The sequence below is a fragment of the Streptomyces sp. NPDC051018 genome (genome assembly GCF_044456085.1).
In the GTDB taxonomy this organism is placed as follows: Bacteria; Actinomycetota; Actinomycetes; order Streptomycetales; family Streptomycetaceae; genus Streptomyces.
Genome location: NZ_JBITFN010000007.1, coordinates 169,655 through 225,772 on the forward strand (window position 1 = coordinate 169,655; position 56,118 = coordinate 225,772).

The 56,118-nt window shown below is 71.4% G+C and carries 50 protein-coding genes and 2 pseudogenes (1 of these 52 running past the window's edge); 32 read left to right on the plus strand and 20 right to left on the minus strand.

The genetic code is table 11. From position 1 onward, the window contains the following. Positions 1–369: 369 nt before the first annotated feature. The gene (locus tag ACIBCM_RS14705) at positions 370–1,572 is read right to left on the minus strand and encodes a flavin-containing monooxygenase (RefSeq protein ID WP_399243006.1); all 1,203 of its coding nucleotides are present in this window, start codon (positions 1,570–1,572) and stop codon (positions 370–372) included. Positions 1,573–1,892: 320 nt separating this feature from the next. Between ACIBCM_RS14705 and ACIBCM_RS14710 the strand changes: the two genes are divergently transcribed. The 4 genes from ACIBCM_RS14710 (at position 1,893) to ACIBCM_RS14725 (ending at position 7,969) form a co-directional block, all read left to right on the plus strand. Further along, a complete protein-coding gene (locus tag ACIBCM_RS14710; RefSeq protein ID WP_399243008.1) occupies positions 1,893–2,342 on the plus strand; it encodes a DoxX family protein in 450 nt (149 codons plus the stop codon). Between the two features lie 143 nt (positions 2,343–2,485). Further along, complete coding sequence (locus ACIBCM_RS14715) at positions 2,486–2,968, plus strand: Zn-ribbon domain-containing OB-fold protein (RefSeq protein WP_399243010.1); 483 nt, start codon at positions 2,486–2,488, stop codon at positions 2,966–2,968. Positions 2,969–3,266: 298 nt separating this feature from the next. Next, complete coding sequence (locus ACIBCM_RS14720; RefSeq protein WP_399243012.1) at positions 3,267–6,095, plus strand: hypothetical protein; 2,829 nt, start codon at positions 3,267–3,269, stop codon at positions 6,093–6,095. Further along, positions 6,095–7,969, plus strand: coding sequence for a hypothetical protein (locus ACIBCM_RS14725; RefSeq protein ID WP_399243014.1), 1,875 nt, complete (start codon positions 6,095–6,097; stop codon positions 7,967–7,969). Before ACIBCM_RS14720 ends, ACIBCM_RS14725 begins: the two co-directional genes overlap by 1 nt. 288 nt (positions 7,970–8,257) lie before the next feature. Here ACIBCM_RS14725 and ACIBCM_RS14730 read toward each other — a convergent pair whose 3' ends face one another. Together ACIBCM_RS14730 and ACIBCM_RS14735 are read right to left on the minus strand one after the other, a co-directional pair. Continuing rightward, positions 8,258–8,929: a pyridoxal 5'-phosphate synthase gene (locus tag ACIBCM_RS14730; protein ID WP_399243016.1), complete on the minus strand. Its 672-nt coding sequence runs from the start codon at positions 8,927–8,929 to the stop codon at positions 8,258–8,260. Positions 8,930–9,096: 167 nt separating this feature from the next. Continuing rightward, positions 9,097–10,275 carry a thiolase C-terminal domain-containing protein gene (locus ACIBCM_RS14735; RefSeq protein ID WP_399243018.1) on the minus strand — a complete coding sequence of 393 codons (1,179 nt, stop codon included), beginning with the start codon at positions 10,273–10,275 and terminating at the stop codon, positions 9,097–9,099. Positions 10,276–10,322: 47 nt separating this feature from the next. On the opposite strand from ACIBCM_RS14735, the gene ACIBCM_RS14740 reads away from it, so the two are divergent. The 3 genes from ACIBCM_RS14740 (at position 10,323) to ACIBCM_RS14750 (ending at position 13,044) form a co-directional block, all read left to right on the plus strand. Beyond that, positions 10,323–10,751 (plus strand): DUF1801 domain-containing protein, encoded by a 429-nt coding sequence (locus ACIBCM_RS14740; RefSeq protein ID WP_399243020.1) that lies wholly within the window; start codon positions 10,323–10,325, stop codon positions 10,749–10,751. Between the two features lie 497 nt (positions 10,752–11,248). After that, positions 11,249–12,559, plus strand: coding sequence for an acyl-CoA dehydrogenase family protein (locus ACIBCM_RS14745; protein WP_399243021.1), 1,311 nt, complete (start codon positions 11,249–11,251; stop codon positions 12,557–12,559). Beyond that, positions 12,559–13,044, plus strand: a complete 486-nt coding sequence (locus ACIBCM_RS14750; RefSeq protein ID WP_399243023.1) for a nitroreductase family deazaflavin-dependent oxidoreductase — start codon at positions 12,559–12,561, stop codon at positions 13,042–13,044. The genes ACIBCM_RS14745 and ACIBCM_RS14750 overlap by 1 nt, the downstream gene beginning before the upstream one ends. Positions 13,045–13,108: 64 nt before the next feature. Here ACIBCM_RS14750 and ACIBCM_RS14755 read toward each other — a convergent pair whose 3' ends face one another. Then, entirely contained in the window at positions 13,109–13,708 is a 600-nt protein-coding gene (locus ACIBCM_RS14755; RefSeq protein WP_399243025.1) for a CGNR zinc finger domain-containing protein, read from the minus strand. Between the two features lie 54 nt (positions 13,709–13,762). Between ACIBCM_RS14755 and ACIBCM_RS14760 the strand changes: the two genes are divergently transcribed. The 4 genes and pseudogenes from ACIBCM_RS14760 to ACIBCM_RS14775 all read left to right on the plus strand — a co-directional run bounded on the left by ACIBCM_RS14760 (position 13,763) and on the right by ACIBCM_RS14775 (position 17,419). Further along, positions 13,763–14,665 carry an alpha/beta fold hydrolase gene (locus ACIBCM_RS14760; protein WP_399243027.1) on the plus strand — a complete coding sequence of 301 codons (903 nt, stop codon included), beginning with the start codon at positions 13,763–13,765 and terminating at the stop codon, positions 14,663–14,665. Positions 14,666–15,200: 535 nt separating this feature from the next. Beyond that, positions 15,201–15,518, plus strand: a pseudogene (locus ACIBCM_RS14765) (site-specific integrase); the annotation flags it as partial. 117 nt (positions 15,519–15,635) lie between these two features. After that, positions 15,636–16,124, plus strand: coding sequence for a MarR family winged helix-turn-helix transcriptional regulator (locus ACIBCM_RS14770; protein ID WP_399243323.1), 489 nt, complete (start codon positions 15,636–15,638; stop codon positions 16,122–16,124). Continuing rightward, the gene (locus tag ACIBCM_RS14775) at positions 16,121–17,419 is read left to right on the plus strand and encodes an MFS transporter (RefSeq protein ID WP_399243029.1); all 1,299 of its coding nucleotides are present in this window, start codon (positions 16,121–16,123) and stop codon (positions 17,417–17,419) included. The genes ACIBCM_RS14770 and ACIBCM_RS14775 overlap by 4 nt, the downstream gene beginning before the upstream one ends. A gap of 18 nt (positions 17,420–17,437) precedes the next feature. On the opposite strand, the pseudogene ACIBCM_RS14780 reads toward ACIBCM_RS14775, so the two are convergent. Further along, positions 17,438–17,603 (minus strand): annotated as a pseudogene (locus ACIBCM_RS14780) (DUF4158 domain-containing protein); the annotation flags it as partial. Between the two features lie 83 nt (positions 17,604–17,686). Between ACIBCM_RS14780 and ACIBCM_RS14785 the strand changes: the two are divergent. The 3 genes from ACIBCM_RS14785 to ACIBCM_RS14795 all read left to right on the plus strand — a co-directional run bounded on the left by ACIBCM_RS14785 (position 17,687) and on the right by ACIBCM_RS14795 (position 19,142). Continuing rightward, positions 17,687–17,977: a hypothetical protein gene (locus ACIBCM_RS14785; RefSeq protein ID WP_399243031.1), complete on the plus strand. Its 291-nt coding sequence runs from the start codon at positions 17,687–17,689 to the stop codon at positions 17,975–17,977. Between the two features lie 44 nt (positions 17,978–18,021). After that, complete coding sequence (locus ACIBCM_RS14790) at positions 18,022–18,600, plus strand: hypothetical protein (RefSeq protein ID WP_399243033.1); 579 nt, start codon at positions 18,022–18,024, stop codon at positions 18,598–18,600. A gap of 341 nt (positions 18,601–18,941) precedes the next feature. Then, positions 18,942–19,142: a hypothetical protein gene (locus tag ACIBCM_RS14795; protein WP_399243035.1), complete on the plus strand. Its 201-nt coding sequence runs from the start codon at positions 18,942–18,944 to the stop codon at positions 19,140–19,142. Between the two features lie 243 nt (positions 19,143–19,385). On the opposite strand, the gene ACIBCM_RS14800 is transcribed toward ACIBCM_RS14795, so the two are convergent. Together ACIBCM_RS14800 and ACIBCM_RS14805 are read right to left on the minus strand one after the other, a co-directional pair. Beyond that, complete coding sequence (locus tag ACIBCM_RS14800) at positions 19,386–20,306, minus strand: NAD(P)H-binding protein (protein WP_399243037.1); 921 nt, start codon at positions 20,304–20,306, stop codon at positions 19,386–19,388. Beyond that, positions 20,269–20,460, minus strand: a complete 192-nt coding sequence (locus ACIBCM_RS14805) for a hypothetical protein (protein ID WP_399243039.1) — start codon at positions 20,458–20,460, stop codon at positions 20,269–20,271. The genes ACIBCM_RS14800 and ACIBCM_RS14805 overlap by 38 nt, the downstream gene beginning before the upstream one ends. 93 nt (positions 20,461–20,553) lie before the next feature. Here ACIBCM_RS14805 and ACIBCM_RS14810 point away from each other — a divergent pair, with 93 nt between their 5' ends. After that, positions 20,554–21,531, plus strand: a complete 978-nt coding sequence (locus ACIBCM_RS14810) for an AraC family transcriptional regulator (protein ID WP_399243041.1) — start codon at positions 20,554–20,556, stop codon at positions 21,529–21,531. 39 nt (positions 21,532–21,570) lie between these two features. Here the strand turns inward: ACIBCM_RS14810 and ACIBCM_RS14815 are convergent, their stop codons facing one another. Beyond that, on the minus strand, positions 21,571–22,428 hold the full coding sequence (locus ACIBCM_RS14815; RefSeq protein WP_399243043.1) for an aminoglycoside phosphotransferase family protein: 858 nt from the start codon (positions 22,426–22,428) through the stop codon (positions 21,571–21,573). A gap of 373 nt (positions 22,429–22,801) precedes the next feature. Between ACIBCM_RS14815 and ACIBCM_RS14820 the strand changes: the two genes are divergently transcribed. Both ACIBCM_RS14820 and ACIBCM_RS14825 read left to right on the plus strand, forming a co-directional pair. Then, positions 22,802–25,477 carry a SpaA isopeptide-forming pilin-related protein gene (locus tag ACIBCM_RS14820; RefSeq protein WP_399243045.1) on the plus strand — a complete coding sequence of 892 codons (2,676 nt, stop codon included), beginning with the start codon at positions 22,802–22,804 and terminating at the stop codon, positions 25,475–25,477. Between the two features lie 511 nt (positions 25,478–25,988). Then, positions 25,989–26,600, plus strand: coding sequence for a L,D-transpeptidase family protein (locus tag ACIBCM_RS14825; RefSeq protein ID WP_399243325.1), 612 nt, complete (start codon positions 25,989–25,991; stop codon positions 26,598–26,600). A 292-nt stretch (positions 26,601–26,892) separates the two neighbouring features. On the opposite strand, the gene ACIBCM_RS14830 is transcribed toward ACIBCM_RS14825, so the two are convergent. Then, entirely contained in the window at positions 26,893–27,540 is a 648-nt protein-coding gene (locus ACIBCM_RS14830; protein ID WP_399243047.1) for a TetR family transcriptional regulator, read from the minus strand. A gap of 205 nt (positions 27,541–27,745) precedes the next feature. Between ACIBCM_RS14830 and ACIBCM_RS14835 the strand changes: the two genes are divergently transcribed. The 4 genes from ACIBCM_RS14835 to ACIBCM_RS14850 all read left to right on the plus strand — a co-directional run bounded on the left by ACIBCM_RS14835 (position 27,746) and on the right by ACIBCM_RS14850 (position 34,117). Beyond that, a complete protein-coding gene (locus ACIBCM_RS14835; protein WP_399243050.1) occupies positions 27,746–28,912 on the plus strand; it encodes a VOC family protein in 1,167 nt (388 codons plus the stop codon). Between the two features lie 232 nt (positions 28,913–29,144). Beyond that, the gene (locus ACIBCM_RS14840; protein WP_399243052.1) at positions 29,145–31,565 is read left to right on the plus strand and encodes a PQQ-binding-like beta-propeller repeat protein; all 2,421 of its coding nucleotides are present in this window, start codon (positions 29,145–29,147) and stop codon (positions 31,563–31,565) included. Positions 31,566–32,161: 596 nt separating this feature from the next. Beyond that, complete coding sequence (locus tag ACIBCM_RS14845) at positions 32,162–32,626, plus strand: hypothetical protein (RefSeq protein WP_399243054.1); 465 nt, start codon at positions 32,162–32,164, stop codon at positions 32,624–32,626. 339 nt (positions 32,627–32,965) lie between these two features. After that, positions 32,966–34,117, plus strand: a complete 1,152-nt coding sequence (locus ACIBCM_RS14850; protein WP_399243056.1) for a serine hydrolase domain-containing protein — start codon at positions 32,966–32,968, stop codon at positions 34,115–34,117. Positions 34,118–34,307: 190 nt separating this feature from the next. On the opposite strand, the gene ACIBCM_RS14855 is transcribed toward ACIBCM_RS14850, so the two are convergent. Continuing rightward, a complete protein-coding gene (locus ACIBCM_RS14855) occupies positions 34,308–35,867 on the minus strand; it encodes a FadD3 family acyl-CoA ligase (protein ID WP_399243058.1) in 1,560 nt (519 codons plus the stop codon). Between the two features lie 78 nt (positions 35,868–35,945). Here ACIBCM_RS14855 and ACIBCM_RS14860 point away from each other — a divergent pair, with 78 nt between their 5' ends. The 4 genes from ACIBCM_RS14860 to ACIBCM_RS14875 all read left to right on the plus strand — a co-directional run bounded on the left by ACIBCM_RS14860 (position 35,946) and on the right by ACIBCM_RS14875 (position 38,956). Then, positions 35,946–37,109: a lipid-transfer protein gene (locus ACIBCM_RS14860; RefSeq protein WP_399243060.1), complete on the plus strand. Its 1,164-nt coding sequence runs from the start codon at positions 35,946–35,948 to the stop codon at positions 37,107–37,109. A 3-nt stretch (positions 37,110–37,112) separates the two neighbouring features. Continuing rightward, positions 37,113–37,550, plus strand: coding sequence for a Zn-ribbon domain-containing OB-fold protein (locus ACIBCM_RS14865; protein WP_399243062.1), 438 nt, complete (start codon positions 37,113–37,115; stop codon positions 37,548–37,550). Beyond that, on the plus strand, positions 37,547–38,329 hold the full coding sequence (locus ACIBCM_RS14870; protein ID WP_399243063.1) for an enoyl-CoA hydratase/isomerase family protein: 783 nt from the start codon (positions 37,547–37,549) through the stop codon (positions 38,327–38,329). Before ACIBCM_RS14865 ends, ACIBCM_RS14870 begins: the two co-directional genes overlap by 4 nt. A gap of 243 nt (positions 38,330–38,572) precedes the next feature. After that, positions 38,573–38,956 carry a hypothetical protein gene (locus ACIBCM_RS14875; protein WP_399243065.1) on the plus strand — a complete coding sequence of 128 codons (384 nt, stop codon included), beginning with the start codon at positions 38,573–38,575 and terminating at the stop codon, positions 38,954–38,956. Positions 38,957–39,216: 260 nt separating this feature from the next. Here ACIBCM_RS14875 and ACIBCM_RS14880 read toward each other — a convergent pair whose 3' ends face one another. From ACIBCM_RS14880 to ACIBCM_RS14895, 4 genes are all read right to left on the minus strand, one after another. Then, a complete protein-coding gene (locus tag ACIBCM_RS14880) occupies positions 39,217–39,462 on the minus strand; it encodes a hypothetical protein (protein ID WP_399243067.1) in 246 nt (81 codons plus the stop codon). A 424-nt stretch (positions 39,463–39,886) separates the two neighbouring features. Further along, positions 39,887–41,071 (minus strand): helix-turn-helix domain-containing protein, encoded by a 1,185-nt coding sequence (locus ACIBCM_RS14885; protein WP_399243069.1) that lies wholly within the window; start codon positions 41,069–41,071, stop codon positions 39,887–39,889. Between the two features lie 167 nt (positions 41,072–41,238). Then, positions 41,239–41,652 (minus strand): hypothetical protein, encoded by a 414-nt coding sequence (locus ACIBCM_RS14890; RefSeq protein WP_399243071.1) that lies wholly within the window; start codon positions 41,650–41,652, stop codon positions 41,239–41,241. A gap of 451 nt (positions 41,653–42,103) precedes the next feature. Further along, a complete protein-coding gene (locus ACIBCM_RS14895) occupies positions 42,104–45,073 on the minus strand; it encodes an AfsR/SARP family transcriptional regulator (RefSeq protein ID WP_399243073.1) in 2,970 nt (989 codons plus the stop codon). Between the two features lie 774 nt (positions 45,074–45,847). On the opposite strand from ACIBCM_RS14895, the gene ACIBCM_RS14900 reads away from it, so the two are divergent. Further along, a complete protein-coding gene (locus tag ACIBCM_RS14900; protein ID WP_399243075.1) occupies positions 45,848–47,065 on the plus strand; it encodes an amidohydrolase family protein in 1,218 nt (405 codons plus the stop codon). Between the two features lie 238 nt (positions 47,066–47,303). Here ACIBCM_RS14900 and ACIBCM_RS14905 read toward each other — a convergent pair whose 3' ends face one another. Next, a complete protein-coding gene (locus tag ACIBCM_RS14905) occupies positions 47,304–48,248 on the minus strand; it encodes a helix-turn-helix transcriptional regulator (protein WP_399243077.1) in 945 nt (314 codons plus the stop codon). A gap of 83 nt (positions 48,249–48,331) precedes the next feature. Here ACIBCM_RS14905 and ACIBCM_RS14910 point away from each other — a divergent pair, with 83 nt between their 5' ends. Next, positions 48,332–49,030 (plus strand): alpha/beta fold hydrolase, encoded by a 699-nt coding sequence (locus ACIBCM_RS14910; RefSeq protein ID WP_399243079.1) that lies wholly within the window; start codon positions 48,332–48,334, stop codon positions 49,028–49,030. After that, complete coding sequence (locus ACIBCM_RS14915) at positions 49,027–49,629, plus strand: epoxide hydrolase N-terminal domain-containing protein (RefSeq protein ID WP_399243081.1); 603 nt, start codon at positions 49,027–49,029, stop codon at positions 49,627–49,629. Before ACIBCM_RS14910 ends, ACIBCM_RS14915 begins: the two co-directional genes overlap by 4 nt. On the opposite strand, the gene ACIBCM_RS14920 is transcribed toward ACIBCM_RS14915, so the two are convergent. Continuing rightward, positions 49,604–50,494, minus strand: coding sequence for an NAD(P)-dependent oxidoreductase (locus ACIBCM_RS14920; protein WP_399243083.1), 891 nt, complete (start codon positions 50,492–50,494; stop codon positions 49,604–49,606). The genes ACIBCM_RS14915 and ACIBCM_RS14920 overlap by 26 nt on opposite strands. Positions 50,495–50,696: 202 nt before the next feature. Here ACIBCM_RS14920 and ACIBCM_RS14925 point away from each other — a divergent pair, with 202 nt between their 5' ends. Then, entirely contained in the window at positions 50,697–51,026 is a 330-nt protein-coding gene (locus ACIBCM_RS14925) for a winged helix-turn-helix transcriptional regulator (protein ID WP_399243085.1), read from the plus strand. A 312-nt stretch (positions 51,027–51,338) separates the two neighbouring features. Here ACIBCM_RS14925 and ACIBCM_RS14930 read toward each other — a convergent pair whose 3' ends face one another. Further along, a complete protein-coding gene (locus ACIBCM_RS14930) occupies positions 51,339–51,515 on the minus strand; it encodes a hypothetical protein (RefSeq protein ID WP_399243087.1) in 177 nt (58 codons plus the stop codon). A 121-nt stretch (positions 51,516–51,636) separates the two neighbouring features. Next, positions 51,637–51,837: a hypothetical protein gene (locus ACIBCM_RS14935; RefSeq protein WP_399243089.1), complete on the minus strand. Its 201-nt coding sequence runs from the start codon at positions 51,835–51,837 to the stop codon at positions 51,637–51,639. Positions 51,838–52,357: 520 nt separating this feature from the next. Between ACIBCM_RS14935 and ACIBCM_RS14940 the strand changes: the two genes are divergently transcribed. From ACIBCM_RS14940 to ACIBCM_RS14950, 3 genes are all read left to right on the plus strand, one after another. Next, entirely contained in the window at positions 52,358–53,251 is an 894-nt protein-coding gene (locus tag ACIBCM_RS14940; RefSeq protein WP_399243091.1) for a DUF5753 domain-containing protein, read from the plus strand. Between the two features lie 31 nt (positions 53,252–53,282). Further along, on the plus strand, positions 53,283–53,528 hold the full coding sequence (locus tag ACIBCM_RS14945; protein ID WP_399243327.1) for a DUF397 domain-containing protein: 246 nt from the start codon (positions 53,283–53,285) through the stop codon (positions 53,526–53,528). Positions 53,529–53,808: 280 nt separating this feature from the next. Beyond that, entirely contained in the window at positions 53,809–55,101 is a 1,293-nt protein-coding gene (locus ACIBCM_RS14950; protein ID WP_399243092.1) for a PQQ-binding-like beta-propeller repeat protein, read from the plus strand. A gap of 260 nt (positions 55,102–55,361) precedes the next feature. Here the strand turns inward: ACIBCM_RS14950 and ACIBCM_RS14955 are convergent, their stop codons facing one another. Both ACIBCM_RS14955 and ACIBCM_RS14960 read right to left on the minus strand, forming a co-directional pair. Continuing rightward, on the minus strand, positions 55,362–55,802 hold the full coding sequence (locus ACIBCM_RS14955; protein ID WP_399243094.1) for a hypothetical protein: 441 nt from the start codon (positions 55,800–55,802) through the stop codon (positions 55,362–55,364). An 84-nt stretch (positions 55,803–55,886) separates the two neighbouring features. After that, on the minus strand, positions 55,887–56,118 hold the 3' portion of the coding sequence (locus tag ACIBCM_RS14960) for a cupredoxin domain-containing protein (protein ID WP_399243096.1). It continues 185 nt past the right edge of the window; only the last 232 of its 417 coding nucleotides appear in the window; the start codon falls outside the window, past its right edge; its stop codon occupies positions 55,887–55,889.

Consider the following 56,118-nt stretch of genomic DNA (forward strand, 5'->3'; position numbering starts at 1 on the left):
CGTCCGCGCAGACGCTGAGTTGAGCGAGCGATGAGCTGCGCCGACCGGGCCGTACAGGGGAGGGCCCGGTCGGCGTAATCGCGTACGGCCCCCTCACTGGCGGCCCTGCCCGGCCACGGCTCTCCCTCGGTCCGCCTCCTTCGCCGGGAGGTCGGCCGGACACCTGGTCGGCGGCCCTCAAGGGCGCGCCTCTTGGCGTGCTGGTGTGTCGGCGCACCTCAGCCCGTCCGCGCCCCCTCGGCGTACAGGCGCCCCTCAACGCATCCGTGCCCCGGCGCACGTCAGCGGGGCGCGACCCTCGGCGCCCCGGCGCCCGTCAACGCATCCGCGCCCCCGGCCGACCCGCGCCTCCCCGGCCGCCACCCCGCCTCAGCGCGCCGCCAGCGCCTTCGCGATCCTGCGCGCGTCGATCGCCATCTCACGGAGCATTCCGCTGATGGGATCGGTGAACCCCGTGAAGTACAGCCCCGGCGCCCCCGCCGGAGTGCGGCGGCCGTGTGCGAGGGGCTTCCCGTTCGCGTCGAGTACGCCGAGGTGCCCGATCATCCCTTCCAGCGCCCGCCGGTACCCCGTCGCCGCGATCACCACGTCCGGGGCGAGGCTGGTCCCGTCGGCGAGGACGGCCTTGTCCGGCTCGAAGGAGGCGAGCGCCGCGACGGGTTCGACCTTCCCCGTACGTACGGCGTGGATCAGTCCCACGTCCTGCACCGGGATCGCGCCCTCCTTGACCCGCGAGTACAGACCGGTGTCCGGGCGCGGCAGGCCATGGGCGGTCAGATCCGGTACGGAGATCCGGGTGAGCGGCCGGGCCAGCCGGTCGACCACCGCGGCGGGCAGCCTGCGGATCAGGACGCCGCTGCGCTGGGTGGGCCAGCCGGCCAGGGAGCGGCGCACGATGTGCGGGGTCGTGCGCACCGCGAGCCGTACCCGCGCGGCGCCGCCCTCCGCCAGATCGACGGCTATCTCCGCGCCGGTGTTGCCCGCGCCGACGACCAGGACGTCCTTGCCCGCGTAGGGGGACGGCTCGCGGTACTCGCGCGCGTGCAGCAGTTCGCCGCCCCAGCCGTCGCGGCCCGGCCAGTCGGGCAGCCGCGGGGTGTGGTTGTGGCCGGTGGCGACGACGACCGCGCGCCCGGTGAGCCGCCGGCCGCCCGTGGCGTGCAGCAGCCAGTCGGAGCCCGCCGGTTCGATACGGGAGACCTCGACGCCCGTGACGATCTCCAGCTCGTGGAACTCGGCGTACTTCTCCAGATAGCGGACCACATGGTCGCGGGAGACCCAGCGCCCGAACGACCGGGGCATGGGGAGACCGGGCAGTCCCGACAGCCGCCGGGTGGTGTGGAGGCGCAGCCGGTCGTAGTGGCCCCGCCAGGAGGCGCCGACGGCATCGGACTTCTCCAGTACGACGGCCCGTACGCCCCGCTCCTTCAGCGCCGCGGCCACGGCGAGACCTCCCGGGCCGCCTCCGACGACATAGACGGGTCGGTCGTCGGTGCGGTCGAAGCCCCCGCCTCTGTCCGCCGGGGACTTCCTTCCGGACTTCCCCGCGGACTTCGATTTTTCGCCGGCCATGAGGCGTGAGCGTACTGCCGCGCTCTGTTGATGGGTCTCAGTCAAGGCGGAAATCGATTGCGAATTGATCACGTACGGTACGACTGGTTCCGGCTTGTTCCGACTTGGTTCCCGGCTGCTTCCCGGCGGTCTTCCTTTCTGATCACCTTTGCTCGCGTCTGTTCCCGGCCGATCCCGCCTCTTCTCGCCTTTTCTTGACTGCGTGTGCCTGTTCTCGTCCGGCCCGGCCGATCGGATGCGCATGCCTCTTGCGCTCCGGCGCCTCCATCGGCTGAACTGACGTACCGTCAGAAACTTGGGAAGAGGGAGGTCCGGTCCGGATGCAGACCGTCTGGCTCACCGGTGCCGAATGGGGCGCCGTCCTCCGTATCGGTCTCGGCCTGTGGTGGCTGGAGAGCTGGCGGCACAAGGACAGGAAGGGCTGGTTCGAGCGAGGGACCGGTATCGCGTGGGCGGCCGAGGTGGCGGGCAAGCACCGCTGGCCCTTCGTGAAGGACGGCTTCCGGAAGATCGTCGAGCCGCGTCCCAAGGTGATGGCGTATATCGTCGTCTACGCCGAACTCGCCCTCGGACTCGGCCTGATCAGCGGTTTTCTCACCCCGATAGCCCTCGTCGGCGGGCTGCTGCTCAATCTGCTCTATCTGGTGCTGATGATCCACGACTGGGCCGAGCAGGGGCAGAACGCGATGATGGCCCTGATCTCGTTCGTGGCGCTCTTCGCGATGTCCTGGCAGACGTGGTCGCTCGACAACGCGATCGGACTGTTCTGATGACCGCGAACCGTGGTACGCCGACGCCTTCCGCCGAGGAGCCATCCTCTGTGGCGCCTTCCGCCGCGAAGTCCTCCGGTGCGGTGCCTCCGGCCGCGACGCCCTCCGCCGCGATACGGCCGGCCACGGCGCCCTCCGCCGGCGTGCCTTCGGCCGCGACCCCCGATGTCGACGACTTCACCCGTACCTACTGGGACGCGGCGGCCGGGGGGCGGCTGCTGATCCGCCGCTGTCGCGCCTGCGGGAAGGCCCACCACTACCCGCGCGAGTTCTGCCCGTTCTGCTGGAGCGAGGACGTCGGCTGGGAGCGGGCGAGCGGACGGGCGACCCTCTACACCTGGTCCGTGGTGCACCGGAACGATCTGCCGCCGTTCGGTGCGCGGGTCCCCTATGCCGCCGCCGTGGTCGATCTCGCCGAAGGGCCGCGCATGATGACCGAGGTGGTCGAGTGCGAGGAGCGGGAGCTGACCGTCGGGATGGAACTGGAGGTCGCCTTCCGCGTGGAGGACGGGTCGTCCCGTACCGGGAGCGGGGTGCGTGTCGAGGGCGGGTCTCGTGCGGAGGCCGGGGGTGGGGAGGTGCCCGCGGGGATGGCCGTTCCGGTCTTCCGTCCGGTGCGGCGATAGCCCCCGACCGGCGCACCGGACGGGCGGCGATAGCGTCCGATCAGCGTCCGGCCGGGGCGGTGACAATGCCCGATCGGTATCCGCCCCGGGGCGGCGATAGCGTCCGCGAACGGGGCTGATCCGGACCCCGGCCTCTCAGATCTGGCGGACGCACGCCAGACGCTCACTCCGCCAGGTGGTTTCAACCGGCGATGTCTTTGCGGACATATACGCGAACCTCCATTCGGGAGCAGCCTGTTGCGTACGGCACCGGATGCGCGCCGGAAGCGTCCGGGGCGGCCCGAAGGGAGCGTGCGCAATGAAGGTCAACTTCGCCAAGTTCGACGGTTCTCTGCCCTACGCGTCGGAGCTGTACGGCGTGTATCAGCCGCTGCTGGGCTGGAAGTCGGCTCGGCTGTCCAGACGGTTCGGGACGGCGGGCGGCGATCTGAACCGGTCGCTGGCCGCGGCGCTGACCGAGAAAATGCGCCCGTCGTACTCGGTGCCGCCCGCGCCGGCGCTCCCCGGCGAGGGAGCGGAGGCCGGAGCCGGACCGGGAGGGGCCGGGGGAGCCGTTGCCGAAGGGGAAGCGGGTGGGGTCAGTGTGTCCGCGCGGTGGGTGGATCCCGCCGATGCTCCGGGCGCCGATCCCCGGGCGGCGGCCGACCCCGTGATCACCATCGAGCCCGGCTCACCGGTCCCGGCGGTGACCTCCGCCCTGCCCGGAGTGCTCGACGGCGTGGTCGCCCGGGAGCTGGTCGCCCGTCTCCAGAAGGAGGACCTCACGGAACCGGCCGTATGGGACCGGCTCGTCGGGCCGGAAGGTCTGGCCGAGCTGCTGCGGACGGCGGCGACGAAGATCTCGCAGGGAGGGGTCGTCGTCCACGCCGGGGGAGCGGGCCCGTCCGGGGCCCCCGACCTGTCCGGCAAGGCGGCGCTCGCCGCCCGGGAATCGCAGATCGCGGGCACCCTCAGGCAGTTGCAGCAGACCGGGCGCTACGACGTACTGCACGCGATGTTCGCCGCCGGTGCCCATCAGGTGGACGTACCGGCCGTCGCCGCCCTCGCCGCCCTCCTGGGCGTCGGCCCGGCGGGGTCCCCGGGAGCCAGGGAGAACGGGGGAGCGGCGGTCGCGCTCCCGGAAGCGTCCCTCTCGCCCCTCGGCGTCGTCCATCTCTTCCGCCAGTACTTCTTCGAGTTCGACTCCTTCCTCGGGCCGCCGGTCCAGCACATCTGGCTCAGCCCCGGCGCCAGCGTCGAGCTGATCGAGATCAGCACCCGCCGTACACTCACCGAGCGCACGACCGAGTCGTCGCTGGAGACCACCGACCGCAGCGAGCAGGAGAGCAGGACCGAGGACGAGCTGTCCTCGTCCGTCCGGGAGGAGAACCAGAGCAGTACGAAGTTCGGCGTCAGTCTGGACGTCACCACCGACGGCAAGCTCGGGGTGTTCAACACCCAGGCCACCGCGCGCACGAGCTATGACGCCGAGGACTCCCGCAAGACCGCCAAGGAGCAGACCCACAAGCAGCTGCGCCAGCAGACCATCAAGCTCTCCTCGGAGATCAAGCGCAGCTTCAGGTCGACGTTCAAGACGGTCGTGGAGACCACGGACACCTCCAGCAAGCGCTACCTCCTGCAGAACACCACCGCGCAGCTCGTCAACTACGAACTGCGCCGCAAGATGCGCCAGGTCGGCGTCCAGGTGCAGGACATCGGCACCCAGATGTGCTGGCAGACCTATGTGGACCGGCCCGGCGACCAGCTCGGGGTCGCCCGGCTCGTCCATATCGCCCAGCCCCCGGACACCCAGGTCCAGCCCGCCCAGCTCGTCCCCGCGCCCGAGCAGTACCAGGAGACCGTGGAGGGCACCCACAAGGGCCCCGACGACGACTACTTCGACGACCAGCTGAACGATCTCCAGCTCTACCCGAAGTACGGATACGAGTACAAGGGCCACACCAATGTGCAGTGGACCAGCAGCAATGTCGCGGCCCTGGACATCCGGCCGGCCCCCGGGGGCAACAACGTCCTCAAGCTGCGTATGCGCGGCCACAGCGGCGACGACGGGGAGATGTTCCCCTACCGCTTCACCGTGAACTACGGCCCCACCGCCGCCTATATCGCCCAGATCGAGAAGGAGAACGCGGAACGGCTGAAGGAGGTGGACCAGGAGAAGGAGCGCGTCGCGAAGGAGGCGTTCTACAAGGCGGCGCAGGAGCGGGTGAAGCTGGCCTCCGCCATCGGCCCCCGCCGGTTCGAGGATCTGCGCGAGGAGGAGCGTGTCGTCGTCTACCGCGATCTGGTCCGCCAGCTCTTCCGGGGCACCGGACTCGACAGTCTGGGCGCCCAGACGCAGCACGTCATGGCCGAGCTGGTGCAGAGCCTGTTCGACGTCGACAAGATGCTCTACTTCGTCGCGCCCGAGTGGTGGGTGCCCAACAGACTGGCGGTCAGGGAGAACCTGGGCTTCAGTTCGGACACCGAGCGGGAGGAGTTCGAGAGAAGCACGGTCGTCGGCTGGGGCGGCACCAACACCGCCGACGACTACTACATCACCGCCGACTCCGCCCCCGCCCGCCTCGGCAGTTCGCTCGGCTGGCTGCTCCAGCTCGACGGCGACAATCTCCGCAACGCGTTCTTGAACGCGCCCTGGGTCAAGGCGGTGGTGCCGATCCGGCAGGGCCGGGAGTTCGACGCGCTGGAGTGGCTCACGAATGTCGGGGTCGAGGGCACCGACGGGCTGGACGATCTGTACGCGGAGGCGATCCCCGGGGAGCGCGGACGCATGCTGATCGCCCTCCAGCGGTATCAGTGGAAGGACCCCGCCCTCGCCGCCCGCTATCGCGAACTGACCGTCGACCGGCTCACCGTGCACGACGCCATCCGCTATCTCGCGGTGGTGATCTCCGGCGAGTGGGAGAAGTCCCGGGTGAAGGTGAGTGAGCGGCTGCCGGACGGCACGCCGGTCAACTATCTGCCCGCCGACAAGGTCTACGAGCGCGGATTCGACCCGCTGGACAAGGGGTTCGAGGCGTCCGGCGCGGTGCCGTTCCAGGTCTTCGACCAGTGGATCGAGATCATGCCCACGGACCAGATCGTCGCCACGGAGGTCCGGTACGACCCCAAGACGGGGACCCAGCTCTGATGGCGGACCGGCTGACGCTCACGATCCAGGACGTCCGGGGAATCCCCCCGGCCGGCCAGGCGCAGGTCACGATGGAGTGGACGGACCCCATCACCCCGACCCCCGCCTCCCGTACGGTCACGGTTCCGGCGGACCGCCCCGCGTTGCTGTCCCTCTTCTTCACCGGCTGGTTCCGGATCTCGCTGGTGATCCGCCACCCCGACTACGTGGACGAGGCACTGACCCTCACCTCCTCCGCGCTCCCCTCACGGCCGCCCGCCGAACCGGACACCACCGTCCACTGGGACAACCGGGGAGCCGTCGTGACCCGCAGCGGCGACGACATCTCCGTCACGGTCGAGCTGGGCCGGATCCGTCAGGCCCCGCTCGCGGCCAGGGCGGCGGCGGGCACGGGCGAGGATCCGTCCGGAGTGTTCTTCGCGGAGGGAAACGGCCAGCCCCGCCGGTACGCCTCCCTGAACCTCCCGGGCGCCCCGCTCACCCCGATGTGGCTGGAGAAGGCCGGGATCCGTACGCTCCAGGACTCGCCCGGCTCGGACGACGAGTCCCCCACCGCCCTCGGCGAGACCGACAAGGACGGCTGGGACCGCTTCCGCACCACCGAGAGGACCGTCGCCCTCGCCGACACGGGCGGCTTCCTCTGGCTGGAGTACGGCAGCGTCTCCGGCAGACGGCCCGGCGAGCCCCGCTTCCTGGTCGCGGTATGGGCGCCGAAGGCCCCGCCCGACGGCTCCGCCTCCTCGGGAGCTTCCGCCTCCGGTGCCTCCGCGCCGGCGGCGGGTTCCGGTGCGGGATCCCGGGCGGCCCTCGATGTGATCTGCTACTTCACACCGAGCACCCTCACCGGGAAGTACCCGCACACCACCTACCCCTTCCGCAGCGGCTATCCCTACGCGCTCGGCACGGAGGGCCGGGCCGCCGAACAGCCGTATGTCGTCGTCGGCTACCGCCATCTGATGCGCGATCTCGCACTCATCCAGTCCCAGCACGTGTCGGGACGCCCGGCCGTTGTGGTGCTGCCGGTCTTCCCCGCGCTGAAACCCGACAAGAAGGGCAGCAAGGAGAACGGGCAGCACGCCTGGCAGCCGTTCGGCTCCCAGGCGGGCATGCACCGGCTGCTCCTCGAAGTGATCCACTTCCTCCACCGGTTCGGCTACCGCCCGCCGGGCGGCTCGGGCCCCGGCGGTGACTTCTCCCGCTGGCAGGGCAGCAGCGCCCAGGTCGGGGCCCTGCCGGTGATGCCGGTGCCCCGGGCGGGCATCACGGTCCCGGAGCCGCCGCCCGGTCTGGGCAATGTCACCGTGTGCGGCTTCAGCAGCTGTATGCCGGGCATGTTCGGGCTCCTCCGCCAGGGCCCGATCCCGCTGCCCCGGCACTATCCGCCGCAACTGTTCGGCGCGGACCCGGCGGAGTTCTCCGACGCCTGGCGGGAGTGGTGGGACCTCGACCTGTCCCTCAACGAGCGGCTCACCGGGATCAGCACCCCGGAGTACGAGAAACGGCTGCTCGCCTGGTTCGGCGACCGCACCCGGGGCCGTGACCGGCGCGTTCGGCTGTACCACTCCGAGTACACGACGGGCGGCGAGCCCGCGGCCCGGCTCTTCGCGCGGCTCGCCGGGCGGGAGCACACGGTCCTGACGGCCCATGCCCCCGGCCTGGCCGAGGAGTGGCGCGACCCCGAGGGCCGCTGGTCCGCCGCGTTCTACAGCCGCGCGTTCCTGCGCGCCGACGCCCGCCCGAGCGGTGTGCTCCCCCTGTTCCCGCTGCTTCAGGACGGCCGGCTGAGCGAGGAGCTGATCCACCCCTTCACCGCGGCCATCGGCTTCGGCCACGCCTCAAAACTCCGCGAGACCCGCCCCCGGAGCAGCGACTGAGGGAACGTGCCCCTCCCCGCCATTGAGGAGCGCGGCTGCGGGATTCTCAGCCTCTCCGGCGTTTGAGGAGCGGGGTCCGGGGTGGAGCCCCGCGAGTGCTCGCGCATGCGGGGGTGGTGGTTGCGGGGAGGGGCTTGGTTTTCGGCCTGTGTGGGGTTGTTGTGGCGGGGTGCGGGATTTTCAGCCTCTCCGGCGTTTGAGGAGCGGGGTCCGGGGTGGAGCCCCGCAAGCGCCCGCGCATGCGGAGGACGCGGACCTCCGCTGCCCCGAGCCCGGGGCCGGGCGCGCTCAGGGCCAGAGCAGCTCCCGCCGCCACCCGCCGCCGGAACCACGTCCGTACCGGAGGCGCACATGGCGCCGCTCGGGATGCCCCTGGAAGAACTCCACCTCACGCGGCTCCAGGACGTACCGCGTCCACGTCGGAACGGCCGCGTCCGGCTCCGCCTGCGCCCGCTGCCAGGCGGTACGGGAGGCGGCGGCGAGTTCGTCGAGCGAGCCGAGGACCTCGCTCTGGTGACCGGTGAGCGCCGCGGCCAGCGCACCCGTGGACCGGGCGTGCAGATCGGCCCGGCTCACGTCGGACCCGGCCGCGCCGACCGGACCCCGGACACGGATCTGGCGCCCCTGGGCGGCCCAGTAGAAGCCGAGGGCGGCCTCGGGACACGCGGCCAGTTGACGCCCCTTCGCACTGGTGGTGTGGGAGGCGAAGTGCCAGCCGCGTTCGTCGGCGTCGTGCAGCATCAGGGTGCGTACGTCGGGACGGGAGTGTTCGTCGACGGTGGCCAGGGCCATGGTGTGCGGCTCCGGCTGCCCCGCCGCCACGGCCTGGGCGAACCACTGATGGAACAGCGGCAGCGGCTCGTCCGGCGCGTCGGCCGGATCGAAGACGGGCAGGTCGGTGTCCCAGACACGCTGGCTGTGCAGGAGGCTGCGGAACGCGGCCCCCGGGTCGTTGTCCATCACCCCAGTCAACCGCACCCCGACGGCCGCCCGAGGCTCCCGGCCCCCGACCCACCGCGCTCCCGCATACGGGCTCCGTCCCGGACCCCGCTCCTCGAACAGCCGGAGAGGCGGAACGTCCGCGCCCCCGCATTCGGGCTCCCTGTCCTTCCACCACCACCCGTGACTCAGTCGCGGCCGAGGACGACCGTTCCCGAGGAGCAGAACCAGCCGCCCGTGCCGGAGGCCACGGCCAGTCGGGGAGGTTCGCCGTCGCGCCGGAGGGTCTGATGGCCGCCGGCCTCACCGCGGAGCTGCCGTACCGCCTCGACCAGGAGGAACAGACCCCGCATCCCGGGGTGGCAGGCGGAGAGGCCGCCGCCGTCGGTGTTGACGGGCAGTTCGCCGCCCGGCCCGATCCGCCCCTTCTCGACGAACGCGCCGCCCTCGCCCTTGTCGCAGAACCCCAGGTCCTCCAGGGTCACCAGGGTCATATAGGTGAAGGCGTCGTAGATCTCGGCGATGTCCATCTCACCGGGGCCGAGCCCGGCGCGTTCGAAGGCGAGACGTCCGGAGACCGCGGCCGGGGAGATAGTGAAGTCGTCCCACTCGGACATGGTCGTATGGGAGACGTACTCGCCGGTGCCGAGGATCCACACCGGGGCCTTCGCCGTGTCCGGGACGTACTCCTCCGCGACGAGCAGTACGGCGCAGCCCCCGTCACTGCGGATGCAGCAGTGCAGCTTGGTGAACGGATCGGCGATCATCGGCCCGTCCAGGACGTCGTCCACGGTGATCGGGTCGCGGAACATGGCGTCCGGGTTGGCAGCGGCGTGCGCCCGCGCCTGGACGGCGACCGAGGCGAACTGCTCCAGCGTGGTCCCGTACTCGTGCATATGGCGGCGCGCGGCCATGGCGTACTTGGCGATGAGGGTGTGCCCGTACGGCACCTCGAACTGCAGCGGCCCCCGGCTGCCGAAGGAGAGATTGGAGGTGCGGCGCCGGGCCTTGATGTCGGCACGGGCGGTGGAGCCGTAGACAAGGAGGACGGCATTGGCGTGACCCGCGGCGATGGCATCGGCGGCATGCGCGGCCATGACCTCCCAGGTCGCTCCGCCGACGGCCGTCGAGTCCACCCATCGCGGTTTCAGCCCCAGATACTCGGCGACCTCGATGGGCGCGAGCGTGCCGAGTCCGGCCGAGCCGAAGCCGTCGACGACCGAACGGTCGAGACCCGAGTCGGCCAGCGCGCGGCGCGCGGCCTGGGCGTGCAGGGTGTAGGGGGTGGGACCGTCGACACGTCCGCCGTCCGACAGGGATATGCCGACGATGGCGACCTTGCGGGCAGCCCGCGGGGGAGTAGACATAAATCTGACGGTACATCAGATACCGGGAGTGGAGTAGGGAGCGGAACATGGTCCAGAGCACCGCGCCGGACGTGGACGGCTACCTCGCGGAAGTGACGGACGAGGGCAGGCGAACCGCGCTGGCGCGTATCCGGGAGCTGTGCCGTACGGAGCTGGCGGGCTACGAGGAGCTGATGGCGTACGGGATGCCGGTGTACCGGCGGCCCGGAGCGGAACAGGGAGAGATCGCCTTCGCCAACCAGAAGCAGTACATCTCCCTCTATCTGCTGCGTGTGGACGTGCGGGAAGCCTTCGAAAGCCGGCTGGCGGGCCATGACATGGGCAAGGGGTGTCTGCGCTTCCGGCGTATCGAGAAGATCGACTACGACCTGGTGCGCGATCTGCTCCGCGCGACGGCGGTGGCGACGGCGACGGCGGCCGACCCGAGCGGCGATCCGGGCGCCGATCCGGGCGCCGACCCGGGACGGATCAGCTGATCGCGGCCGGAACTGCCGGCCTCGGCCGGAACTTCTGATGTGGGCCGGGTGAGGCCACCGCACCGCCGGCTGGTTCTGCTGCTCCCGGGCCGGGTGGGGTGCTGCCGGCCTCGGCCGTTTCCGCCGACCGGGCCGGGTGGCCGCGGTCGACCCCGGCTGGATCTGCTCAACAGGCCGTTTCTGCTGACCCGGGCCGATTGGGCCGCTCCCGCCCCGGCCGGTTCTCCCGCCCCGGCCGGTTCTCCCGCCCCGGCCGGTTCTCCCGCCCCGGCCGGTTCTGTCGACGTCGGCTGATCTGCTGACCCCGGCCGGGAGGGCCACCGCCGCCCCAGCCGGGCGACCGCCCCCGCCCTCCGCCTCCACTCCCGCCCCGGCCCGCCTCCGCCCCGGCCCCTTGCGGCGCCTCCGCCTCCGCTTCTGGCGCCGACCTGTGCAGAAGGCTGTCCATCTGGAGTCGGCCCCCCTAGCATGACGCCTCGTCAGAAATGGAGGGCCCCATGGACACCGCCTTCACCGCGGAACAGGACGAGATCCGCCGCACCCTGCGCGAGCTGCTGGCCAAGAGCTCCGGCCCGAGCGAGGTCCGGGCCGCCGTGCTCACCGGCGACGGCCACGACCCCCGGCTGTGGGCGCGGCTGTCCGAGCAGCTCGGGCTGCCCGGGCTCGCGCTTCCCGAGGAGTACGGGGGCGTCGGCTGCGGGCTCCCCGAACTCGCCCTCGCCTGTGAGGAGACCGGCCGGGCCCTGCTGCCCTCCCCACTGCTCGCCACCTCGGGCCTCGGCGCCCCCCTGATCACCGCGCTCGGTACCCCCGCCCAGCGTGCCGACCTGCTGCCGCGTATTGCCGACGGGTCCCTGACCTGCGCACTCGCCGTCCCCGGCGGGGGCCTTGCCACCGCGCTCGCCCTGATCGGCGACAACACCACGGGAGAGTGGGCGGGCGGAGGCAGGGCCGGAGGCATCCAGGCCCGCCCGGCGGACGACGGCTCGGACGGCTGGCTGCTGTACGGGGAGGCGACCCAGGTCCTCGACGGCCACAGCGCGGGGCTCCTGCTCGTCGCCGCGCACACCGGCGGCTTCCCGCGCAGCCGGACGCTGCTGTTCCTGGTACGGGAAGGAACGGCCGGGCTCTCCCGTACGCGCCAGACCACGCTGGACGAGACCCGCCCCCAGGCACGTATCGAACTCCGCGACTGCGCCGCCGAACTGCTCGGCGAGGACATCGGCGAGGCGACCGGCGAGGACGCGGGCAAGGTCGCAGACAAGGACACGGGCGAGAACGCCCACGGGCACGGCGGCGAGGGCGGTATCGGGGCCGCGGGCCATGGCGGCGGCGCGCATGGGGTGCCCGGCGCGCTCGCCGCGACCGGTGCCCGGGTGGCGGCGCTGCTCGCGGCGGAGGCGGTCGGGGCGGCGGCGAGTGCGCTCGACCGGACGGTGGAGTACGTCAAGGAGCGGGAACAGTTCGGCCGGGCGATCGGCTCCTTCCAGGCGGTCAAGCACCGGCTCGCCGATCTGTATGTACGGGTCCAGGCGGCCCGCTCGGCGGCGTACTACGCGGCACGGCACCCGGACGACGCGGGGCTCGCCCTCGCCCAGAGCCTGGAGGCGCTGCGCGTGGTCACGGCGGAGGCGGTGCAGCTGCACGGCGGCATCGGCTTCACCTGGGAGCACGAGGCGCATCTCTACTTCAAGCGCGCGGCGGCCGACGAGCTGCTGTTCGGCCCGGTGCACCGGCTGCGGGGGCACGCGGCGGAGGCGGCGGGCCTGTTCGTCGTGCCCGAGGCGCCCGAGGCGGAGGCGGTGTGATGGCGGCCGGGGCGCCGATGGGCGTACGGCTGCTGCGCAAGGTCTCCTCCACCCGGGGCTTCGCCAGGGTCGCCCCGCACTTCATTCCGGCGATGGACCGCGCGGTGCACCGGCTGACCCGGGGCAAGGTCCTGCTGAGCGCCCGGATGCTGCCGGGTCTCGTCCTGACGGCGCGCGGCGCGAAGTCCGGCCTCCCCCGGGTCACCCCGCTGGCCTGTATGCCCGAGGAGGACACGGGCTCCTGGATCCTCATCGGCTCCAACTTCGGCCGTGAGAGCCACCCGGCCTGGACGGCCAACCTCCTCGCCCACCCGGACGCCGGCATCAACTGGAAGGGCGAGGACATCCCCGTCCGGGCGCAACTGCTGGAGGGTGACGAGCGGGAGCTGGTCTGGGCGCGGGCCCTGAAGTTCTGGCCGCCGTACGCCACGTACCAGGCACGGGTGCCCCGCCGGATCCGGCTGTTCCGACTGACCCGCGCCTGACGCCCGCCGACACGGCCCGTCCGCGCCCACGGCCCGCACTTCCCGTCCTCTGATACGTGGTGCCTCACGCCCCCTCCGCCTCCCCGTGTGCCCCCTCCGCCTCTCTCCCCGCCCCTTTCTGCCGGGCGTAGTGACGGGCGACCCGGGTGCGGTTGCCGCAGCGGGACGCCGAGCACCAGCGTCTGCGCGGATTGGCGGGGAGGAACAGCATCACGCAGTCCGGGGCCTCGCACTCGCGGACCCGGCCCGCGTCCGGCCCGGACAGCAGCTCGGCGGCGGCCTCGGCGAGCCATCCCGCCACCCGCCGGCCCGCGGTGGCGCCGACCCGGTGCGACACGGCGGTGACGGCGGTGCCGTCCCAGCCGAGCCGGCGTACGGCGGGCGCGTCCAGCTGGGCCCTGTTCAAGACCTCCAGAGCGTCCGTGGGGGGCCGCTCGCCCCGCCGTACGGCCCCGAGGGCGGCCGCAGTAGCCGCCCGCACTTCGCGTACGAGTTCCAGATCGGCGCGGGTGGGCCGCGCGCTCTCCCCGGGGATCCGGCCGGACTCCAGGGCCAGCCAACGCGCCAGGCCGGCGGGGGTGGTGAGCAGATCGGTCGCGTACGGATGTGTGTTGACCAGGTCCAGGGCCAGATGCTCACCGGTCAGCGGAGTGTTATCACTCATACTCCTAATGGTACCGTAATAACTTGACCCATTAGGATTGTCCGGGTAAATCTCATGGCCAGACAATCCATGGAGGCATTGGTCATGCTGCTCTCGCCCGCCCGCACCGTCCACCGGAGCCTCGATGTCGACGGCGTGCGCGTCTTCTACCGTGAGTCCGTACCCGACCGCGACGACGCCCCGGTCCTGCTGCTGCTGCACGGTTTTCCGTCGGCGTCCCACCAGTTCCGGCGGCTCATCGACGTCCTCGGCTCGCACTACCGGCTGATCGCGCCCGACTACCCCGGCTTCGGCCACACCGAGACGCCCGAGGACTTCCCCTACTCCTTCGACCGGCTCGCCGATGTCGTCGAGGGCTTTGTCGAAGGGCTCGGCCTGACCCGGTTCGTGATGTACGTCTTCGACTTCGGCGCGCCCGTCGGCTTCCGGCTGGCGACCCGGCATCCGGAGTGGATCGAGGGCCTGGTCGTGCAGAACGGCAACGCGTACGAGGAGGGCCTGTCGCAAGGCGCACGCGACTTCATCGCGCTGCGCCCGCAGACACCGGGCGCCGAGGACACGGTCCGGGAACTGCTCACCCTCGCCGGTACGCGCTCCCAGTACGAGACCGGCACGAGCGAGCCCGAGCACATCGCCCCCGACGGCTGGGTACTCGACCAGTTCTTCCTGGACCGGCCCGGCCGCCAGGAGGCACAGCTCACCCTCGCCTTCGACTACCACTCCAATGTCGAGCGGTACGGAGAGTGGCAGGCGTGGCTGCGCGAGCACACCCCGCCCGTGCTGATCGTCTGGGGAAGCCGGGACCCCTTCTTCCCGGAGCCCGGTGCGCACGCGTATCTGCGCGATGTGCCCGACGCCGAACTGCACACCTTCCCCACCGGTCACTTCGCGCTGGAGGAGAACCTGACCGAGATCGCCCCGCTGATCGCCGATTTCCTCACCCGGGTCTGGAAGTGATCACGCGGACGGCGAAGTGAACCCCGGGGGCCGTGACCTGAATCCCCGGACCGTGACCTGAATCCCCGGACCGGGACGTGATCCCGCGCGCTGTGACCTGCTTCTGCGCCCGGTGACCTGAACCTGCGGACAGCGGCGTGAGCCCGCGGACCATGGCGCGAGCCCCCGGCGGCCGGGCGCGGTGGCCGCCGCCGGAACCGTCCGCGGCTCTCCGCCCCGCCGGACCGCCCGCAGTTCCCCGCCTCCCACCGGGCCGGGTTCCGGTTCTCCTCCGTACCCGCAACTCCCCGCCGGGCCGGGCGGCCCCGGGGGTTGAGGAACTTCGGAACGAAAACCGGCGCCAGGTCTCCGTCGGCCCTCGTGGGCGGCCGGCAGAGCGTCGGTGACCGGCCCCGTCTGAAGTCTTCCCGCAGATAAACGCCCCGCTATCTGTGGGAAAGCTGATCGCGACCTGCGGGAACGGCCATTCAGGCCGTACATGAAGCAGCCCTGTTGTCTGCGGCAAGGCGGAAGTGGTGCCCGCCGTCGTACAACCGTCACCCACCGCAGGCCAGGCCCCGGCAAGGTCGTCAGCCCGCGCTCCCTCTGCCCGGACACTGGGCTCGCCCGCCTCTCCTGCGGGCAGGCCCGGATGTTGCTGGACGAGCACACGGCCCCCGGCGGTGAACCGGGCACGGGCCGGGATCTGCACGAGTGGCGTCACTCCGGCCTGACCCACCTCGGCGAGGGAGGGGCGAGACTGCTGATGCTGATGGCGAAGTCCCGGTACAAGAAGGCAGAGCACGTACGGGAGTACTTCCACCCTTCCCCGGAGACGATCGCCGAAGTCATCAGCCTGCTCGCGCCGGGCGATCGCCCGGCGCTGACCGCGGGCAGGGCGTCTTCCCGGTATCGGGGCCATTGGTGCAGCCGTCGGCGCCAGGCGGTTGATCATGAACCTCAATTGCAACAGTGCTGTTATGTTAGCGCTGTGACATTTTCGGATCCCACAGCGCTCCCCGACCCATGGCACTCCCTGCACGAGCTTCTGGCCGCCATGGATGCCGAGATCGAGCAGGTATACGTCGAGCGCGGCATTGAGGGGGTGCGGCCCCGGTTCGCCTATCCGCTGATCCGGCTCGCCCACACCGGACCACTGACCATCCGCGAGCTTGCGAAGTCGCTGGACCGCTCGCACTCCGCGACCAGCCAGACCGTCGCCGCCATGCGCAAGGAGGATCTGGTCACCTCCGAGCCGGGACCTGACGCCCGCACCCGGCGGATCGACCTGACGGAGCGCGGCCGGTCGCTGGTGCCGTTCCTGGAGGCGGAGTGGCGCGCCACTCACGAGACGGTCGCCGAGCTGGACAGCGAGATCCCCTACGCGATGACCACCGCCGTCGAAGAGGTTCGGCGGGCGCTGGAACGCCGGTCGATGCGGCAGCGGATCCTCCACCACCTTGTCGAGCCACCGCGTTGAGGGGGCGTGTCCGTGTCCGGCTCCTTGACACCCGCCCGCTGCGTCACAGTCAGCCGTTTCGCGACCTGTGGATCGGCACCTCGGTCTCTCAAGTCGGTGGGCAGATAGCCAACGTGGCGGTGCTGGCCCAGGTCTGGGACCTGACCGGCAGCCCGGTAGGCACCGGTGCCATCGGGCTCGCCACCGGCCTGCCGATGGTGCTGTTCGGGCTGCTCGGCGGCACGTTGGCCGATTCCGTTGACCGCCGTGCGGTGGTGCGGTCCACCACCGCAGGCCAACTGCTGGCCGCCGCCGCGCTGTGTGCCCAGGCACTGGCGGACAACCGAAACGTGCTGCTGCTGCTCGCCCTGGTCGCCGTGGGGACGAGCTGCAGCGCTCTCGGAGCTCCTGCCCGGCGTACCTTCCCGGTCCGGTTGTTGCCGGGCGACCAGGTCGCGGCCGGTCTTGCGCTGACCAACCTCTCCTTCCAGGCAGCGATGCTGGCCGGGCCCGCGCTGGCAGGGCTCATCATCGCCCGCTGGGGCTTCCCTGCCGCATACGCAGCCCAGGGCGCGGCCATGGTCGTCTCGATGCTCGCGGTGATCCGCCTGCCTGCCATGCGGCCCGAAGGTACCGACGCGGCGGGCGGCAGTCGCCGGCCGGAGCGTGGGGGTTGGCGGATCGTCCTGCGTCGCCCGACGCTGTGGGGCTCGATGGCCACCGACCTGTCCGCAACGCTGCTCGCCATGCCCATTGCGCTCTTCCCGCTGGTCAACGAGATCCGCTTCGGGGGTAACCCGCAGACCCTCGGCCTGTTCCTCTCGGCCTTCGCAGTCGGGGGGATCACGGCCGGTCTGCTCTCCGGTACGGTGACGCGCTGGCGCCGTGGCGGCCTGGTGCAGCTGTCCGCAGCCGGTGTCTGGGGCCTGGCCCTGGCCTGTTTCGGTCTGGCGGGGCCGTTGTGGCTGGCGCTCGGATGCCTGGCCGTGGCGGGCGCTGCCGACACCGTGTCTGTCGTCACCCGCAGTGCCCTGGTTCAACTGGAGACCCCGGACGCGTACCGGGGGCGGGTCTCCTCGGTGGAACACGTCATCGGCGTCGCGGGCCCCGAACTCGGCAACTTCCGTGGTGGCCTGTTGGCGTCGGCCACCTCCGCCTCCTTCTCCCTGGTCTTCGGCGGACTGTCCGCCATCCTGGCGATCGCCGCCGTGGCCGCGACCAACGCGCCCCTTCGCGCCTACCGCACACCACCCGCTCCCGCGAAGCCGACCGTCCCTGGGGCCGCCGACGCGGCGGCCGCTGGTCAGGTTTCCTGATTCGCCTCCAGCCTTCTTCTGCACCGCGAACCCGAGCCGGTTTGTGGGCCCGCCGCTTCGGCTCGATCAACGCCCGGTCCGCGTCGTCCGGGAAGAAGAACCGCTCCAACTCCGTACGGGGCGGCGCCCCGTCGTACGCCGCGTACTTCGCGGCTTGCTCATCCGCCGGAAACCCGACCGGCATCCCGGACCTCCAGCCGGTCAGTGATCAACACGACTGCCGAAGGCTCCGCCCCGCCGAACCCCAGGTCAAAGCGCCAACCCGGCGTGCTCCGCTGGCTCTTCCCCGGCCGCCGGACCGGCCAGCCGCTCGGCTCGAACCACCTGACCGTGCTCCTGAACCAGGTCGGAATCCCGATCGCCGCCGCCCGCGGCGCCGCCACCCGCCAGCAACTCCTCGAACTGCCCGCACCCGTCGTCGCGGACGCTCTCGGCTACCACGACAAGACCACCAGCCGCCTCCGCAACGAGACCGGCGGAACCTGGAGCCGATACGCCGCCGGAGACCACGGAAGGTCACCAGCAGGCTGGGCACCTGGGGAAACCAGCGACAGTTGAGAGACTCCTACGCGAGAGTGCGAGCCCCTGGGCATGATGTCGCCATGGACGCATCGGTTTGGATCGCAGCGTTGTCGGGCCTGGTCGGAACTGGCATTGGAGCAGGTGCCTCTGTCTGGGCGACGGTCGCCACTCAGCGCCATCAAGCGAGAGCTGCCCGGGAACAACGGCAAGGCGAACTAACCTCAGCCGCTGCCGAGACGCTCCTGACTGAGTTGTTCGCCATTCAGCAGAAGTCGCACGATGCTCCTGACGATATGGGACCCGGCGGCAGCGGCACCGAATGGCATCGAGCGCTGCGTCGACATACAGAACGTGCCGAGGCAGCTCTTCTGCGGATGCCCTCAGCGGAACTACGCCAGCGCGTCAAAGAGACCCTGGACATGGCTGCCAACTGGGTTGAGTACAGCAGCGGTCCGACCAAGATCATGTGGTTTACCGATTGGATCGAGCACCTTGCGCGTGAATCGCAGGAACTGGTGGGGGCCTATCTGCGACAAGAAGCGCTCCCGCCAAGGAGTGACGGAGTGGAGCAAGGACGCTTGATGAAACACGAGAAGTCGTCCCGTATGGAGCGGCTTCATGCAGCATACGTTCAAGCGCAAGCCGAGCCACAGGAGTGACCACAGCCTCGAAGGCTTCACCACACGTAGCCGTCGGGGGTCTGTCGACGCGCCCGCCGGGAATCACGCCCGGTCATCTACGGGATGCGTTCCTCCGAGAACTGGCGACAGTTGAATAGGCGAGCCCACCAGTATCAACCCCCTGCCTCCTCCGTGGCCGCCCGGCCCGTCCGCGTGTCTCCGGTCTCCGGTTTCGGGTGACCTGCTCCCCGTGCCGGTCTTCGGGCGACCCGGGACCGTTTCCGCCCTTCTGTCGCCCATCCGGGTGGTGCGGGCCGGATCCCGCCGTGCGGGCGGCGTCAACACGGCACGCTCGCAGACGAGTGCGAAGGAGACACGAAATGCTGATACCGCCCCTCTGCCCCCACTGCCCGCAACGTCCGCCGCTGTGGAAGGACATGACCACCTTCGGCGGTCCCGCGGCGGACATCCGCTGGCGCTGGTTCTGCGCCGGGTGCCGCCGGGGATGGGAGCCGACCGCCGAGCACAGGAAGAGGCTCGCGCACGCGGTCGCCAAGGGGGAGCGGTACGCGTTGAGATGACGGCCGCACCGAACGCGCCCCGGCGGTCCGTGTGTCGCTGCTCCCCGCTCAGGCCGTCTCCGTCGTACGACGAGCCGTCAACCATCCAGGGGGTACCGGGCCGTGACCACCGGGGACGGCAGAAGCGGCGACGGCCACCCCGCCACCGCCACCCCCGCCGCCGTCAGCCGAGCTCCCGTCAGCCCGGCCACCCCCGTTGCCGGCGCCCACCTCCGGGCCCCCACCGACGGGCTCCGGAGGTGATCACCCGGACCCGTTCCCGCCACGACGGTCCACCACGGAGAAGTCGGTGCGGCGGACGTACTCGGAGAAGTCGCGGGGCTCGCGGCCGAGCGCGCGCCGGACGCCGTCGGTCACGCCCTCACCCCGTCCCTCACGGATATGGCGGAAGAGGGTGAGCGCTCCGTCCGCGAAGGCGGGCGGGTAGCCGCGCGAGGCCAGGTCCTCGCGGTACTCGTCCTCGGTCACCGCGGTGAAGCGCAGCGGCCGGCCCGCCGCCCAGGAGACCTCGGCCACCGCCTCGCCCACGCTCAGGGCGCGCGGGCCGGACAGGACGTATGTCTCTCCCGCGTGCCCGTCCTCCGTCAGCGCGACGGCCGCGACCTCAGCGAGGTCCGCCAGATCGATGAAGGGCTCTCGGCCCTGGCCGGTGGGCAGCCGCAGTTCGCCACCGGTCAGTACGGACGAGAACAGCGCCACCTCGCTGAAGACCTGCGCGAACCAGGTCGGCCGCAGGATCGTCCACTCCAGCCCCGATTCCCGTACGGCCCGTTCGGAGGCGAGCCCGCTGTCGTCGTCCAGCTCCGCCCAGACCCGGGCGGACAGCAGGACCAGCCGCCGTACGCCCTGCTCGGCCGCCGTCTTCACGAAGGCACGCAGCCGGGCCGCTGCGCCGGGGCCATCGGACTCCACGATGTACACGGCCTGCGCACCCGAGAGCGCGGGCTCCCAGGTGGTCCTGTCGCCCCAGTCGAACCGGACGGGAGCGGACCGCGAGGCGACCCGTGGGGTCAGGCCGCGGGCTCGCAGTTCCTCGGCGACCCGGCGCCCGGTCTTGCCCGTGCCGCCGAGGACGAGCACGGAGGTGAGGGCCCCGGGCGAGGAGCCCCGGGCCGTGGCGGCTCCCTCACCGGGCGTGGACCCCGGGCCGGTCGATGAGGTCACGGAGGCCGAGGAAGCCGAGGAAGCAGCGGGGGCCGGAGAAGCCGGAGAAGCCGAGGAAGCGGCGGGGGCCGGGGAGGCCGAGGAAGCGGTGGGCGTCGAGGAAGTGGTGGCGGTCGCGGGTGCTGCCGGTGTCGTTGTCATGCCCAGCAGTCAACCGGCAACGCACGGTACGGACGATGGCTGATCCTCTCGTTTTGATGTTCGGACGTCTCGTTTCCAGGAGTCCGGGCGACTTAGACTTCCCGCCATGGATGACGCGCTGTCGAGCCTGCTGCACGAAGTCCGTCCCCGTGGTGCCCTGTTCGACCAGTCCGTGGTCACCCCGCCCTGGTCCCTGCGGTTCCTGGAGAAGACCCCGCTCGCCCTGCTGTCCATGCTCAGCGGTGACGCCTGGGTGACCTCCGGGGAAGGCCCCGGGCCGTCCGGCCGGGGTGAGGCGGTGCCCCTGTGCCGGGGTGATGTGGTCATCGTCGTCGGCCCCGAGCCGTACACCGTCGCCGACGACCCCGGTACGGCCCCGATCGCGCAGGTCGACGAGTCCGGCCGGTGCACCACCCCGCAGGGAGCGCTCATCCTCGGTGAACTGCCGATGTGCCGGTACGAGCCGGGCGGCGGGGTGGAGGGGGAGGGGGAGGAGACGGTCCTGCTCAAGGGCACGTACCAGGTCGGCGGCAGCGTCTCGCAGCGGGTGCTCGGCGCGCTGCCCCGCATCGCGCGTATCCCCGCGCCGCCGGACGGCCGCCCGGTCCTCGACATGATCACCAGGGAACTCGGCAGGGACACCCCCGGACGGCAGGTCGTTCTCGACCGGCTGCTCGACTTGCTGCTCGTCTCCAGCCTGCGCGAGTGGTTCGAACGGCCGGAGGCCGAGGCTCCCGCCTGGTACCGCGCACACGAGGACCCCGTGGTCGGCCGGGCCCTCGGACTCATCCACGGCGACCCGGCCCGCCGGTGGACCGTCGCCGGACTCGCCGCCGAGGCCGGGGCGTCGCGGGCACGGTTCGCCCAGCGGTTCAGCGATCTGGTGGGACAGCCGCCGATGACGTACCTCACCGAGTGGCGCATCTGCTGGGCCGCGGATCTGCTCGCGAAGACCGACGCGACGGTGGAGGCGATCTCCCGCCGGGTCGGCTACTCCAACGCGTACGCGCTGAGCGTGGCGTTCAAACGGACCATGGGGCTGCGCCCGAGCGAGCACCGGGCGCTGACCCGGTCCACCGGATAGCCCGCGCCGAACGCGGGGCGCCCCGGCGGGGACGGTGGGTCAGGAGAGATCCAGGGGAGTGAGCTCCCAGGCCCTGGAGTGCTGGGCGCGGAGGAGGGGGAGCGGGCTGTCGTCCCCCTCGTGGAGCCGGTCGTACAGCCGGGTGAGGGTGTCGCAGCGGGCCAGCCACAGGGCACGTACACCCAGGGCCGGTTCACGGCCCGCGCCTTCCGCGATACGGACCGCCGCGGCGGCGCCGACCGAGATGGCCAGGCCCGCGATGTCCTCAGCAGGGTCGCCGGCGGCCGCGTCCGTCCAGTCCAGTACGCCCGTCATCCGGCCGGACTCGTCCACCAGCAGATGTTCGCCCTTGAGATCGTTGTGGATCAGGGCGGGCGGGGCCTGGTCCCTCGGGAGACCGTGCAGACGCCGGCTCAGGAGGGCGGAGTCGAACTCCCCGTCCGCCGCCAGCCGCCCTGCCGCCTCCGAGGCGCGCTCCCGCAGTTCACGGAGATCCCGCGAGGGCTCGACCGGCAGGCTCGCGTCCACGGGGAACGCGCGAAGGCCCCTCAGAAAGCCCGACAGTTCGCCTTCCCCGGCGGGGGACACCGGCCGCCGCTCGGCCGAGAGCCCCGGCAGCAGGGTGTCGAGCGTGTACGTGAGCCCGTCCGCCCACTCGCCCGTGGCCGCGCTCTCGGGCACGGCCACGGGCAGATACGGCCGGACGGCGTCCCGCAGCGCGATCTCCCTGCGCTGCCGTTCGGACCCCTCGGCGTCCAGCGCCAGCCGCAGGACGCGGTCGGCACCGACCAGCCAGGTGGAGTGCTCGCCGCCTTCGGCGACCGATCGGATATCCGTTTCCCCGGGAGGCAGCAGGCGTCGAACGGTTTCGGCGTCGGGGACCACGTGCTGCGGCATACGAGGCATTGCTCCTGGTGGGGCCGGCTGAGGGGCCGGCTGAGGGGACGGCGGAGGTGGGACGGCGGCGGAGAGAGTCCGATGCGCGAGCATGACGTCTCACCCTGGAACCGCGCCACCGAATTCCCACAGCCGCGCCACCGAATTCCCGCGGCCGGGCCGCCGGAGCCCTTCGGGCCGGCCCCTTTCCCGGCCCGTACCCCACCCGCTGCGCCACGTCCGGCGCAATCCTCGGCGGCGGCTGGGTGATTATCCGATCTTTGTTCCGCTTGCCCGGGAGTGTCGCCTACACACGGTAATGCCCCCTGTTCAGCCTGTCAGGGAATTTCCGGAACAGGAGACTCACGAGCACTACACGAGAGAAGTCGATGTGATGAGAGCAGTCCTCGCGCGATTGCGGCAACGCTCCTGGACCACGGGCATGGCCTGTGTCGTCCTCGCGGCCTCCGCTCCCGCGCTCGCCCTCGGGCCGGGCACGACCCCGTCCGCCGGCGCCGCACCGGTCGTCGAGGCGCGTGCCGTCGTCCCGTCCCCGGCCGACTCCGCCGCCTGGGTACGGGCCGCCGTGGCGGAGCGGACCGGGGCCCGGCCCGACGGCCGGGCCCGGCAGGACGGGGCGGGGAAGGACCGTGACCGGGCGGGCCGGACGGAGGCCAAGACCAGGATCGCGCCGCTGCCCGGCGGCCTCGGGCCCTGTATCCCCGCCCCGCCGGCCATCTGTCCCGACCCGTTCCCGCCGATCAACAACGGCCCCATCACGGGCCGTGACAACAACATCAACATCTTCGCGGGCGGGAACTTCCTCGTCCGCGAGCGTGCCGCCGAGGCCGAGGGCCGCCTCGTCGTCCTCGGCGACTTCGACCAGAACAAGGTCGCGGGCGGCAGCTCCGTCTACAACGTGGGCATCGTCGGTGTCGGCTCCCGCGTACCGCCGCCGAACGGCGGGGACTTCCTCGTCACCGGCGGCAATGTCACCGTCGCTGCCGGGGAGACCCTGCTCGCCGACAACGGCGTCGTCCGCCATGCGGGCACGGCCACCGGCAATATCACCGGGTCCGTCGTCGCCGACCCGAATGCGGCCGCCCCCTACACCGCGCTGCGCGATGAGCTGATCTCCGCCAGCCAGTGCTACGCGCGCAACGAGACCGGCCCGCGCCCCGCCACCGGCACCGCGGTCAACAACGGCGGCGAGACCGTCTTCACGGGCGACAACACCTCCGCCCTCCAGGTCTTCAACGTCGACTTCGACCTGGTGGGGGCGGGCGGCGGCCAGCAGGGCATCCGCTTCACCGGTATCCCGGCCAACGCCACGATCCTCGTCAATCTGACCGGCAACAGCCGCATCATCAACACCTTCAGCGGCAGCCCCTTCGACACGGACCCGTTCAACCAGCTCCGTGAGCGGCTGCTGTGGAACTTCCCCGACGCCGCGACCGTGAGCCTCAAGGGCACCGGCCAGTTCCAGGGCAGCATCCTGGTCGGCCATCAGCCGTCGGCCACGACGGTCACCCTCCCCGGCATCAACGGCCGCTTCTTCACCGCGGGCTCCGTCCTGCACACCAGTGTGGTGGGCGGGGGCGGCGGCCAGGAGTTCCACGCGTACCCCTTCGACGGCGATCTGCCGGACTGCTCCGTCCCGGTGCCCACAGCGCCGCTGACCGTGCTCAAGCAGGCGGCCGGCACGATGACCCCGCTCGCGGGCGCCACCTTCGAGCTGTGGGAGGAGACCAACGGTGTGCCCGGTCTCCAGACCACCGGCGCCGACCCGGACACCATGGTCGGCAGCCCGTGTGTCACCGGCGCGGCCGGCACCTGTGTCAAGACCGTCGTCCCCGGCTCGTACTACTGGCGTGAGACGGCCGCGCCCCCCGGCTACGACCTCCCCCTCAACCCGGTCTTCCCGGTGACCCTGACCCCCGCCGATGTGCCCGGCGGTGTCACCACCACCGTCCTCGACGAGCTGACCCCGGTCACGGGCGAGGTGTCGGTGACCAAGGTGGACAGTGAGACGGCCGCTCCGCTGGCGGGTGCGACGTTCGAGTTGTGGGAGGAGACGAACGGTATTCCGGGTCTTCAGACGACGGGTGCGAACCCGGACACCCAGCTGGGTGGTACGTGTACGACGGACGCCGTGGGGGAGTGTGCCCGGACGGTCGAGACCGGTACGTACTACTGGCGTGAGACGGCCGCTCCTCCCGGCTACGACCTGCCCGCGAACCCGGTCTTCGGCCCGCTGGTCCTGACCGACGAGAACGCGTCCGCCGGAGTGAACGTCGACGCCCCCAACACACGGACCGTCGTTCCCGTCACCGGTGAGGTGTCGGTGACCAAGGTGGACAGTGAGACCGCTGCTCCGCTGGCGGGTGCGACGTTCGAGTTGTGGGAGGAGACGAACGGCATTCCCGGTCTTCAGACGACGGGTGCGAACCCGGACACCCAGCTGGGTGGCCCTTGCACGACGGACGCTGCCGGAGAGTGTGCCCGGACGGTGGAGACGGGCACGTACTACTGGCGTGAGACGGCGGCTCCCCCCGGCTACGACCTGCCCGCCGATCCGGTCTTCGGCCCGCTGGTCCTGACGGTCGAGAACGCCTCCCAGGGGGTCACCGTGACCGCCAGGGACCAGGCGACCCCGGTCGAGGGACGGATCGAGGTCCTCAAGACGGACGCCAAGAACGGCAAGGCCCTCCCCGGGGCGGTGTTCGAGCTGTGGCGCGAGACCAACGGGGTCCCCGGGCTCCAGACCACGTCCGGCGGGGGCGTCCCGTCCGACACCCTCGTGGGCCCCGGCTGCTCCACGGACACCGACGGCGCCTGCATCTTCGCGGATCTGCCCGCCGGGACGTACTACGTGCGGGAGACCGCGGTGCCCGAGGGCTATGTCCTGCCGGACAACCCGGTGAGCGGCCCGTTCACCATCACCGCGCAGAACGCCGAGGAGCCGGTCACCGTCGAGATCGCCAACAAGCGCGGCGAGCCCGGGAAGGGCAAGGGCAAGGGCCCGGGCGCGGGGAAGAAGCGGGAGGTGGTCGAGTCCCGCAAGGGCTGAACACCGCACCGCCACCGTACTGACACCGCGCTGAACTCCACACCGGAGACCGCATTCCCGGGGACGGGGGCGCGCCGCCCGAACGGCGCGCCCCCGTCCTCACCTCATTGGCCCGCCGCCCGGAGCGTGGGCGCCGGTGCGCTGGTAGAGCTGTTTCCGGGGGATCCGTACGAGGACGGAGTGCGCGATGCGAGGCAGCCGCGGACGTATACGCAACGCCCTGACCGGGCGCGGACGGACATGGCCCCGGATACGGATACGGGTACCGATACGGATAGGAACCCGGACCCGGACCCGGGCAGAGACGATGGCCGGGCCGGTGACGGCGCCTGGGGCATGTATACGGGTCCGGGTGCCCGCGGTCGCGGCGTTGGCGGCCCTCGCCGTCACCCTGGCCACTCCGGGCCTCGCGGAAGCCAGAACGACGGGAGCGCCCGGAGCAGGCGCGGCCACTGGAGCAAGCGCATCCGCCGGAGCCGGGGGAGTCACCGGAGCCGGCGGTACGACCAGGGTGAACGGGCCGGCGGCCCCCTGCGAGGCCGGGACGGGCCCGTATCAGCGTCCTCTGGAAGAACATCTGGGCCTGCCCGTCGACGGGGTGCAGTCGACCGCCGACTGCGAGGCCATCCGAGGCTTCCAGACCGAGAACTCCCTCGAACCGGCCGACGGTTACGCGGGCCTCGCCACCTACCGCACGTTGGTCGCCGTCCAGGCCCGCGACCAACCGAACGCGGCGGGCGGCTGCCCGGTCCGCGATTACCTTGTCACCTGTGTGGACCTCGGCCGGCAGTTGCTGTGGGCGCAGCTCGGCGAGGACGTGCTGTTCGACCCGGTACCGGTCCGTACGGGACGGGACTCGGAGGAGACCAGGACCGGCTGGCACGAGATCTACTGGCGCAGCCGCGACCATGTCTCGACGATCTACGACGACGCCCCCATGCCGTACGCCCAGTTCTTCGACGAGGGCCAGGCGCTGCACGGCCGGCTGGACGATCTCTACGACGGCGGCGGTTCGGCGGGATGCGTCAATCTGCGGCTCGGGGACGCCCAGAGGCTCTGGGATCTGCTGGATGTGGGCGACCAGGTCTATGTCTGGGGCACCAAACCGGGTACCGGCACCTGAGGAAAGGTGAGGAAAGGCAGAGGAAAGGCCGAGGAAGGAATTCCGAGGCCCGAGAGAGGGAGCGCCTCGGAACAAGGCGGCGGCCGGGAAAGGGAACGGCCGGAAACGGCCGGAGGGGAGGGTCCTGGACGGGAAAGGGTCCAGGACGGAAACGGGGGACGGCCCGGAACGGGGAAGCTGCCGAGAACGGAAGCGGGGGACGGCCGGGAGCGGAATCGGGGAGAGGGACGACGGATACGGGGCGGGGCCGGGGCCCGATGTGCGGCGCGGGCGAGCGCGCCCCACTCGGGCCCTACTTCAGCGGCTTCCTGCCCGTGATGCCGAGGTGGACCAACAGCGCGAGGTTCGGCCGGAGTTCGGCCTGCTTCACGCCCCAGGTGGTGAATCCCTTCTGGTGCGAGGCCACCGCCGCCAGCATGGCGACCAGTGAACCGGCCATGGCCGCCGGGCTGACGTCCTTGTCGACCCGGCCCTTGGCCTGGAGCTCCTTCACCGCGTCCGTGAGGGAGTTGGTGACGGAGTTCAGGATCTTCATACGGATCTTGTAGAACCTCTTGTCGCCCTCCGCGGCCCCGAGGTCGACGACCCGCAGGATCGCGTCGTTGCGACGCCAGAAGTCGAGGAAGCCCTCGACCAGTTCCTCCGAGGTCTGCCAGGCGGACTTGCCGACCCAGGCCCGGCCGGAGACCAGTTCGGTCAACCCCGCGCCCTCCTTGGCCATTTCCTCGGCGATCTCGAGGACGGCGCCCTCGACGTCGGGGAAATACTGGTAGAAGGTCGCGGGTGACGTGCCCGCTTTCCGGGCCACGTCGATGACTTTGACGTCCCGGTACGGCGAGGAGCTGAGCATCTCGCTGAGGCAGTCGAGCAGCTTCTGCCGCGTCGCCTGGCCGCGTCGTCCGGCCACGCGGCCGTCGACAGTGCGTACTTGTCCTGTCATGCCGTCAGCTTACCGAGGGGTGATCCGCGCGCGATTCGGCCGACTGCAAATGGGGTGCGTACGGATCGGGGCCGTACCGCCGGTCCGGGCCTTGCGCGACCTCCGATCGGTCAGAAGTTCGAATTCATCTGCTGCGATGTCTGCGATGTCTGAGATATTCGGTTAACTTGTGTTACGCAGGTTTTGCAGACAGGGAGTCGCATTCATGGCCGTATTCCCCGAGGGCACCCCGTGCTGGGTGGACGCGGCACTGCCCGATGTCGCGGCGGGCAGGCGCTTCTACGGCGAGCTGCTCGGCTGGACGTTCCGGCAGGAGAACGGCGACCCCTATGTCGACGCCTACAGCGACGGAAAGCTCGTCGCCGCGCTCGCGCCCAAGAGCGACGGCCGGATGCCCACCGTGTGGAACGTGTACTTCGCCACCCCCGACGCGGTGGCCCTCGCCGGACGGATCACGGCGGAGGGCGGCCGGCTGATCGTCCCGCCGCGACGGGTCGGCACCCTCGGCGCGGTCGCGGTCGCCGTCGATCCGGGCGGCGCGGTCTTCGGGCTCTGGCAGGCGGGGGAGCGGGCGGGGTTCGAGAAGCAGGCGCTGCCGGGCTCGTTCTGCTGGACCGAGGTCTACACCTGGGACAGCGAACGGGCGGACCCCTTCTACGAGAGGGTCTTCGGCTTCTCCGGCACGGATCTGACGCCCGAGGCCGGTGGTACGCAGGTTTCCCCGGAGGAGCCGGGAGCGCCGGGAGTCGCAGGGGAGCCGGGAGCCCGGGGAGCTACGGGAGTCGCAGGGGAGCCGGAAGCCCCGGAAGCCCCGGAAGAACCTGGAGCCATGGCCGCCCCGTCCGCCCCGGGCACGGGATCCGGCGGGGGTACGGACGCCGGTACGCGCCCCGGCCCGGCCCCGGGCTCCGCATCGGCCCCGGGTTCCGACAGGTCCGCGGAGACGCCCTCCGCCCCCCGTACGGCCCCCGGAACCGTCCCCGGCCCGGCTCGCGGCTCCGAAACGGCCTCCGGAACCGTCCCCGGAACCGCCTCCGGCTCCGCATCGGCCGCCCCCGGTGCCGGTGTGCGGATCTGGTCGCCGAAGGGTGCCCGGCCCGGTGAGGAGACGGCCGTCGGCGGCCGCTGCGTCCTCACCCGGCCCGCCTTCCCCGCCGAGCTGCCCGACCACTTCCTCGTCTACTTCTGCGTCGAGGACTGCGACGCGGCGGTCGCCGCCGCCGTCCGGCTCGGCGGGCGCGTCCAGGCCCGGCCGTTCGACATCCCCCACGGCCGCATAGCGGTCCTCACGGACAATCAGGGCGCCACTTTCGCCGTACTCGCGCAACCGGCTGCCGTGGCGGGTACGCGGAAGAGGCCGGCGGGCGGGTAGGCGGACCGGCTGCGGATATGACCGTGGACACGGACGATACCGAGCCGGGGACCGGTCCGTGCCCGAATAGGGGTGAGACACCCCGATCCGCCCCCGGGTTCGCCAGCGTCGCCTCCGGCAGGAAGAATCGGGGTGCGCGACCGCTGAGGGGCTCGGTGGTGAGACGCTGCACGGGGCTGTGGATGACGGGCCCGATGGTTCTGGGGCCCGTACGGGGAGGTGGCAGGCAGGTATGGAGCAGCTGACGCAGCACGATCCGAGACGGATCGGTCCGTTCGAGGTGTTGGCCAGGCTCGGTGCCGGCGGCATGGGACTGGTCTATCTGGCCCGGTCGGCGTCCGGCCGCCGGGTGGCGATCAAGACCGTGCGTACCGAACTCGCCGAGGACCAGCTGTTCCGTGTCCGCTTCACCCGCGAGGTGGAGGCCGCCCGTGCCGTCAGCGGCTTCTACACGGCCGCCGTCGTGGACGCCGACCCCCGGGCCGCCGTGCCCTGGCTGGCCACCGCGTATGTGCCGGCGCCCTCGCTGGAGGAGATAGTGAACGAGTGCGGGCCGCTGCCCGCGCAGGCCGTGCGCTGGCTGGCGGCGGGCATCGCCGAGGCGCTCCAGTCCATCCACGGCGCAGGGCTCGTACACCGCGACCTCAAGCCGTCGAACGTCCTCGTCGTCGAGGACGGCCCCCGGGTCATCGACTTCGGTATCGCGTCCGGTGTCTCCAACACCCGCCTGACCATGACGAACGTCGCCGTCGGCACTCCCGCGTACATGTCGCCGGAACAGGCGCGGGACTCCCGCAGCGTGACCGGCGCGAGCGATGTGTTCTCGCTCGGCTCCACACTCGTCTTCGCGGCGACGGGCCATGCGCCCTTCCACGGGGCCAACCCGGTCGAGACCGTGTTCATGCTGCTGCGGGAGGGCCCCGACCTGGAGGGGCTGCCGCCCGAACTGCGTCCGCTGATCGAGTCCTGCATGGGGATGGACGCCGCCCGGCGGCCCACGCCCGAGGATCTCCAGGCCCAGCTGGCACCCCATCTGTTCGCCTCCGGCGGCGACGACAGCGGTACGGCGTCCGCGTGGCTGCCGGTGCGGGCCACGGCGATGATCGAGGCGCGCAGGGGCGGCGGGCGCACGACGGCGCCTCCGCCCGTCCCGCAGCCGCCCCCCGGCCCACCGCCCGGTCCCGCCCCCGTGCCGCCGCAGCCCTCGCAGGCGCCGACCCGCCGCAACCCCGACTGGGCGCGGCGCGGCGGCGGCGATCCGCGCACGGAGGCAGCGCCCGGTGCGCCCGGTGCCGGTGCGCCCGGCACCGGTCCGGCCGCCGGTCCCGTACGGCTGCCGGGGGTCAAGGCCCCCATCGGCCCCGGCCCCCGGGTCGCAGACTCCCGTGCCGCGCTCGCCGACGCTCCGGCCGCGACCGGCTGGGTCCGCCCCCCGGCCGCGCTGAACGGCTCGCCCGCCCCGCCCCCGGCCGTCCCCGTACAGCAGCCGGTCCCCCCTCCCGTACCGTCGGCGGACGGCCCCTCGCGCTGGCGGCCCTGGCGCTTCCGGATGTCGAACGACGTCTGGGGAACCCCCGTCGTCGCCGGTGATCTGCTGTACGTCACCTCGTTCGAGGTCCACGCCCTGGATGTGGCCACGGGGCGCCGCCAGTTCAAGACGCGCGATGTGGCCTGGGCGATGGCGGTCGACGGAGGCCGTATCCACGCCTCCGACGGACCCACGCTCTACGCGCTCGACGCGACGGGGGGCCAGGAGCGCTGGCGTCTGACGGCCGACGCCTGGATCTACTCCCTCAAGGTCGGCCGCGGCACGGTCCTCACCGGGACGCGCGGCGGCGGCGTACAGGCGTGGGAGGCGTCCAACGGCGAGAAGCTGTGGGAGATCACCGGCGCGCAGACCGACTTCGAGACCCAGGAGGCCGGGCCTGCGCTCTTCGGCGACACGGTGTTCGTGTGGCGCGACGCCAGGCTGCGGGCGCTGGAGGCCCGTACGGGGGCCGAGCGCTGGTCGTACCCCATCGGTGACGCGGCCTCCTGCGGCAATGTCCCGGTCCGTGTGCAGCCCGCGCCCGACGGCTTCGTCTATGTCTCCGCCGGTACGCGGGTCCTGGCCGTCGACATCTCCAACGGGCTCGTCCGCTGGCACTTCGAGGCGCCCGCGGTGTTCCTCTCCCCGCCCGCGTTCGCCCCCGGGCCCGCGGTCACCGGCGGCGGTGTCTATCTCGCCGACTACCTGGGCACGGTGTACGCCCTCGACGCCGTCACCGGCAAGGACCGCTGGCGGATCGCCACCGAGTCCCGCCAGTCGATCGACCCGGTCCTCGTCACCGGCGGCAACGTCCATGTCGGCAGCGGCAGCGCCCTCTACACCCTCGACGCCGTCACCGGCACGCCCATGTGGCGTTTCGCCGCGGGCGGCGAGGTCATCGGAGCCCCCGTCGTCGCGGACGGGCGGGTGCACTTCGGCTCGGCCGACCACGTTCTCTACACCCTCGACGCCTCCGGCGGACAGCTCCGCTGGAAGCTCGCCACCGGCGGTGAGATCACGGGCTCCCCGGTGGCGGAGGGCGGTGTCGTCTACGCCTGCAGCAGGGACCGCTGTGTGTACGCGCTGGACGCGGTGAAGGGGACGGCGACGGGGCGGGGGCGCTGAGGGCGCTGAGCCGTAGCGGGACCTCGGTGCCGGGTCCCGGAGTCGTCCCCGGGGTCGTCTCGGGTCGGGCCCGGACGCCGGAGTCGGGGGCGTCCCCGTAGCCGGCTCTCAGGGCTGGCCCTCGGTGCTGGTACCGGTACCAGTGCCGGTGCCGGTGTCGGCCCTCGGTGCTGGTGCCAGCGCCGGTGTCGGCCCCTCCGGGCCGGTGCCGATGTGGGCCTTCGGTGTCGGACCCGAGCGGATCCGAGCGGTGCCTGATCCGAGCGGTGCCTGATCCGAGCGGTGCCGGGCCGGAACCCAGCCGTGCCGGAACCGGAGCGTCCGCCCACTCGCGCTGTTGCGCCCCCGGGCGTACGGTCGGGGCGACGGCCGCCGTCCCACTCGTCCTTCCGTGGCCGGGACGGCGGTCGTCGCCCTTCGACCCCATGCCGCTTGGGAGCGGTTCGCGCCCGATCGCGCCCGCCGTCCGGCTAAACCACTGCCCCGGGAAAGGCTTGGTAAAGCCTTGACGGAATCGTCGCCATCCGCTGCTAGGGTGACGCGCACTCGCCAGGGGAGGCGAGCCCAACACACCACTTTCAACGGGGGGTTGAACAGTGAAGAAGCGCCATGTCCGCGCTGTGGCCGTCTTCGGCCTCGTCCTGATCACACTGACCGGAGCCCGTGGCTCGGGCGGCGGAGGCTGCAAGAAGGACGACGACAGCAGTAGCAGCTCCTCCTCCGGGGGTTCGACCGGCTCCGTGACCGGCGGCTCCAAGAACCACAACGCCGCGAACGACGTCACGATCGACACCTGCGGTCTGGACTCGACCGGCAAGAAGCTGACCGCCAAGGTCACCGTGAACAACCCCGACTCCAAGGCGTACACCTATGCCGTGAACATCGAGTTCAAGCCCAGCCTCACGGACATCGACGCGCCCGCGGCCTTCGCGACCATGACCGCGCAGGTGGAGGCCGACTCCTCGGCCTCCGCGGAGGGCTCGACCGCGTACACGGGGACGAAGAACGGCTCGGAGTACGAGACGTGCGAGGTGACCAGCGCGACCCGTACCCCGGTGTGATCCGACCGGCCCCGGGCGCCCCGTCGGATTCCGGTCCGCCCGCGCCAGGGCCCGTCCGGTCCCGATTCCGGGCCCATCTGATCCCCTGTCCCGCCGACCCCGGACCCTCGGCTACCGGCGGCTTGTGCACTCAGCCCCGGGTGCCGGCCCGAATCAGCGACCGGGTCCCGGGTACGACCTCGTCCGGCCCGGGTCTCACGGCCCGGTCACCGCGGTGTCTCCGACGGCCCCGCCAGGCCCGGCCCACCAGGCCCGCCCGGCGGGGCCCGGTGCCTTTCCGATGACTTTCTGCCGCCGTGGCGGTCTGCCTTCCACCCGTACACGCGAGAAGGTGAACCTGTGACCAGCCTGGGCGACATCCTCAAGACACACGTCGACGACGGTACGGTGCCGGGCGCGGTGGGCCTGGTGTCCCGTGGCGGACGGACGGAGGCGGTGGCCGTGGGCCATGCCGACACCGAGGGCACCACGCCCCTGGCCAGGGACTCCGTCTTCCGGATCGCCTCGCTGACCAAACCCCTCGTCGCCGCCGCACTGATGATGCTCGTCGACGAGGGCCGTATCGCCCTGGCCGACCCGGTCGGCACCTGGCTTCCGGAACTGGCGTCCCCGAGCGTCGTCCGGACGCCGGACGCCCCCGTCGACGACGTGGTGCCGGCCACCCGGCCGATCACGGTCATCGATCTGCTGACCTCCCGCACGGGATACGGCTTCCCGCCCGATTTCTCGCTCCCCGCCGTCGCACCGCTGTTCAGCGAGGGACTTCAGGCGCCGACCCACCCGCAGGTGCCGCCCGCGCCGGACGAGTGGCTGGCCCGTCTGTCCCGGGTTCCCCTGCTCCACCAGCCGGGTGCGGCCTGGCTCTACCACACCAGCTCCGACCTCCAGGGCGCCCTGATCGCCAGGGTGTCCGGCCGTCCGCTGCCCGAGTTCCTGGCGGAGCGGCTGTTCGATCCTTTGGGCATGGCGGACACCGGGTTCCATGTCCCGGCCGCCCGCCTGAACCGGTTCACCGGTCTGTACCGGCCCGGCCCGGACGGCGGCCTCGAACTCGCCGACGCCCCCGACGGCGAGTGGAGCCGTCCCCCGGCCTTCCCCTCCGGCGGGGGCGGCCTGGTGTCGACCGCCGACGACTGGCACGCCTTCGCCCGTCTGCTCCTCGCCGACGGCACCACCCCCGACGGCCGCCGTCTGCTGTCCCCCGCCGCGATCCGCCGGATGACCACCAACCATCTGCCCTTCCCCGAACGCCGGGCCAACCGCGCTTTTCTGGAGGGCCAGGGCTGGGGCTTCGGGGGCTCCGTCGACGTCACCCCCCATGACCCCTGGAACATCCCCGGCCGCTACGGCTGGACCGGCGGCACCGGAACGACGGCCCATATCGTCCCGTCCACGGGCCTGTGCGCCATCCTGCTCACCCAGGTCGAGGCGACATCGGCCGCCCCGCCGCCGCTGATGCGCGACTTCTGGGCCCACACCACCCGTCCCTGAAGGCCCTCCGCGGGCCCGTGCCTGAAGGCCCTCCGCGGGCCCGCTCCCGGTGGTGCCGCCCGTGCCTGACGCCGCCGCCCGTGCTTGACGCCGCTGTCCGCGGCCGGGCGGGTCCCGCGGGACGGTGTGCCTGTGTCCGGCGCCCGCCCCGGGGCCGGCGGTCCGGGCAGCGACGCCCCCGGGCGCCACCTCACCCCGCCCGCGCCCGCAGATCCCCCTTCATGATCTTTCCGCTCGCGTTGCGCGGGAGTTCGGTGAGGAACTCGACCTCGCGCGGGACCTTGTAGTTGGCCATCTCGCGGCGGGACCAGGCGATCAGATCGTCCGCGGTGAGGGTCGAGCCCCGGTGGCGTACGGCGTAGGCGCGCCCGACCTCGCCGAGGCGGGCATCCGGCACACCGATCACGGCGATGTCCGCGATGTCCGGGTGGAGGCCGAGGAGCTGCTCGATCTCGGCGGGATAGGCGTTGAAGCCGCCGACGATGAACATGTCCTTGATGCGGTCCGTGATCCGCAGATTGCCGGCCGCGTCGAGAATGCCGACATCGCCGGTGTGGAGCCAGCCCTCGGTGTCGATGACGGCGGCCGTCTCCTCCGGATCCTCGAAGTAGCCCCGCATGACGTGGTGTCCGCGCACCAGCACCTCTCCCGGTTCCCCCGGTGCCGCCAGGACCCGTACCTCCGTACCGGGGATGGCGCGGCCCGAGGTGGAGGCGATGGTCTCGGGGGAGTCGTCACGGCGGCACATCGTGACGATGCCGCCCGCCTCGGAGAGGCCGTAGGCGGTGAGGACGGTCTCGATGCGCAGTTCGGTCCGCAGGCGTTCGACGAGCTGGAGGGGGACGACGGCCGCCCCCGTGACCACCAGGCGCAGGGCGGACAGATCGTGGGAGCCGCGCGAGGGGTGGTCGAGAAGGGACTGGTGGAGGGTGGGCGGGCCGGGGAGTACGGAGATACGTTCGGAGGCGATATTGGCGAGCACGGTGTCCACGTTGAACACGGGCTGCGGCACCATGGTCGCGCCCCGCATCAGACAGGCGATGATCCCCGCCTTGTAACCGAAGGTGTGGAAGAAGGGGTTGACGATCAGATAGCGGTCGCCTGCCCGCAGTCCCGCCAGTTCGCTCCACACGTCGTAGCAGCGCAGGGTCTGGGCATGGGTGATGACCGCGCCCTTGGGGGCGCCGGTGGTGCCGGAGGTGAAGATGATGTCGGAGGGGGCCGCGGCCTCCACCGAGTCGGCGCGGGCACGGACCTGTCCGGCGCTCACCGAGTCGCCGCCCGCGAGGAAGTCCTTCCAGGTGCGGTAGTCCTCGGGCGCGCTGTCGGCGAGCACCACGACCTGCTCCAGCTCCGGCAGATCGGCCCCGGCCCGCCGCAGGGAGGCCACATAGGAGGTCCCCAGGAAGGTCCCGGTGACGAAGAGCAGCCTGGCCCGGCTCCGCCGCAGGACATAGGCCGCCTCCGTGCCCTTGAAGCGGGTGTTCAGCGGCACCAGCACCGCTCCGGCCGTCACCGCCCCCAGCGCGGAGACGATCCAGTCGAGGGTGTTGGGGGCCCAGACGGCGACCCGGTCGCCTTTCTCCACCCCGGCGGCGATACAGGCCGCCGCCGCCCGTTCGACGCGCCGTCCGAGCTCGGCGTACGAGACGCGGGTGCGCCCGTCGACGACCGCCTCCCGCTCCCCGTAGGACGAAGCCGCGTCGCGTACCAGCTCCGGGATGGTGCCCCACTCCAGGTCGCCGCGCATAGAAAGCCCTCCCGCCGTACTAGCTGACTAGTCGTCAGATTAGCTGTAGCCTGACGCGCTGTCAGCAGTCGGGATCGAATGGCGGAGGTACCCGTGCCCGGTCTCAAGGACGCGACGGCGATAGCCGGCATCGGCCAGAGCGCCTTCGCGAAGCAACTACCCGAGTCGGAGAAGACCCTGGCCTGCCGGGCCATCCTCGCCGCGCTCGACGACGCGGGGATCGCCCCGTCGGAGGTGGACGCATTCGCCTCGTACACGATGGAGGAGACGGACGAGGTCGAGATCGCCAAGTCGATCGGCGCGGGCGATGTCACCTTCTTCTCCAAGGCCGGCTACGGCGGCGGCGGTTCCTGCGCCACCCTCGCCCATCTGGCCGCCGCCATCGCGACCGGCCAGGCGAGTGTGGGCGTCGCCTGGCGCTCCCGTAAACGCGGCAGCGGCCCCCGCCCCTGGAAGAACACCGCCGTCCAGCTCCCCACCCCGGCCCAGTGGACCCGCCCCTTCGGCCTGCTGCGGCCCTCCGACGAGATCGGGATGCTCGCGCGCCGCTATATGCACGAGTACGGGGCCACCCGCGACCATCTCTTCAATGTGGCGCTCGCCTGCCGCAACCGGGCCAACCAGAACCCGGCGGCCATGATGTACGAACGCCCCCTGACCCGCGAGATGTACATGACCTCGCGCTGGATCAGCGAACCCCTCTGCCTCTTCGACAACTGCCTGGAGACGGACGGCGCCCTCGCCTGCGTCATCGTCTCCGCCGAGCGCGCCCGCGACTGCCGGCAGCGGCCCGTCTACATCCACTCCGCCGCCCAGGGCCTGCCCGCCCAGCACCACGGCATGGTCAACTACTGGAACGACGACCCCCTGACCGGACCGGCCTGGACCGCGGCCCGCCATCTGTGGAAGACCGCCGAGTTCGGCCCCGAGGACGTCGACGTCGCCCAGATCTACGACGCCTTCACCCCGCTGATCCCGCTCTCCCTGGAGGGCTACGGCTTCTGCGGACGCGGCGAGGGCGCCGCCTTCACCGAGGGCGGTGCCCTGGAGATCGGCGGCCGGCTGCCCATCAACACCGGCGGCGGGGGCCTGAGCGAGGCGTACGTCCATGGCTTCAACCTCATCAACGAGGGTGTGAAGCAACTGCGCGGCACCTCCACCGCCCAGGTCCCGGGCGCCGCGACCTGCCTCGTCACGGCGGGCGAGGGCGTCCCCACATCGGCCGTACTGCTGAGGAGCTGAGCCATGTCCCTGCTGCGACCCGAAACCGACGACGACGGCGCCCCCTTCTGGGACTACGCCGCCCTGGGCGAACTCCGCGTCCAGACCTGTGCCGCCTGCGGCGAGGCGCGCTTCCCGCCCCGCCCCTGCTGCCCGCACTGCCAGTCCTTCGACAGCGAGTGGCGCAAGATGAGCGGCCGGGGCCGTATCTGGTCCTATGTCGTCCCGCATCCGCCGCTGCTGCCCGCGTACGCCGAACTGGCGCCCTACAACGCCGTCCTCGTCGAACTCCTCGATGCCCCCCGGATCCGGCTCGTCGGGAATGTCGTCACCGCGCCCGACGCCCCCCTGAACTCGGTCGACCCCGCCCGGCTGCGTATCGGCGCGGGCGTCAGAGTCGCCTTCTCGCCGCCCGGTGACGACGGTCTCCGCCTGCCGTGCTGGCTCCTGGAGCGCTCATGAGCATCCGTGTGGACACCGGCGAGGCCGAGGACACGGGTGTCGCCGTCGTCGTCATCGACCGGCCACGGAAGCACAACGCGATCGATCTGGAGACGGCCCGGGAACTGTCCGAAGCCTGGCGGTCCTTCCGCTACGACGACACCGTGCGCGCGATCGTGGTCACCGGCGCGGGCACCGAGGCGTTCAGCACCGGTATCGACCGCTCGGCCGATGTGCCCCAGCCGACCTCTCCTTACTCCATCGACGACCCCCTCATCGCCATCGGGCCCAAGGCGAACGACCTCTGGAAACCCGTCGTCGCGGCGGTGGAGGGCATGGCCTGCGGTGGAGCGTTCTATCTGATCGGCGAGAGCGAGTTCGTGATCGCCTCCCGCGAGGCCACCTTCTTCGACCCGCACACCACCTACGGGATGGTCAGCGCGTACGAGTCCGTCCTCCTCGCGCAGCGCATGCCGTACGGGGAGATCGCGCGGCTGGCCCTGATGGGTACGGCGGAACGCCTCACCGCCGCGCGTGCCCATCAGACCGGCCTGGTCTCGGAGCTGACCGAGCCCGGAGAGGCGCTCCCCGCCGCGCTCCGGGCGGCGGCGGTCATGGCCTCCTACCCCACGGGCGCGGTCCAGGGCACGGTCCGCGCACTGTGGGCGGCCCGCGAACCCGCCCGGAGCCAGGCACTCGCGCTCGCCCCGCACCTGATCACGCTGGGAAACCTGGACCCGGAGGAACAGGGCCGGCTGTTCGGCTCCCGCAAGGGCGGGGGCACCTACCGGCTGCGGTGAGGGGGCGGGTTCGCCCGCCAGGGCCGCCGGGCCGGTCCGGGCCGCCGGTGCCGTCCGGACAGCCGACCTCGCTTGGGCCGTAGGCCTCTTCCGGGCCGCCGACTCGTCCGGGCCCCCGACCTCGTCCGGGCCCCTGACCTCGTCCGGGACATGTCCCGGACGGTGGATCGCTGGCCGGGCCGGTCAGCCGGACCGAGGCTGGTGCCGCGCCGGAGAACGGCGTGTCACCACACCAGGGGAGCCATGATGTCCCGATCGCTCGGCAAACTGACGAACAGGGCCGCGCTCGCGGTGCTGCTGGTCGCGGGAGCCCTCGCGGGAGTTCCCGCGACGGCCGCCGCGAGCACGGGCACCAGTGCCGCGGCGGCGGCCTGTCCGACGGCCGCGCCTCCGAGCAACCTCAATCCGTGGCGCCAGACGGACTACGCGGTGCGGACCGCCCCCGTACGGATGGGACCCTACGGCGAGTGCCGTCCGGTCGGCTCCTACGCGGCGGGCCAAGCGGTGACGGGCAACTGCTACACCACCAACTCCTACGGCAACACCTGGTCCTACATCCGTGGATACGGCTGGATATGGGACGAGCACCTCCGCTACCGGGGCGCCACCAACCCCTGCCGCTTCTGAGGGAATCACGGGCCTCATGCGGGGCCCGTGATTCCCTTCCCGGGCCGGTGCCGTTGAGGCGCGCCGGCACCGGCGCCTTCAGGACCCGATGTGTTCGTCCGGCCCCGGGCCCGGGGGCAGCAGCGGGGCGCACTGCAGGCACACGTACTGCGGTGACCGGTCCGTCCAGCGCAGGGGCACCGGCGCGAGGGTGAGCCGGGAGCAGCGGGCGCACCCTGCGGTGAGCGGTTCCGGCAAGGGTGAGGTCAGCGCCGCCGCGTTCACCCCGGAACCCCCGGGAAGGCATGGGCGGGAAAGGGCGCGCCCGGGTAGGTGTACGGGTGGTCGATACCCAGGGCCGCGTAGTGCAGAGCCCTGCGCCGGGCCTGCTGCTTCCGCCGCACCTCCAGGGCCGCGAGATCCTCGCCGGGCCCGTGAGGCGGGTGGACGTGACGCTGCCGGGGGTGGTCCGGCTCCAGCAGGGCCAGCGCCCATGACAGGGCGCGGGCGACGACCTCACGCATCATCCGGCTCCTTCCCGGACGGCTGTTCCGCCCCACTTGCACATCCGTCACCGCTCGACCCCGGCTCGTCCTCGCACCGGACGCAGTGGCACGGAGGAAAGGGCAGCGACCGGGGAGCCGGGTGCTCGTCCCGCTGCGGCACCAGCACACTGGCCCCCAGCGGTACGCGCTCCCCGGTACGGGAATCCACCCGGTACACCTTGATCGTCATCACGGGGCGCCCGCCCCCGTCCGGTCGCCGGACCGCCCCGGCGGTTCGAAGGCATGGGCGATACAGTCGTTCATGTCGGCGCTCCTGGTAAGCGTGGGCCATGCCCCCGGACCGGTCGCACGGTCGCGGGGGTCTTACTGTCCGTCAGGATGCCGACACCCGAGGGCCCGAAGTATCAGAGTCCGCTGATAGCTCTGGGTATGGCATGACTCACAGTCACAGACCCAGCCAGGAGCCGAAATGGTGGAGCTCCTCCGGCATGCGCCGCTTCGCCGATTCGATCCCCGCGTAGGTCTCCCGGACGATCGGGTGGTACCGGGTCTGCTGAGGGGCGAGCCGTCGCGCCTGCTGCAAGTTCTTGAAGGCCGCGTCGACACGGCCCGTCCACAGCTCGGCGCGGGCGAGCTCCGCGTGGTGGTGGGCGGACCGGGACGGCGGCCAGTCGTCCGGGATCCGGGTGTCCTGGGCGACCCGTACAGCCTCCGGATACCGGTCCAGTTCGGTCAGCACGCTCACTCGGTGCACGGCGACGTTCGTCGGACCGAAGGAGAGCCAGTGCACCTTCTCGGCCGGTCCGGTGCGATCCGCGAGGCGCCGCGCCTCGCCGAGATGGCCCTCGGCCCTGTCCAAGTCCTTGTCCCGGCCCGCGAGTACCGCCGCGCCCAGGTGGAGCTGCCCGGTCACCACATCGCGTACGCGGCCCGCTTCCGCCTGTTCCAGGGCCGCGAGGCCCAGTGAGATCAACCGCTGCCCCGTGCCGTACTCGCTCGCCCGGAAGTAGGCGAGGGCCCGCATGTACTGGCGCATTCCACCGAGGAGCGGGTCGGACGCGCGCCGGGCCGCCCAGTCCATCCGGTCCAGCGCGATGGTGGCCAGGTCCTGGAAGCCCAGCTTCGTCGTCACGTCGTAGGCCGTGCGGTAACAACTGGCGAGAGTACGCCAGTTCCGGTCGGTGGGGTCGAGATGCGCCGCGGTCGTCGCCTCGGCCATCAGACCGGGGAGGTCCGCCGCGACCCTTTTGATGTCACCGGCGCGGACGAGGGCGCACAGCCTCTCCGCGTCCCGCTCCACTTCCCCTGCGGACCGGGGAACGGCGTCGGGATCGGGGCCGAGGTCGTAGACGTCCAGTGTGGTGCGAATGGGCTGGATGAACCGGTCGAGCTGGTCCTTCCGCAACTCGTCCAGATACGGCTGCCCGGTCAACTCCGTGACGGGCACGGAAAGAGCGCGCGCGAGCGCGCCGATGACCGAAGGGCTCGCGGGCAGGATGCCCTGTTCGACCTTGGTGAGGGTGCTGTACGAGACGTGCGCCAGCTCGGCCAGCTCACGCTGGGTGAGCCTGCGTGCCTTGCGCGAGTGAGCGATTCGTGTCCCAGCGTGTGCGTCGGAGTGCGGGGGCATACCGGGGTCTCCGTTTCTGAGTCAGCACCAGAGACGGTACTCCTGCCCAGCCCCGGGGCTGCTCCGAAGAACGGGCGGATGCCCTGGGGGAGTCGGTCCGCGCGAACGGCCGCGGCGGCTCCCCTCCGCGCCGCCGCGGCCGTTCCCGTGGGATCTTCAGTCGGCCCCTACGGCCTCACCGCACCGCCACCTTGCGGCGGTGCCGGAGGTGCGGGTGTGTGCCGGTCCGTGCTGGTGATGTCGCCCGCCTGCGGTGCCGGGGGCGCCGGTGTGTGGCGGTCGGTCGAGGTGATGTTCCCCGCCTGGGGCGCGGGCGGCGACGGTGTGTGCCGGTCCGTGCTGGTGATGTCGCCCGCCTGGGGCGCCGGGGGTGCTGGTGTGTGGCGGTCGGTCGAGGTGATGTCGCCCGCCTGCGGTGCGGGGGGTGCCGGGGTGTGGCGGTCCGTGGAGGTGATGTCCCCGGCCTGGGGCGCGGGCGGCGACGGGGTATGGCGGTCCAGGGTGGTGATGTCGTCCGTCGGTGGGACGGGCGTCCGGCGGTTGCCGGTCGCGATGGCGTCTTCCGAGTTGGTGTCGCTCATGTCTGCCCCCAGTTGGCACGTGGGTCGTTCACTTACCTGAACAGAGGCGGCCTTCCGGCCGGAGACTCCCCCGAGGGTCGCCGGACGGAAGGCCGGGGCCCTCCCTCGCCCCCCGGTGAGGGGAAGGCCGCGTGGTGATCCGTCCGCCCCCCGACGCAACGGATCGACTGCACAGAAGCATCCATGACCGGCATAAACATTCGATGAACGTCCTGGAAGAAAGCTGTCACAAGCCCCTGAGGGGCGGAAAACGGGCAGCGGGGAGGGGGTTCCCCGCCGGGCTCGAAGGGGCCTGCCCGACGGGCCCGGACCGCCCGGACCGCCCGGACTCCGGCTCCCCGAACTCACCGGCCTCCCCGGCGAACCGCGCGCCCCGGCCGACGGGCCGTCCGCCCGGTGGAGCGCCGGGAGGCCGCGAACCGCGCGCCCCCGTCGACGGGCCATCCACCCCCTACGCCGTGCTGAGCGGTGACGACAGGAGCCTGCGGGCCTCCTCCGCCTCCGGAGCGCCCGATGCCTCGTGCAGGGACAGTGCCTCCCGCCAGCAGGCGCGCGCACGGTCCAGCTGGCCCAGCGCGGACAGTGCCCGGCCCAGGGTGATCAGTACGTTCCCGCGGATGCGGTCGCCCCCTATGAACCCGATGGCGAGCGCCTGTTCGGCGTGCTGGGCCGCCTGCGCGGCGCGCCTCGCCGCCAGATGGGCCTGGGCGATCCGGAAGTGGGTCGTCCCCTCCCACAGCCGCTGCCGGTTCGTCTCGAACAGCTCCAGTGCCGCGAGCAGCTGCTCCAGCGCGTCGGTGTGCCGGCCCGACTGCGTGAGCGCGATCCCGAGCGCGTAACGCCCGTTCGCCAGCCGCAGCGTGTGCCCGATGCACTCGTACAGCTGGACGCCCTGCTCCGCCATGGTGACCGCCTCGGAGATCCGCCCCGTGGAGATATGGATACGGGACAGATTGCACAGCGCGCTGGCCTCGCCGGGTCGGTTGCCGTCCGCTCGCGACCCCTCCGACGCCCGGCGCAGATGCTCCTCGGCCTCCGAGTAACGCCCCTGGTTGAAGGCGATGATCCCGCGGTCGTTGTCGGACCAGTAGCCGACCACCGGGTCGTCGACGGCCCGCGCCAGGGCCCCGGCCACCTCCGCCTCGCCGTCCGCCTGCTCGTAACGCCCCGCCACCAGATGGACATTGGTCACCGAGGTACGGGCCCGTGCCTCCGCACGCGCGTCCCCCGCCGTGTGCGCCGCGTCCCGGAGCGCCAGCGCCGCCCTCTCGTACAGCCGGGAGTTGGCGCCGGACTCCGCCAGATCCCCGGCCGCCCACAGCAGATCGACCGCCAGCCGCAGCCGGGTGCCGGTGGTCGCCTGGCGGGCACTCGCCAGCAGGCAGTTGGCCTCCGCGTACAGCCAGTCCTGCGCCTGCTGGCGGCCGGTGAAGACCAGCCCCTCATGGGCGGTGGGCCCCAGATGGTCCACCAGCCGGTCGCCGGGCCGCTCCACCGCGAACACCCGTGCGGCCGTCGCCAGATAGAAGTCCAGCAGCCGCGACAGCGCCGCCTCGGATTCCTCCGGCGGCTCGTCCCGTTCCGCGCACGCACGCGCGTAGAGGCGTACGAGATCGTGATACCGGTAGCGGCCGGGTGCGGCCGACTCCAGCAGGGAGGTGTCGACCAGGGCCTCCAGCAGATCCTCGGTCTCGTGCAGCGGCAGCGCGAGGACCGCCGCCGCGGCCATCAGCGACATATCGGGCCCGTCGGCGAGCCCGAGGAGCCGGAAGGCACGGGCCTGCCCGGGCTCCAGCTGCCCGTACCCCAGCTCGAACGTGGCCTTCACCGCGAGGTCCCCGGCCTGGAGCTCGTCCAGCCGCCGCCGCTCGTCGGCGAGCTTCGCCGCCAGGACGGAGACCGTCCACGTCCGGCGCGCGGCCAGCCGGGACGCGGCGATACGGATCGCGAGCGGCAGGAACCCGCACGCCCCGACCACATCGAGCGCCGACTGCCGCTCGGCACCGACCCGTTCCTCCCCGACGATCCTGGTGAAGAGCTGAAGCGCCTCCTCCGGCGACATCACATCGAGGTCGACCAGATGCGCTCCCGCGAGGTCGACCATCCTGACCCGGCTGGTGACCAGGGCCGCGCACCCCGCCGTGCCCGGCAGGAGTGGACGTATCTGGGCCGCGTCCCGCGCGTTGTCCAGCAGGACCAGCACCCGGCGGCCCGCCAGCGTCGAGCGGTAGAGCGCCGACCGCTCGTCCAGCGTGTCCGGGATCGCCGAGTCCTGGGTACCGAGAGCGCGCAGGAACGCCCCGAGGACCGTCTCCGGTTCCGCCGGACGGCTGCCCGTGCCCTGGAGGTCGACGTACAGCTGCCCGTCCGGGAAGTGCGGCCTCGCCTCATGGGCCACATGCACCGCGAGCGTCGTCTTGCCGACCCCGCCGATGCCCGCGACCGCGGAGACCGCCATCACCGTGCCCTCGGCCGCCGCGAGCCGGCCGCACAGCTCCCGTACGAACGAGGCGCGGCCCGTGAAATCCGGAACCGTGGCGGGCAGTTGCGCGGGCTGTGTGATCCGTACGGGCACCGCGGCCGGCTCCCCGGGCGCGGCCAGCTCCGCGTCCGCCCGGAGGATTCGCTGCTGCAACTGCGAAAGCTCCGGGCAGGGGTCGACGCCCAGCTCCTCGTCGAGCAGCCTGCGGGTGTCCGCGTACACCGCCAGCGCCTCCGCCTGCCGCCCGCTGCGGTACAGCGCCAGCATCAGCAGCTCGCGCAGCCGCTCCCGCAGGGGGTGGGCGGTGGTGAGCGCGGTCAGCTCCGAGACCGCCTCCGCGTGCGCCCCCACCTCCAAGTCGAGATCGAGCCGGGTCTCCAGCAGCTGGAGCCGCCACTCCTCCAGACGGGTGCGCTGGTTCTCCGCGTACGGCCCCGGGACATTGGCCAGCGGCTCCCCGTCCCACAGCCCCAGCGACTTGTTGATCAGCTGCCGGGCCCGGCCGCGCTCCCCGGCCGCGCGCAGCTTCTCCGCCTCGGCCGCCAGTTCCTCCGCCACGGAGAGGTCGACGCAGTCCCGCGCCGTCCGTATGGCGTAGCCGCCGGCCTCGCTCACCAGCGCCTGGGACGTGAGGACCTTGCGCAGCCGTGAGGCGTACGTGCGGACCGCGGCGAGCGCCTGGAGCGGTGGCTCCTCGCCCCAGATCGCGTCGATCAACTCGGAGGCGGTGGCGGTGCGTCCGTCGCGCAGGAGGAGCGCGGCGAGCAGGGCCCGCTGCTGCGGGGAACCGGACGGCAGAGGCTTCCCGGCACGCCATGCCCGCACCGGCCCGAGCACGCTGAAACGCAGGCCGACCTCATCGGCTCCACTGCCGTCGCTGCCGTCACCGGGCGTCGGAACCCTTTGTTCCGGAACGCGTGGCCCGCTGTCACGGTCCATTGTGCCCCCTGCCCCCAACTGCCGGTTCGCCCCCGACAGTCTGCCCTGTGCACGGCGGGTCCGTCAGCCACGGGGCGGTTACTGTCCGCTCCTTGCCCCCGCGAGGCGGTGCCCCGACCCGGTTGGCGATCTCTCGCCGCGCCCCGGCGCCGGGCGGTGGGGCGGCCTCGCGGTGGAGTGGCGTGATGGCCTTGCGCGCGGGTCGGGGAGGCGGGAGAGGGCGGTGGGGCGGGGGAGCCGCCCGGGGAGCCCTCCGGGAGTGTCCTGGAGGCGCCCGAGGTGGTCCGGAAGGGTGCCTTCCGGTGGCCCCTTGACGGGCCGGGGGGCCGTGGATCCTGCCCGGTTCGGCCTTTGCGGGCGCGAGGATCCGGGACCGGTCGCCCGTGTGTCTCTCCGGCTCGGCGACGGTCCCGGGGGTCACCGGCACGGCCCCGTTCCCGGCGTCGTGCGGCAGGATGGTCCCGTCCCGGTCGGCCCGCCTGCGCCTTCGGCTCCCGGTATCGGCGCGAAGCCGTTCACCGAGCGGTCCTCGGGGGCCGTGTTCCAGGGGATCCGCCGAGCCCCCGACTCCCGGGTGACCTTGCTCACGTCGTCGTTGATACGACCCTACGGGCGCTTCCGGGGGTCCAGGGGGGCGCCGCTCCGGCCAGCCGCCGCCCCGGGGCCGGGGTCCGGGGCGCGCCCTCGCACAACTCGCAACCCGGTCGCACGACTCGTCACTCAACTGCGTCGCGATAGCTGACGAACCGTCAGATCAACGCTACCGTGGAAACCATGGAGACCTTCCCGAAGATCATCTCGGTGGACGACCACACGGTGGAGCCCCCCAATGTCTGGCGGGACCGGCTCCCGTCGAAGTACCGGGACGTGGCCCCGCGGATCGTCCGCGCACCCCTGAAGGAAATGACCTTCATGGGGGGCAGGTTCGCGCCCGTCATGGGCGCCAAGGGCGATGACGGACCGGTGGGCGACTGGTGGGTGTACGAGGATCTGCACCGCCCTCTGACCCGGCTCGACACCGCCGTCGGTTACGACCGCGACGAGATCAAGCTGGAGATCATCACCTACGAGCAGATGCGCCCCGGCTCCTTCAGCGTCCCCGAACGCCTCGCGGACATGGACGTCAACCACGTCCAGTCGGCCCTGTGCTTCCCCACCTTCCCCCGCTTCTGCGGTCAGACGTTCACAGAAGCGAAGGATCGTGAACTCGGTCTGCTCGGCGTCCGCGCCTACAACGACTGGATGGTCGACGAGTGGTGCGGCCCCGAAGCGCGGGGCCGGCTCATCCCGCTGACCCTGATCCCCCTGTGGGACGCCGAACTCGCGGCGGCGGAGGTACGCCGCAACGCGGCACGCGGTGTCCGCGCGGTCGCCTTCTCCGAGATACCCCCCTTCCTCGGCCTCCCCTCCGTCCACGGCGACGCGTGGGACCCCTTCCTCCGCGCCTGCGACGAGACCGGCACCGTCATCGCGATGCACATCGGCTCGTCCTCCAAGATGCCCTCCACCTCGGCGGACGCCCCGCCCGCCGTCGGCTCGACCATCACCTTCGCCAACTGCTGCTTCTCGATGGTCGACTGGCTGATGAGCGGCAAGTTCGAACGCTTCCCCAACCTCCGGATCATGTACGCCGAGGGTCAGATCGGCTGGATCCCCTACATCCTCGAACGCGCCGATGTCGTCTGGGAGGAGAACCGCGCCTGGGGCGGCGTCGCCGACAAGGTCCTCCGCCCGCCGTCCGAACTCTTCGCCGAGCACATCTACGGCTGCTTCTTCGACGACCCCTTCGGCCTCCGCAACCTCGACGCGATCGGTGTCGGCAACGTCCTCTACGAAACCGACTACCCCCACTCCGACTCGACCTGGCCCAAGTCCAGAGAGGTCGGCGAATCCCAGATGGGCCATCTGTCCCCGGACGTCGTGGAGCGCATCGTGCGCGGCAACGCGATCGACCTCCTGGGCCTCACACCGGAGGGGCTGTGGGCGGGCTGAGGTGACGAGGGGCGCCGAGCCGACGGCCTCCGCCCGGCGCCGGACCCCTGTTACGCACTGGATGGAACGCTCGCTCCAATTGAGGACACCCCCCTTTTTTTTGGAGGGCGGGCGGGTGCCAAGGGATCGCCCCGCCTGTCCGGCCGGGGCCCGGCGGACGGACGGGCCGATCCGCCGGGACGTGTCCCGGCTTGCCGAAGAACACCAAGGCTCCCCGCCGAGAGGGAGGCGTTGGTGACTACGGTGCGGGTCGGGAGCGGGCGACGGCCCCGGTGAGATCGGCGACGTGCTCAGCGAGCGCCGTGACCAGGGCGGGCGGGCTTTTCACGGTGAAGGGCCAGGGCAGGCCGGTGAGGATACGCGCCATGGCCGACAGGTCTTCCGCTCCGCTGACCAGGAGCACACCACCGCCAGGACAGGGACGCAGGTTGCCGAAGGTGACCGGAAGCCGGTCGCGGGCGGTCTCCAGGTCGGTGTCGAGCCATACCTCCGCGCGGTGGGTCCACGCACCGAGTGTCAAGGTGCGCAGGACATGGTTCACGGGGTCGAACCCCTCGGGCGGGGTGAATCGGCCGGGCAGTTCGGCAGCGCGGCTGATCCTGTCCAGGCGGTACATGCGGATGGAGTCGCGCAGGTGGTCGTGTCCCACGAGGTACCAGCGGTGTGCGTGCACGACGAGCCCGTAAGGGCTGACCTCACGCTCGCCGCGCGTGTGCTCGATCCGGACGGTACGCCGTGAACGGACGGCCACCGCCAGCGTCATAACCAGGTGCGGTTCGGGGGTCGGCGCGCCTGCCGTCCCGGAGGCGGCTGCGATGAGCGCGGTGACACGGTGGCGCAGCGGTGCGGGCAGGACGCGGTTGAGTTTGACCAGCGCCCGGTCGCCCGGGCCGGGCTCCGCCATCTGCTCCTGCTTGCCGGTGGCCAGCGCGACCGCGACGGCGACCGCTTCGTCGTCGGCGAGCATCAGCGGCGGCAACCGTGCGCTGCGTGCGAGCCGGTAACCGCTGTAACGTCCGCGGACCGACTCGACGGGGATGTCCATGTCCCGCAGGGCTGTGATGTAGCGGCGAACGGCGCGCGCGTCGACGTCCAGACGCCGTGCCAGCTCCTCGGCGGGCACCAGGTCGCGGTCCTGGAGGATCCCCAGCAGCGCCAGGACACGGGTTACCGGACGGGACACGATGGCGATCTTAATGAGGGCAGAACACGTCCACAATCCGCCCTAGCCTGGCGCCACAGGAGATCAACGGAAGGAGTCGGCCTGTGTCGGCCATCGTTCTCGTCGGCGGTTCGTTCCTCGGCGCGTGGGCCTGGGAGCGGGTCACGCCGCTGCTGACCGCGTACGGTCACCACGTGCATCCGCTGACGCTCACCGGGTTCGGTGACCGCGCGCATCTGGGCTCGTCGGCCACGACGCTCACCACGCACGCGCGTGACATCACGCACGCGATCGAGTACTCCGGTCTGAGCGAGGTGGTGCTTGTGGAGCACTCCTACGGCGGGGCCCCGGCCACCATCGCCGCCAACACGAGTCCCGAACGGATCGCCGCAGTGGTCTACCTCGCCGCCCTCCTGCCCGAACCGGGCAAGAGCCTGTTCGACAGCACTCCCGCGCCCGTCGTCGACGCGATTACGGAAACCGTTCAGGACGGGCGGATTCCGGTGATGAGCGACGAGATCATCGACGCCGGTTTCGGCGAGCACGGGCTCACCTCCGAGGACCGTGCCTGGCTGCGGGCGCGTGGCGTCGGCCAGCCGATCGGCACCTACCGGGATCCGGCACCGGCCGACCTCAGCGCGGTGCGGAGACTGCCACGCACCTACATCGCCTGCGCGGGCGACCCGGGCAGCCCACCGTGCCTGCCGGGACTCGACGTGATCACACTGGACGCCGGACACTGGCCGATGATCACCGAACCGACGGAGCTGGCCCGGCTGCTCGATGAGGTGGCCCGGTCATGATGCGGCCGTACCGCGTGGCGATTCCTCAGAAGAGCCTGGACGACCTGACAGCCCGGCTGGCCAGGACCCGCCTCACCCGCCCGCTGCCCGGCCGCGGGCTCGGCGTGCCCGTCGACCGCGTCCGGCAACTGGTGCGGTACTGGCGCGACGGCTACGACTGGCGCGCCTGGGAACGGCGGATCAACTCCCATCCGCAGTTCATGACCGAGCTCGACGGACTCGACGTGCACTTCCTGCACATCCGTTCGCCCCGCCCGGATGCCTTGCCGCTCATCCTCACCCACGGCTGGCCCCTGTCGGTCGTGGAGTTTCTGCCGCTGATCGAGCGGCTGAGCGACGCCTTCCACCTCGTCATCCCCTCGGTGCCCGGTTCCGGCTTCTCCGCCGTGCCGCAAGAGCCGGGCTGGAACCGCCGGAAGGACCGCCGGTGCCCACGCCCAGGGCACCCGGACCTGTACGTTCCGGACTCCCGGACCTGTACGTCCCGGACCGCCCGGCTCCGTACGTCCGGGACCGCCTGGCTCCCTACGTCCGGGACCGCCCGGCTCGTACGCCCCGGACCACCCGGCTCCGTCACGCCGTCCGCTCAGGCTTCCTGAGCATCTCCGTCAGGGCCGCCACGCTGTGCTCGCCGTGACCCGCGTCGGCCGCCCGCTTCACCAGGTCGTACAACGGCGCGAGCCAGGCGGTTTCGACGTTCGTCTCCTCGGCCAGTTCCTCGTCGTGGCTCTCGCCCGCGATGAAGAGGTTCACGGACGAGGCGGCGTCCGAGTAGTCACCGCTGTCGATCTCCGCGGCGTAGACCGGCAGCAGGGACTTGATCATGTCCAGCCACTTGCCCGCGAACCGCACCATGCTGCTCACCTCCAGCCCTCGTGCCTGGACGGTCGCGGCGCCGTGGAAGAAGCCGACGAGCGCGGGCAGCAGCATGGCGCCGACTGCCATCTCGTACAGCGCGGCCAGATCGGCTTCGTCCCCGAGATGGACGGTGTCGCCGCCCAGAACCCTCAGCGTCGTCCCGTACTCGTCGAAGACGGTCTTGTCGCCGCTGTAGTACAGCAGGGTGTCCCGCGCCCCCACGGCCGACGGCACGTTCTTGACCGCCCCGGCGAGAAACCTCGTCCCGTGGACGGTGGCCCAGGCGTCCGTCTCGCGGGCATCGGCCGGAGAACCGCTGTTCAGCGTGACCAGCGCCCGCCCGGACAGCGCCGCCCCGGCCGGATCGAGGGCCCGGCGGGTGTCCTCGAAGGTCGTCAGACACGTGATGACCAGCGGACTCGCGGCGACCGCCGCCTCCAGGGTCTCCGCCTCAACCGCTCCCTTGGCCACCAGCGCCGCCGCTTTGCCCGGCGTACGGTTCCACACCGTCGTCGGATGCCCCGCGTCGATGAACGCGCCGGCCAGCGCCCGGCCCATCGACCCCATCCCGATGACGGTCACGGGCGTGCGGTTGTCCCCAGTCATGTCCACTCCAGCTCACTCCAGTCAGAGTCGAATCGTCGATCGCCGACGCGCGGGTAGCGCCGTGTGGGCCGTTCCCATGGTCGTCCCCGCAGGTCAGCGGCGTCCTCGGCGCGACGCTCATTCCATGCTGGAGCTTCACACGCCATCCAACAAGTACCTACTATTTCGTCAGGTACCCACATTCCTGTTAGTAGGAGTCCTGATGGCAAAGCGGACTTTCACCTGCGGCCTCGACGCCGCCATCTCCGTCATGGGAGGCAAGTGGAAGGGGCTGATCCTGTTCTCGCTCGGCGACGGACCGCTCCGCTTCGGAGAACTGCGGCGAGCGGTACCCGGCATCAGCGAGAGGATGCTGACCCTTCAGCTCCGGGAAATGGAGACCAGCGGCCTCCTCCACCGCGAGGTCTTCCACCAGGTACCGCCCAAGGTGGAGTACTCCCTGACCGAGTTCGGCCACTCCCTCAACACCGCGCTGGCGCCTCTCGGCGCGTGGGGGGAGGAACACCTCGACCGCATCCAGTCCCTCCCCTGAACCCGGGGCCGTCCCCGCGTGCGCGGGGAGCACGAGGAGTTCCGCCGGGACTCCCTCGGTGAGGGACCACCCCCGCATGCGCGGGGAGCACTGGGGGCAGGTGGCGCACGAGGAGATGGAGCGAGGACCACCCCCGCATGCGCGGGGAGCACACTTCTTGACCAGCGGTTTTACAGGGAGTGACCCTGGAATTTATTCACTTCGTGAGGGTCTGGCATCTGGTGGTGCCACAGCAATTCCAGCCATGAGGTGGGGCGTTGCGATCTGCTGATGACAGTAGCCCGAACGCGGTGGCGAGGTGGGCGGATGGCGTCATCTTGGTGGCTCACTGTCCGCGTTGTGCAGAACGGGAAGGGCGCGGGCCAGCAGTCTGGGCAGTATCACCAGGTCGGGCCAGGGATCGGCAAGTGCCGCCGGCCGGGGCGGTAGCGGGGCGGGCTCGGCGCCAGGCTGATTGTGGGGGTGCTCGTCGGGGGTGGTCTCCGTCATGGTGCCGCCTCTCCCGGCAGGACAACGGCCTCCCGTCCGGCGTCGGCCGAGAGCAGGGCCCGTACCCGCTGTGCCAGGTCGCCCATGTCCGTCGACACCGGCCCATCTCCCAGTGCGACCATCACGGCCGCCCGTTGAGCACAAGCGCGCACCACGCCCCACCGGGCACGACACCCCAGCCGTCCGCGAGCACGGCGACCATGGACAGTCCCCGCCCGCTCTCCTCCAGCGCCTCGGGCTCCCGCATCGGGGGAGTAGCCGCGCCGGCGGTCCCCACCTCGATGCGGAGCCGCATGCCGGTCCGCCATACGCGTACGTCCACCGCACCCTCGCCGTGCTGGAGCCCGTTGGTGACCCAGCTCGCTCATCAGCAGGTCCACGGTGTCGACCAACGCGTCCAACTTCCACAGACTCAGGTGCGCCCGCGCAACGCGCCGCATCAGACCCGGCCACAGCCGATCCTCATCGGTGAGCGGATCCCTGGCCTTCCCGGCCCGCTGGAGTCTCACCTCGAATCCGGCCATTGCTGTCGCATTCGGCGGCGTGGCTGTCGTGGGCATGGGCGGGTCCTCTCGCAAGCCTGTGGTGGTGGCGCGCAGACGTGCGAATCAGCAGCTCGCGGACGGTGTGGAATCCAGCAAGGCCGCACTTACGTCGTGCTTCCTCAACTACCGTGACGGTAGCCAGATTGGCCCGCAACCAGAACCGCAATGAAATTTCTGGCGAGCCCCAAAATGGACTATGCGAGGGCGTGCGCAACGGGGCGGGCTGCCTGCGCAGGTGTCTAACCGGCCTGCGCAGGGCGATACTTGACAGGCACGAGCGCACTGGAGGGTGCACAGGTGGGAGCCAAACGAGGCGCGACCGGACGGCGCCTGGAGTTGGGGATCCAGCTCAGGCACTTACGCGAGAATTGCCCGCCGGTCGAGCCGGAGCGGACCAAGGGCATGACCCGCAAGGCTGCGATCAAGGGACTGAAGGATCTGTCTGAACCCACACTTGCCCGGATCGAGCTCGGCGAGCTGAACTTCCGTCGCAACGTGGGCAACCTTCGAACGCTGCTGAAGCGCTACGGAGTCACCGACCAGCAACTCATCGACGAACTGGTCCAGCTGAACCGGGAGGCACCGACCGAGGAGTGGCTGACGCAGTACCGCAGTTTCATGCCGGCGGGGATGCCGCACTACGTGGGCCTGGAAGCTGAAGCAGCCGCCATCATGGCGTACCACCCCACGGTGATCCATGGCCTCCTTCAGACACCTGCGTACGCGAAGGCCGTCTATGAAACCGATCGCCCTGTCGAAGACACAACAGCGGAGTTCATCAACCGCCATGTCGAACTTCGAATGGAACGAAAGCGCCGGGTCTTGACCCGTGAGGACCCGGCTCGACTTCGCTTCATCCTGGGAGAAGCTGCCCTGCGGATTCCTGTGGGTGACGACAAGGTGATGCGTGGACAGTATGAGGAACTCATCAGGCTCGCAGAGCAGGATCACATCTCCATACAGATCATGCCTTTCCGGCGTGGATACCGGGCGATCCACGACTTTGCGATCTTGGACCTGGGTGAGCTGCCATCCCGAGTGCAGTCCGACAACGCCTGGGGTGCCATCTCCACATCCGACAAGCCCCGAGAGGTAGGCCGGTTCACGCGTCGATTCAATGCGATGGTCGGGCTGGCGCTCGGGGTCGAGGAGAGCATCGAATTTCTGACAGAACTAGCCGGAAGGCAGTAAAGCCATCAGTACTTACATATCAGTCGTAGAACTGACCTCCCAAGGAACATGGTTCAAGTCGTCGTACAGCGGTGGCACCGGCAACAGTTGCGTCGAGGTTGCTTGGTTCAAGTCGTCGTACAGCGGCGGCACCGGCAACGACTCTGTCGAAGTCGTCCACCTCGCCCCCCGCGTCGGCATCCGCGACTCCAAGAACAAACAAGGCCCCGCGCTCATCGTCCGCTCAGGGGCCTGGGCCGGCTTCGTGGCCTTCGCGGCTGGCGTCTCGGCTCCGTAGTTGATGGCGGGGCGCTCGGCCCGGGACACCACCCGAGGAGTGCCCCGCCTCCGGCCTCACCCGATCAATCCCCCGTCGCCCTTCTCGGGGCGGTCAACCCCGGAACCTGTTCCCACGCGATCACCCCGCCGCTCCCGCCGACACCCCTTCGCCGACTGTAATGAATGTTCTATTCAGTCGAGCAACAGGTCTCCGGGCGCTCCTCGCCCGGTCGGTTGACCGCGCTTTGTGAGGGAACGGGCTCGCTGACGGGGGACGGCTGTGCCACCCTGTGGTGCTCATGAGCCCATGGCCGACAGAACATCGCATACTCTCCGGCGCGGTCGCCGCCGCCGTGGCCTGCTTATTGGCAGCCTGCGGAGGCGGCACGAAGCCGGCCGACGACTCTCCCCGGAACGCCGGGGCGTCGAAACCGTCGGCGTCGTTCCCGGGCGGAGACAAGGGATCTCGGCAGCCCCAGGGTCCGCCGGAAGCGTTCGCGGAGGACGGAGCCGTACTCGACGGCCAGTTCCCCGACGCGCAAGACCACCCGGCGGACATGCTGGCGCTGGGGGACGAACTCGCGTACGGCTACCACTCCGGGAAGCGTATGGGCGAAGTCACCGGTATCGACGCCTTCCGGCTGGGCTCGGGGGACACTGCCTGGCGGGCGAAGGTGCCGGAAGGCACCCACGTCTCCCGCGCCCCCGCCCTCGTGGGCGACACCGTCGTCGGGGCCTTCGCCACCCGTACGGAGGGGGAGGGAACGGTCCCCGGGCACTACGGGATCCGGGTCGTCGCGTATGACGCCCGGACGGGCGAGGAGCGGTGGACGCGCGAACTGGTGACGGACCGTGACTCCCTCGGCCTCGTTCCCGAGGTGGTGGCCGGGCGTGCCGGGAGGGTCCTGGTGACCTGGGCGGGAAGCGGCTTCAACGCGCCGACCCCCACGAGCGCCCTGCTGGACACCCGTGACGGCAGGGTCGTCTGGACGGCTGAGGACTTCGAGGGGGTCGATCTGGAGGACCGGGTGGCCGTGGGGATACGAGCAGATGGCAGTACCTTCGTGGGCAAATCGGTCTCGGGCAAGGAGCTGTGGAAGCGCAGGCTGCTGCAGACCGATTGGGGGGCCAGCCCGGATCCCGGGCCGGGCTTGACCCTCGTCGACGGCCCCATGCTCACGTCCGTCTCCACGGGAGAGTCGATGGACGCGTGGCTGCTCGATCCCCTCACCGGCAAGACGCGACTGGACCTGGGCACAGCGACCTCGAACAGGTGTCGCTACGACGGCCGGTCCACGACGATCTGCTCCGAAAGAGCGGGAGCGGTGGTGGCTGTCGATGTGCGGACCGCCCGGGTGCTGTGGCGTCTGCCGGACAAGGCGGCGAACCGGGTCGAGCCCACCGTCACGGCCGCATGGCAGGGCATCGTGTACGCGGAGGGCGTCAACGGTGCCATGACCCTGGACGCCCGCACCGGGAAGGACCGCCGAACGGGCCTGCCTCTCGCTCCTCAGCTGGTCAACGACAAGTACGGAATCGTCTCCCACGGGTCGGACGAGCGCGGGGTCGAGGTCTTCCGCGCCACGGGGTGAGGTGGGGAAGGGTGCGCTGCCCGGTCGCTCGGTGTGGTGATCGGGGAGCTGTGTGGGCGTCGCGGGCGTCAGTGCGGGTGCCGGGCGGCGGCCTGGTGCCGGTCTCGTACGGCTCGATGCGGGGGCTTGAGGGCTCGGTGTAGGGGCGGGCGGCCCGGCCCGGGTCCCGTACGGTTCGGGTTCCGCCCGGCCCGGGTTCCGCCCGGCCCGGGTCCCGTACGGCCCGGGTCTCGTACTGCTCGTCGAGGAGGCCGGGCGGCTCAGCGCGGATGACGGCGGTGGCGGCCCGGTCCCGGCACCCAGCTCGCGAGCAGATACGTCGTGGCGATGACCGTCACCGCCTGGGCCACCGCCGCGATCCACTTGTCTATGGTCCAGACGGGCTCGTACATGTTCGGGACGGGGCCCATCTGCCCGACGTCGACGTAGCGGTAGACCAGCAGCAGTGCCAGTCCGCCCGCCGCGACGAGCCACGCGAAGGCGTCGGACGGCGGACGGCGCCAGACGAGGACCAGCAGGGCGGCGAGGGAGGCGAGGGCGGCCTCGACCCGGAAGAGGTCGCCCTGGCTGACGGTGGCCGAGACGTTGTCGTAGTGGTCCGCGAGCCGGGCGTGGATGAACGCGTCGACGGCGAGGCCCGCCGCGGCGATCAGCCGGGCGACCACATGGCCGGGCGGCCGGAAGCTTCGGGGCGATGACATGGCTCCTCCAGGGCCCGGGCGGGGTCCGGGCCGGGCTGCTCCGGGCAGGGCCCCGGGCTGCGGGACGCGGTCGGCGGGCTGGGGTCAGCGGACGGTGAGCGTGCCCTTCATATAGGGGTGGATCGTGCAGATATACGCGTAGTCGCCCGCCTTGCCGGGTGCGGTGAAGGTCGTGGTGGCACCGGCCGCGATGTCACCCGTGTCGAAGGGCTTGGCGCCGGTGGCGGTCACCGTGTGGGTGACCGAGTCCTCGTTTCTGACGGTGACCTTCGTGCCGGGTGCGACGATCAGGGACGCCGGTGTGAAGGTGAAGTTC

Coding starts and splice junctions, on each gene's coding strand:
- ACIBCM_RS14840 (WP_399243052.1), top strand. CDS start 29,145: ATGGAGCAGCTGACGCAGCACGATCCGAGACGGATCGGTCCGTTCGAG.
- ACIBCM_RS14815 (WP_399243043.1), bottom strand. CDS start 22,428: ATGCCGCAGCACGTGGTCCCCGACGCCGAAACCGTTCGACGCCTGCTG.
- ACIBCM_RS14710 (WP_399243008.1), top strand. CDS start 1,893: ATGCAGACCGTCTGGCTCACCGGTGCCGAATGGGGCGCCGTCCTCCGT.
- ACIBCM_RS14820 (WP_399243045.1), top strand. CDS start 22,802: ATGAGAGCAGTCCTCGCGCGATTGCGGCAACGCTCCTGGACCACGGGC.
- ACIBCM_RS14855 (WP_399243058.1), bottom strand. CDS start 35,867: ATGCGCGGCGACCTGGAGTGGGGCACCATCCCGGAGCTGGTACGCGAC.
- ACIBCM_RS14750 (WP_399243023.1), top strand. CDS start 12,559: ATGGCGGCCGGGGCGCCGATGGGCGTACGGCTGCTGCGCAAGGTCTCC.
- ACIBCM_RS14915 (WP_399243081.1), top strand. CDS start 49,027: ATGATGCGGCCGTACCGCGTGGCGATTCCTCAGAAGAGCCTGGACGAC.
- ACIBCM_RS14865 (WP_399243062.1), top strand. CDS start 37,113: ATGTCCCTGCTGCGACCCGAAACCGACGACGACGGCGCCCCCTTCTGG.
- ACIBCM_RS14790 (WP_399243033.1), top strand. CDS start 18,022: ATGGACGCATCGGTTTGGATCGCAGCGTTGTCGGGCCTGGTCGGAACT.
- ACIBCM_RS14810 (WP_399243041.1), top strand. CDS start 20,554: ATGGATGACGCGCTGTCGAGCCTGCTGCACGAAGTCCGTCCCCGTGGT.
- ACIBCM_RS14900 (WP_399243075.1), top strand. CDS start 45,848: ATGGAGACCTTCCCGAAGATCATCTCGGTGGACGACCACACGGTGGAG.
- ACIBCM_RS14740 (WP_399243020.1), top strand. CDS start 10,323: ATGGTCCAGAGCACCGCGCCGGACGTGGACGGCTACCTCGCGGAAGTG.
- ACIBCM_RS14795 (WP_399243035.1), top strand. CDS start 18,942: ATGCTGATACCGCCCCTCTGCCCCCACTGCCCGCAACGTCCGCCGCTG.
- ACIBCM_RS14720 (WP_399243012.1), top strand. CDS start 3,267: ATGAAGGTCAACTTCGCCAAGTTCGACGGTTCTCTGCCCTACGCGTCG.
- ACIBCM_RS14930 (WP_399243087.1), bottom strand. CDS start 51,515: ATGACGGAGACCACCCCCGACGAGCACCCCCACAATCAGCCTGGCGCC.
- ACIBCM_RS14885 (WP_399243069.1), bottom strand. CDS start 41,071: ATGCCCCCGCACTCCGACGCACACGCTGGGACACGAATCGCTCACTCG.
- ACIBCM_RS14925 (WP_399243085.1), top strand. CDS start 50,697: ATGGCAAAGCGGACTTTCACCTGCGGCCTCGACGCCGCCATCTCCGTC.
- ACIBCM_RS14950 (WP_399243092.1), top strand. CDS start 53,809: ATGAGCCCATGGCCGACAGAACATCGCATACTCTCCGGCGCGGTCGCC.
- ACIBCM_RS14880 (WP_399243067.1), bottom strand. CDS start 39,462: ATGATGCGTGAGGTCGTCGCCCGCGCCCTGTCATGGGCGCTGGCCCTG.
- ACIBCM_RS14890 (WP_399243071.1), bottom strand. CDS start 41,652: ATGAGCGACACCAACTCGGAAGACGCCATCGCGACCGGCAACCGCCGG.
- ACIBCM_RS14830 (WP_399243047.1), bottom strand. CDS start 27,540: ATGACAGGACAAGTACGCACTGTCGACGGCCGCGTGGCCGGACGACGC.
- ACIBCM_RS14870 (WP_399243063.1), top strand. CDS start 37,547: ATGAGCATCCGTGTGGACACCGGCGAGGCCGAGGACACGGGTGTCGCC.
- ACIBCM_RS14860 (WP_399243060.1), top strand. CDS start 35,946: ATGGCGGAGGTACCCGTGCCCGGTCTCAAGGACGCGACGGCGATAGCC.
- ACIBCM_RS14920 (WP_399243083.1), bottom strand. CDS start 50,494: ATGACTGGGGACAACCGCACGCCCGTGACCGTCATCGGGATGGGGTCG.
- ACIBCM_RS14725 (WP_399243014.1), top strand. CDS start 6,095: ATGGCGGACCGGCTGACGCTCACGATCCAGGACGTCCGGGGAATCCCC.
- ACIBCM_RS14760 (WP_399243027.1), top strand. CDS start 13,763: ATGGCCAGACAATCCATGGAGGCATTGGTCATGCTGCTCTCGCCCGCC.
- ACIBCM_RS14875 (WP_399243065.1), top strand. CDS start 38,573: ATGATGTCCCGATCGCTCGGCAAACTGACGAACAGGGCCGCGCTCGCG.
- ACIBCM_RS14735 (WP_399243018.1), bottom strand. CDS start 10,275: ATGTCTACTCCCCCGCGGGCTGCCCGCAAGGTCGCCATCGTCGGCATA.
- ACIBCM_RS14835 (WP_399243050.1), top strand. CDS start 27,746: ATGGCCGTATTCCCCGAGGGCACCCCGTGCTGGGTGGACGCGGCACTG.
- ACIBCM_RS14895 (WP_399243073.1), bottom strand. CDS start 45,073: ATGGACCGTGACAGCGGGCCACGCGTTCCGGAACAAAGGGTTCCGACG.
- ACIBCM_RS14955 (WP_399243094.1), bottom strand. CDS start 55,802: ATGTCATCGCCCCGAAGCTTCCGGCCGCCCGGCCATGTGGTCGCCCGG.
- ACIBCM_RS14745 (WP_399243021.1), top strand. CDS start 11,249: ATGGACACCGCCTTCACCGCGGAACAGGACGAGATCCGCCGCACCCTG.
- ACIBCM_RS14705 (WP_399243006.1), bottom strand. CDS start 1,572: ATGGCCGGCGAAAAATCGAAGTCCGCGGGGAAGTCCGGAAGGAAGTCC.
- ACIBCM_RS14730 (WP_399243016.1), bottom strand. CDS start 8,929: ATGGACAACGACCCGGGGGCCGCGTTCCGCAGCCTCCTGCACAGCCAG.
- ACIBCM_RS14755 (WP_399243025.1), bottom strand. CDS start 13,708: ATGAGTGATAACACTCCGCTGACCGGTGAGCATCTGGCCCTGGACCTG.